Below are 56,517 nucleotides of genomic sequence, written 5' to 3'. Positions count from 1 at the left end.
ATAAAGATACTAAATATCTCCCACTCTTGCAATAAAAACACCTCCTATTTTGAAACCGAAAAGACGGCAGTCCTTATACCGAACTCACGTCTACTTAGATCTCTGTTGCGATCCTACTGAGGCCTGTGCTGCATGCCTCCTGAGACCTCCATCAAAGGCCTATCTAGGGCCTCACTCGAGGTCCTGCCGAGCATTCTTTAGAGGGGCTATCGTGGCCTTGATCGCCCCCTGATCGAGTGTGGGAGAAGCCTTTCCAAGGCGAATGCCTACCGCAGAGCCTAGGGCAGGAGGTCCAGCAAGCCAGGCCAATCCATCGCTTGAGAAATTTTATCATGGAAGTTTCTCCCCATTCCTCCCATCGACCCTCCTGGTGCTACCTACATTGCGGTATGATTGTTGATGGGGGTTATTCCAAATACCTAATAATGGGGATACCCGGAGCCTCGGGCTTGGGGTAACTTTGCACCCGATTTATGCTTCCCTCGAGGGGATAGCCCTCGTAGCCAAATCATCTATATGCAACGAATATTAATCATTTTACTCTGCTCTGCAGGCATCTGCTCTCTTTCCGCTCAGACTAACAAATACCCCAAGGAGCAGGAGATCGCAGATTCGACACGCGTCCTGCAGGAGCTCGTCGTACAATCTCGACAGATCCTCGGGAGCAAGTTTCAGGCACAGAACCGTACGGGCTCGGCCTACTATATATCCCCTCTAGAGATCCAAAAGTTAGGGTACACAGACATCAACCGCATGCTCAAGGCCGTCCCTGGGGTGAACCTCTACGAAGAGGATGGCTTCGGCTTGCGCCCCAATATCTCCCTGCGTGGTACTAAGGCCGAGCGTAGTGAGCGTATCACGATCATGGAGGATGGCATCCTCGCAGCTCCAGCCCCCTACTCTTCTCCTGCGGCATACTACTTCCCCAACGCAGCCCGTATGCAGGCCGTTGAGGTGCTCAAGGGGAGTAGCCAGGTACAGTATGGCCCCTTCACCACTGGGGGAGCGATTAATATGGTCTCGGCTGCTATTCCTCATCGCTTTGCGGGCAAGCTCAACACGAGCTACGGGAGCTATGGTACATTCAAGGCGCATGCACAGCTCGGGGATAGCTTTCGCCACTGGGGCTATATGGTTGAGTATCTTAGGATGCAGAGTGATGGTTTCAAACGCCTCTCCGATGGGCAGAAGGCTGGCCTGGAGCGCAATGACCTCATTGCCAAGCTGAGGGTGAATACCGATCAGAGCGAGGATACAAACCACGCCCTCGAACTTAAGTTTGGCTATGCGAACGAAGATTCAGACGAGACTTATGTGGGCTTGACAGAGGCGGATTTTGCCCTCAAACCCTTCGTCCGCTATCTCGGTTCTCAGAAAGATAATATCAAAACGAAGCATGTACAGCTCGTGGCGACCTACCTCCTCTCTTTGGGCTTCAATACCAAGATCACGGCCAATGCCTATCATAACTACTTCCATCGTAATTGGTACAAACTTAACGACGTGCGTGCTGGCCATACCAAGGGCGAGAAGAGATCGCTCGAGCAGGTACTCTCCGAGCCAGAGATCAACTCTGTCTACTATGAGATCCTCACAGGGCAGAGAGATTACCTGGAGGATGGGCTCATCATGCGGGCGAACAACCGATCTTACTATTCTTCTGGACTACAGGCTAAGGCTGAGCACAAGCTACGTCTAGGGGGCGTCTATATGAATCTAGAGGCGGGGCTGCGCTATCACCAAGACCTAGAGGATCGCTACCAGTGGGATGATGCCTACTCGATGAAGGGTGGTGTGATGACTCTCTACCTCGCCGGTATCCACGGAGCTCAGGCCAATCGTATTACCTCGGCCAATGCCCTGGCGAGCCACCTACTGGCCAAGCTCGCCTGGGGTAATATTACGCTTACTACTGGGCTGCGCTACGAGGATATTCGCCTCCTTCGCAACGATATGGGGCGTGAAGATCCGCGCCGTACGGGGATGCGTCGCCATGAGCTGACCAATGCCGCTCGAGTGCTGATCCCTAGTGCTGGGATCAGTGTCAAGCTCTTTCGTGGAGCTTCGGTCTTCTTCGGTGCGCACAAGGGCTTTGCCCCTCCAGGCATCACGGACATCCCTCGGATAGTTCCCCATCGTAGCCTCATCCCCGAGGGGGGCTTCCAGCAGCAGAAGCCCGAGGAGAGTATCAACATGGAGCTCGGAGGCCGCTTCACTAGAGGCAATCTACATGTCGAGCTCATTGGCTTCTACAACAACTACAGTAATATGCTCGGTAGCGACCTGGCTGCTGCAGGTGGGTTGGGGACGCTTGAGCAGTTCAACATCGGTCGGGCCATTGTGCACGGAGCAGAGTTCTTAGCTCGCTACCAGCCACTGCCCGAGAGTTGGCGCATTGGCCTTCCTCTACAGCTCTCCTATACCTATACTGATACGGAGATGCGCAATGCCTTCGTAAGCAATTCATGGGGTAAGGTGGATATTGGGGACGAGATCCCCTATATCGCTCAGCATACCCTCAATGCGCAGATCGGCCTCGAGCATCGATGGGCAGATCTCCACCTAAGTATGCGCTACAACAGCGATATGCGTACCAAGCCAGGGCAGGGGAGCATTGCCGAGCGTGAGCTCATCCCCAACCACACTGTTTGGGACGCCTCGGCACGCATACACCTAAGCCGCAAGATTAGCCTGTCGGTCAATGCGATTAATATTACCAACAAGACCTACCTCACCTCTCGCCATCCATCGGGCCTCAGGCCTGGGCATCCTAGAGGCTTCTATCTAGGTATGAGTGCTAAGCTATAGAAGACCCATTGCTCGATATGAAAACGCTATTATATAGATTGATCCTTTCCCTCGCTCTCATCTCTAGCTCTCTGACCCTCCTGGCACAGGAGCGGCAGAGGATCACTGGGGAGGTCAAGGACGAGTTCGGGGAGCCTGTTGTCGGTGTTTCAGTATTTGTTTCGGGGACTAAGCTCGGGACGAGTACTGATGCCAATGGGCGCTTTACCCTTGTGGCGGAGATAGGCCAAAGCCTCAAGCTGAGCTCTATTGGCTTCGCTACCCAGATCGTCAAGATCACCAAGCAGCACCTCAAGATCACAATGCGGGAGGATGTAGCCTTGACCGAGCAGCTCGTAGTCAATGGCTATCAGAAGGTCAAGAGCCGCGTCTACACGGGTGCTGCGACCTCGGTCAAGATGCAGGAGATCAAGCTCGATGGTATGGCCGATGTCTCTCGTATGCTCGAGGGACGTGTGCCAGGGCTATCCATACAGAATATCTCTGGGAGCTTCGGTTCTGCCCCTCGTATCAACATTCGTGGGGGGGCTTCGATCATCGGCAACGTCCAGCCCCTTTGGGTTATCGACGGCGCAGTCTACGAAGATCTTGTCTCTCTGAGTCTTGACCAGCTCACCTCGGGAGATGCCGTTACCCTTATTAGCTCGGCAGTAGCAGGGCTTAACCCCTCAGATATAGATGATATTCAGGTGCTCAAAGATGCTTCGGCAACATCCGTCTACGGGGCTCGAGCCCTCAATGGTGTGATCGTGGTGTCGACGAAGAGTGGTAAGCGCAATACTCCCAATCGGGTGTATTACTCCTCGGAGTATAGCTTCCGCCTCAAGCCTAGCTACGACGACTTTGGCCTGCTCAACTCGCAGGAGACGATGTCCATCTACCTCGAGATGCAGAGCAAGGGACACTTTGGCCTTCGGGAGTCGCTCTATGGCCGTCGCTCAGGGGTCTTCCATCAGCTCTATAAAGCTTACACGAAGATAGATCCCAGCACTGGGAGCTTCCTCCTGCCCAATACGCCTGAGGCAACAAGGGCCTTTCTCAAGCGTCATGAGTATGCCAATACCGATTGGTTCTCCGAGCTCTTTACCCTTACGCCTACGGCTAGCCACAATCTGAGCTTCTCTGGAGGCTCAGATCAGGTCGCTACACGAGCCTCGGTGAGCTACTTCCACGATGGTGGCTGGACACTCTCGGATCAAGTGAAGCGTATCACGGCAAACCTGAAGACAGATTTTTTCCTCGCAGAGGCCTTTACCGCCTCGCTCTCGGCACAGGGCAACTTGCGCCAGCAGAAAGCCCCTGGTACAGTTCCTCAGAGGAAGAATGCAGCCCTGGGGAGCTTCGAGCGAGACTTCGATATCAATCCCTTCGCCTATGCTTTAGGCACGAGTCGGACGCTGCGTCCTAGAGATGAGCGAGGGCAGCTGGAATATTATCGAAACAACTGGGCTCCCTTCAACATCCTCAACGAATACGAGAACAATAAGATGGGGATTGATTTGCTTGACTTCAAGCTACAAGGGGAGCTCTCCTACAAGGTCAATAAGCACCTCGAAGCCAAGGCCCTGCTCTCGGTGCGCAGTGCTTTTACAAGCATTGAGCATCAGATCCACGAGGGCTCTAATGTCGTGCAAGCCTTCCGAGCTAACGAGACCCCCGACGTCGCTCGGGAGAATATCTACCTGCTGCACAATCGGGAGAACCCCCTCCTACAGCCCCAGGTCGCCCTAACCCACGGGGGAATCTACAACAAGACCGAGACCAAGTTGCGCAGTTACCTCGGCCGTATTGCTCTAGACTATAATAGGAGCTTCGGAGAGCATGACCTCAAGGGGTTTGCCTTCTTCGAAGTGCGCTATGCCGATCGTAGCATCAACCCCTTCCAGGGCTATGGCATCCAGTATGACCGAGGCAATCAGATCTTTAGCAATCCTCTTATCTTCCGCAAGCTCATCAGTGAGGGTAGCCATTACTTCTCTCTCAATAATCGCTATGAGAGAGGTGTTACAACCTCTTGGAGCGGAACTTATGGCTATGCTGGTAAGTATATCGTCAACGCTGTACTCAACTACGAGGGCTCGAACACCGCTGGTCGTAGCTCTCGCTCTCGCTGGTTACCTACCTGGAATATTGGGGGGAAGTGGAATGTAGATCGAGAGGATTTCTTCCAAAAGAGCGAGAACCTCTCTAGGCTCTCCCTGAGGGCAAGCTATGGTCTGACGGCCAAGATGAACGAGCAGGCCCTCAACTCGAGTGCAGTCTTTGAGAATACGATTATTAACCGCCTCTCTCTAGAGGATCGAGAGAATGCCCTGCGCATCCGCCATTTGGAGAATAGAGACCTCAGCTGGGAGAAGATGTACGAGCTCAACCTCGGCCTCGATGCCGCCTGGCTTAACAATCGCATCACAACCACGATAGACCTCTACCAGCGCAATGCCTTCGATCTCATTGACCTCGTGCGTACCTCTGGGATAGGGGGCGAGTACTACAAGTATGCGAACTTCGGGGATATGCAGACCCGAGGTCTCGAGATCGCCCTGCATACGAAAAACGTTGTCTCTAGTCTCTTTAACTGGTCTTCTTCCTTGACCTTGAGCTACATGAACCAGCGGATTACCCGCTTGCTCAATACGCCCAACACCTTCGACATGGTCTCTGGGCGTGGTCGAGGCAATATCGAGGGCTTCCCCAAGGGATCGCTCTTCTCCTTCAACTTCCAGGGGCTAAGTGACCAGGGGCTACCGACATTTGACTTCGGCCGCTATCCGCTGAGCAGTCATCGCTTCGCCCCCAGCACTGGGGCTGATTTCCTCGATACTCAGTATTCTAAGAGTTACCTTCTTTATCACGGCCCTATCGAACCGAATCTGATTGGAGGACTGTCAAATACCTTCAGATACAAGGGCTGGGAGCTCTCCTTCTTCATCACGGCTCAGGCTGGGAATAAAATCCGCCTCAACCCTACTTTCGACCCCGCCTTCGGAGATCTGAATGTCTTCTCCAAGGACTACTACGACCGCTGGCTCGTACAGGGAGACGAATACAAGACCGATGTGCCTACGCTACCCTCGGTGGACCTTATCCGAGAGGTCGGTCGAGAGAGCCTCGAGAGAGCTTACAATACCTACAACTTCTCTCAGGTTCGGGTAGCCGATGGTAGCTTCGTCAGGATGAAGAGCATCTCGCTGGCCTATGCCCTGCCTGACAGAGCTCTGAAGGCTCTGCATCTGCACTCGGCCAATATTCGGCTCAACATTACCAATCCGTTCTTGATCTATTCAGACCCTGCACTCAGAGGCCAAGACCCCGAGTTCTACAAGTCGGGTGGGGTAGCTCTGCCTACACCTAAGCAGTATACGCTGACTTTAAACCTCGGCCTCTAAACCTATTCGAGACAAAGATGATGATTCACTACAAACGCTATATCCTCCTCCTCTTGGCCGTTACCCTCTTCGGGGGGTGTGGCAAGTACCTTGACGTAACGCCCGACTCCTCGTTCGACGTTGTGATCGATAGCGAGGAGAAGATCGCCGAGCTGCTCACGGGGGCTTATCCCGATGCCAGCTACTTCCCCTTTCTTGAGACCCGTACGGACAATGTGGGGCAGAGAACCTACGGAGAGCATTATCAGCTTAACGAGGCCATGTACTTTTGGGAGGATTATGATCAGGAGGATCTAGACACGCCGCTAGCCTACTGGAATGCCTGCTACAGAGGCATTGCCCAGGCGAATAAGGCCCTAGAGCTTCTCAAGAAATACCCCAAGACCGACCGAGTGAAGGCTCTCTATGCAGAGGCCTTCCTGCTGCGTGCCTATCTACACTTCATGCTGGTGAACGTTTGGGCAGAGCCCTACCGAGGGGAGGAGTCGAAGCTATCCCCAGGAATCCCTTATCTAAAGCATCCTGAGAAGCATGCCCTCGTACACTACAGCCGGGGCACAGTGGCTGAGGTGTATGAGCAGATTGAGCAGGATCTCAAGCTCGGTATTACCTTGGTCAGTGATGCCTATTATCTCAAGCCCAAGTTCCACTTCAACAAGAAGGCAGCCTATGCTTTCGCCTCGAGATTCTACCTTATGAAAGGGCAGTGGCAGGAGGTCGTCGAGTACTCGAACTATGTCCTAGGGGCAACGCCCAAGATGATGCTCCGAGATTGGGCCTCGTATGAGAAAGAATTCCGCTTCAATCGCCTTAGTTTGCATCGACGTTATTGCTCTACGGCTGAACCCTCGAACCTCTTGCTTACGACCACCGAGTCTCGATGGGCTAGAGACCTGCCGAACCAAACCTATGGTACGACCCTCGCAGAGATGAAGGATATCTATAACAACAGGGGTTTCAGTGGCTGCACAGACTATGAGAAGGTTAATCTGTCTCTGCCCTATGTGTTTAACTCCTCAAATTCCCCGATCAAAGAGGGGGTCTATACGGCGAAGTTTGGAGAGCTATCCCTCTTTGGAAGTACAGGCGTACGTCCTAGAGATCTCTATGTAACCAATGTTTTGCTCTCGGCCGATGAGGTGCTACTCAATCGCATGGAGGCCTACACCATGCTTCTGAAATATGATCAGGCCATTGATGACCTACTGACACTTATGCAGGCCAAGTATCATGTGATTCCTCCTTGTGCACGAAGTGTCTACACCAATTCTGATAGGCAAGTGGGGCAAGATTTAACTCCTTTCTATGGATTGTCTCGTAAGCAGCTAGGTCTGCTCAAGATCATCTTAGATTTCCGTCAGAAGGAATTCCTGCATGAAGGGCTTCGCTGGTTCGATATTCGACGTTTCTATATATCTCTTAAGAGAAATAGTCACCATCCGCTCTATCGTCCTCTCGACAAGGATGACTATCGCAAGGTACTTCAGATCCCTGTCGAGGCGATCCGCCGAGGCCTCGAGCCTAACCCTCGCAACAAGATTGCCCATTGAAGATAAGCTAAGATGAAACGAATTACAGTGCGTAAGATACACCTAGTGAGCTTCCTAGTGGGATGCTTAGCTCTGTCTGCATGTCAGAAGGAGGCTTTGGATGCAAACAGTGTGATCGACAAGTATCTCCCCCTCGAGAAGCGAACGGAGCTAGATCGATGGATCTCCTCCGAATTTACCCCATACAACCTGCAGGTTCTCTATCGATGGCAGAAGGAGCACTTCCCTTCGGGCAGCGTAGCTATCCCACCTAAGACTGAGCAGGTGAAGCCCGTGCTAGAGGCCGTCAAGATGCTTCTGCTCAACCTCTATACCCAAAGCAAGGCTGGGGGGAAAGACTTCTTCAAGGACAAGGGATTTGTGCGCCTCTCCCTACTCGGAGGCTATGAGCTCGAGGATAATGGCGTGCTCATGAGGCTTTGGTATCCGAGGACTGCGAGCAACGAGCTCTTCGCTTTCGATGTAAATGCCTACGACCATAGGGACAAGCAGAGTATCTATCGGCTCATGCGAAGCATCCACCATCAGTTCGCCCGTAGGCTGATCGAGCAGATCCCCTATGACCGAGATGCTTTCCTTGCAATTGCCCCAAAGGCTTATGGATCTCTAGCTCTTCCTCCCTCGCCCTCGGAGGTGTATCGGCGCGTGGGGCTGAGTCCCTATGCCCATCGCAGAGGCTTCTATACGCTCTACTCCATGGCCGGCCCTGAGCAGGAGTTTGCCGAGATCATCAGCGTGATGCTCCTACATACCGCTGTCGAACTCAAGGCAGTGGAGGATGTCGCAGCCCGACCCATCGACCCCGAAGATCCTCAGTCTGTGGCAGAGGCTGCAGAGGCCTATCGAGCTCTAAGGGCCAAGCGAACCTTTGTGGAGCGCTACTTCAAGCATCAAGTGGGCATCAGCCTGAGCCGCTTACAGCTCTTGAGCCTCAAGCAGCTCGATACCTACTACAAGCAGCATCAGATCAAGTAAACGAAATTGCCCTATGATAAGACCCTATCTACTCTCGGCCCTTGTGTGCCTCCTGGCCGCAGGCTGTCAGCAGCCTATAGCCTTCGAAGACTCCCCAGCCGAGCGTACCCAGAGACATATCGAGGCCTTTAGAGAGGTGCTAACCTCTGCATCACATGGCTGGCAGATGAGCTACTTCCCTCGGGTAGACTCGCTCCTCTTCCGCAACCCTAGCCTGCGCCTCGACTGGACTGATGTTACGAAGGAGAAGTACGGCTATGGAGGCTACCTCGCTCTAATGAAGTTTTCCCCTGATCGTCGTCTAGAGATCAAGGCGGACTTCTCAGCCTCTGAGGCTCAGTCTGCTGTTCAGGGGGAGTATGATGTTCGGCTGGGTAGTAGCCTGCAGCTGAGCCTGACGACCTATACACCCCTGCATAAGCTGGTTACCAGCGAGCTGTCCGGGGTTTCGGACTTCGTCTATCGCTATAGAGACTATCAGGGGCGGTTGATCTTCACCACTGGGGTCTCGGCCGAGGGCAATAGACCCTACATCGTCCTCACACCCCTAAAGAGCGAGCAGGAGTGGCAACATACGGCCGAGAAGGCCCTCGAGCATCGTCGCCTCTTCGAGAAGATGGTACACCCACAGATTACGATCCGTCGAGGCAGCCGAGTGTTTTTTCAAAGCGATGCGCCCTTCAAAGATCCTCGAGGAGACTTGAGACTCGAGCAGGAGCGCAACCGAAAGCGATATCACATCTTCCTTTCACTCATAGAGAAGTACTCTCCTATCTTCAGAGGGTATAATGGCATTGGTTCGGGTTATGTTGGTACTGGTGAGGGGTTGTCATTTAGACCTGGTTTCCAGTATGATGGCAAGATTACTTTCACTGACTTTGAATATCGAGATGGTCGATTTGTCGCTGAGCTAGTATCTGTTTATAATCCTGAGCGGCAGAGATTTCTCTTTGAGAGCAAGCATCTGTATCCTGATGGTGAGCCTACGAGTTATGTTGCGGAGATCTTCGATACTCATCAACCATAAATAGAGCCTTCATTGTATGATGAAACAAAATCCTTTACGCTCCCTCTGTGGAGCTGTTACTGCATTATCTCTAGGTGCTATGTCTTTTAGAAAAGTTATTTATCTCTTTGCTCTCGTCCTGTTGATCGGCTCGTGCTCCGATAAACCTTTAGATGAGAAGGATGAGGATTATAATGCCCTCTTTCCCTTTGGTGGAATCAGTAAACCCGAGATCTCCTTCGAGGATATGACCCGTATGCCTTGTGACCCTGAGATGGCACTCAGTGCCTACAAGTATCCAGGTGTCGCGATCGATGAAGATGCACGGGACTATGTCGTAACGCTGCGTTGCCTCTTCACCCAGCCTGAGGGTGAGGCTAAGGCCAATTACTCAGTCCGTTATATCAGTGCAGACAAGAAGATTTGCATCGCTAGCTCCAATCCTGCTAGTGATGTGGCTACGGACTTACTCATCGCTGGTCAAGAGTTGGTCAAGACTTTCACAGTACGTTCGGGCTATCCACTATACTTGAGTGTTTCGGGGGTAGCTCCTCGCGGCTCGATGATCTCGGCGAGCATCTCCGCTCGATCGGTCGATGGCCTAGTGGTCGTACCTACGCTCGAGAGCAAGCAGTCTCAGAATAAGGAGGGCCCCAACCCCATTGCCTCGCCTTACTGCGAATACATCATCCTTCCTTAAGTCATGTCCATACAGCAGTCTATTATGCATAGAACTTTGGCCCTTTGTATGGTGCTGAGCCTTGCGCTCGTGTCTTGTCAGAGCCCTATACTCCAGACGGTCGAGACCGGGGATCAACTCTTACAAGAGCAAGACCCTAAGTATAAATTCTCTCGCAACCAAGAGAGTAGTGTCGATATCCAAGAGGCTGAGCTTCTCTTAGCAACGTTCAAGGAGCTCAATGATCGCTTCTTTGACCAAGCCTACATATTAACCTCGGAGCAGATGAGTGCTGTCCGAACGCTTTGGGATCGGGGGCTCTATGGCTACGCTCCTAGAGACTATATTGCTCGCTCGAGCAAACATGGTGGTCAAAGGGGGCAGATCCTCTCAGATCTAGATACTCAGATAGCCTCTGTGGCCCGTATTTCGGGTTTGGGCTCGGATAATCCCGGTAGGCATCGTCGTCGAGAGGCTCAGCCCGGACAGACGGGTTACATCGATGGAGAACGGACAGGTCGCTTCGTCTTTTCCGATGAACAAGGTTTGGTTGTCTCTCAATCGCTTAAAGCAATGATCCTTGGGGCGATGAATATCGACCAAATCCTCAATGTCCATCTTGATGAGGCTGTAGTCTCTAATCGCCAGCTCATCGACGACCATGAGCATCAAGTATTGATCAAAGGGCGTAACTATACTGCTCTAGAGCACCATTGGGATCTAGCCTATGGCTATTATCTACAGGGATTGAGAGCTTGGGCGATGGGCAACGGCATTAGAGCCCTCAGAGAGACCTCTCGACGTCTCGATCTAGCCTTTACCCTTGGGCGCATAGATATTGGTTACCATCTTTATGATATGCTGCCCCAGCATGTCGAGACGATCCGTCGAGAGATCGCTGTTGTTATCAGGACAAGGATCAAACACCTGCTCATTGGTGGCAATACTATGGCTAATCTGAGGGAGCATGCCCCTTTCGCTTTCCCGATGCTTTCGGATGCCTATGGGCTGATCTATTGCTTACAGTTCCTAAGAGATCCTAGGCATGGAAAGCCCTACTTCTCATACCAAGAGGTTCAGGCAATGCTACATAGACTGCTTCGTGGACGTGGTTTTTGGGATCATGAATTACTCGATCAGGAGCTCTCTAAACTTGTCGGGGAGATTGAGCAACGTATGCAATAACAAATTCTTTAATCAATAAAACTAAAATCGTTGAAGTAATGAAGAAACTATTATCCATCTTCGCTTTAGTTTGCCTTTTTGTGCCCCATGTGCTCTTCGGGCAGACTGAGCAGGAGAACTTGTGGTATAATCCTGGCTTCGAAAAGCTGGGCTCTCACCACGATGACCCTATCTTTGACCGCTGGTCTCTGCGTGGAAATTATATTGGCAAATTCAATTTCGAGCAGAGCAATCCTCATTCGGGCAACTACTGTTTGAGGCTCTTCCCTAACGAACGCGTGTTCCTTTCGATTTTTGGAGAAGATGAGGATGATCTCAACCTGGAGAAATTCCCCATAAAAGCAGGCGAGAAGATGACTTTCAGCTACTGGCACAGAGGAACGCTAGACAAGCTCGCCCTCGAGCTGACTGTCAGGGTGTACAATGATCCCAAGGATGAACCTATTTTGACGAAGAAGATCATTGGCTCTGGTGTGCGTACTCAAGCCGAGTGGGCAGAGAAGGTAATCCCTATCGTTATTAACCAGGAGGATCTCCCCAAGGAGAAGAGAGGAGAGAAGATCTCTTGGATAGAGATTCTGCTTGAGGTTCCTTTCGTTTTCAATTCTCCAAAGGTGATTTATGTGGACGACTTCTCTCTTATCCGTGGCGAACGTATGCCCAAGGTAGAGCTTGAAGCCCCTCGTTCGCTTGATCATACTGCCTACGAGAGAGAGATAGAACTGGCGTGGGATCAAGTTCTAGATGCCGAAGTCAGCTGGGAGGTAGAGGCTGCTGGCAAGACTTATCAAACTAAGGAGAATCGATTCACTGTGCCAGATCTCGAACCAGCGACAGAATATACGGTTAAGGTGCGTGCTCGCAAGGGGACGCATAAGTCCAGTGATCAGGCCATTAAGGTGCGTACTGCTGCTATATCCAAGACGGTGGATGATGTGACTCGTCTGCCTCATTTGCGTACCCTAAGCAAGCAGGGGGTAGCTAAGAAGGTGATCCATCTCTTCTATCAAGATCTCTATAAGGAGTCTCAGACTAAGTTTTCCTATTGGATCAATGGCCAAAAGGTCGAGCCTCAGGGCCATACATTGACCTTCCCTCGTATAGGGGAGCACCAGGAGCTTAAGATCGAGATCCGAGAGTCTGCTGATAGAGTTTGGGTGCTGACCTATGACTTGGAGGTTGTTGAATAGTATAGACTATGTGCTATCTCAGAGCAGTTGCCAATTATTAATTAAAAGAATAAGAACGAAATGAAGCGTATATCCCTATACATTGCACTCATTGTGCTGATAGTCTCATCTTGTAAGAAGGCGGACGAACCTAAGATCCCTGAGATCGAGATCGGGGGCAAGCTTACAGAGATCATTCTTGATAAGGAGACGAATCAAGACGTAGCCCTATCGGGAGGGAATGGTAAGTTTTCAGTTTCTGTCCGAGACTCTCGCATTCTAGAGGCTCGTATCGAGGGCTCTTACCTTAAACTTAAAGGGCTCGAGTATGGCGAGACCATTGTGCTGATTCGATCGCATAATAAGCAGAAGACCCTTACAGTTAAGGTACAACGGTCGGAACTAAACCTGCCTGAGGCGAGCTTGACACTCTATCCAGGTCAGGAGCGTCAGGATATTCGTGTGATTGGTGGAGGTGATGATGTTGTCGTCGAAGAGGAAGACCCCGAGGAGGCTATTATCTTCGAGTGGGAGGCTAAGACTGGTTCGCTCAAACTCCGAGCCACACACGAGGGGGAGGCCAAGCTGATATTTAAGACGCAAGACAATCGTCCTGCTAAGGAGCTCTTGATCAGAGTCAAGGCAGATAACAATGTGTCGCACAAAGTGGGCTTCTATAACACTAGCCATAAGGAGCTCAGAGAGCACTTCCCAGCCCTTTTGTATGCCTATCGTGCGGGCAAGATGGCTTGGATCTCCAGCTCTCCTAGCCTACAGCTGGATCAGCAGCGTGTGTTTATCCCAGCGATACTGAACCCAGAGAAAGGCAAGCGTATCGAGACCAAAATTACTTTCGTCAATGTTAGTGATTATACGACGGGAAACTATTCACTTCTTGTTGAGGAAGTTCTCACCGACAAGAAGCTCGTAACGCTGAGAGGTAAGGGTATGAAACTCGTAGTCCCCTACGGCAACTAAGTCCGTCATCTCCCTTTCGAGGGCTCACTCCCTGAGCCCCGACCCAAGTAATAAGATTAGGCCCAGCCTCTCAGTCGAGAGAGGCTGGGCCTAATGCTTATCGCTATGCCGAAGTGGCTGAACTCTTGTGTATCGCCCCCTGCTTGAGGCAGCTAGATCGCTAGACGCTCCCAGTCCAAGGGATAGGGCGGGGTGATGGTCGAACGAGCACCCTTATTTCGGACTCTTGTTAGAGCGAATGTACAAGGCGAAAATACTCATCAAAAAGAAGCACCCTGCGAGGATAACGCCATAGGTGAAATTCACTTTCACCTCATACAGCACGCTCATGAGCAACATCCCAATCACGGAAGTTACAGTGGCATATATGCACGAAAACAATAAATCTTTACCCGTCAAACCCTCAAAGAATGACCGAGAACGCTTCGTTTTTGATCTGTCCTTTATCGTTGGATCGCTGTTCATTGTCGAAGAAAATTTGTTTATAACACGTACTTAATGCTGTGGGTGAACCCTCTCTCATTGCCATCCATCCTTAGATGAGATGCGGCAGCGAATATAAGTATTATACCTGTAATGCCGCTAATACCCTGTTGTCCTGGTGTGCCCTGTATGGGTAGAGGAACTGCTTGATAGAGGCTCAGGTAGGAGCTCAGCTGAGCTCTCGTCTAGGGGATGAGGCGAGGACTCGATAGAGCCGCACTGGAGGTCTAGATAGGATCTCTCCTGAGACTCAGATAGGAGCTCATTCGAGCTCCTACTTATGTCTCTATAGAGAGGGTAATAGAGCTAGGGCAAGGCTCTCGATAGGCCTTCGCCTCCCCTCCCCGCTCAGCCCCCAGCGTGGCGGTAGAGTTTTTTTCTTCTACAATGATGGTGAGTGTAAAGAAATGTCTACATTTGTGCCTGTCGCTCCCATCGCCCTGCATGAGGCCCTCGGGAGGATCATACATGTATCATTATCTAACAATCAAATACTTATGCAAAAGGGTAAGCTAATCATCGCCACCATCATCGCCGTGGCCGTTATCGTCAGTGCTTGGCTGCTGGCTGGGGGCATTAAGCACTTTAGTGGAGGAGACCCCAAGATTACTGTTACTGGGATGGCCTCTCGTCAGATCAAGAGCGATCAGATCGTTTGGACGATCAAGGCCGTAGCCGTGAACAAAGACCAGCGGCAGGCCTATGCCGAGCACAAGCGTTACAAGGAGCGCATCCTAGCCTATCTCAAGGAGCGTGGTATCGAGCAGGAGCAGATCAGCTTCTCCTCAACCTCCGTAGAGGAGAAGTACGATCAGTACTACAGCAATCAGATGCAGAAGTATATCCGAGAGTATAAGGGCTTCGAGCTCATGAGCGATATTATCATCACCTCGAGCCGTGTGGACGAGGTCGAGCAGATCTATCAGAGTATCTCCGAATTGCTTCATGAGGGGATCGGTCTTGTGGCCCGTGCTCCTCGCTACTACTATACCCAGCTCAATACCCTCAAGATGGAGATGTTGCAGGAGGCCTCCGAGGATGCCTACAATCGAGCCTCTATCATCGCCCGAGGGAGTAAGGGGAGCATCGGTCGCATGACCTCCTCGTCGATGGGTGTCTTCCAGATCGTTGGGCTCAACAGCGAGGACGAATACAGCTGGGGTGGGACGTTCAATACCTCCTCCAAGCTCAAGACTGCAAGCGTAACCGTACGCTCGAGCTTTGAGGTGGATTAGTCCCTTGTCCAGCCCTATAGACCCTAGGTCGCCGAGTAGCTATCCAGTTGCTCGGCGACCTCTGTTTTGTCGGGGACTAGCCTGCGGCCGAGGGAGGCTACTGCCCCCTCTCCATCCCCCTAAGGGAGGGGCTTCGATGCCCTCGGAAGATGGATCTAGGGGAGGGGTTTATTCGCCGAAATAGAGTACTTTTGTCCTCTCAAAGCATTTCGACCAACAACAAAATATACAGCTTCATATATGATGACATCCAAAGAGATAAGAGAGTCGTATAAGTCGTTCTTCCAAAGCAAGGGACACCACATTGTTCCCTCTGCTCCTATGGTGATCAAGGGCGACCCCACACTGATGTTTACCAACGCTGGGATGAACCAGTTCAAGGACATCATCCTCGGGCACGCCGAGATCAAGTACCCCCGTGTAGCAGACTCGCAGAAGTGTCTGCGTGTCAGCGGTAAGCACAATGACCTCGAGGAGGTAGGGCACGATACCTACCACCACACGATGTTTGAGATGCTCGGCAACTGGTCCTTCGGCGATTACTTCAAGCGAGAGGCTATCGAATGGGCCTGGGAGTACCTGACCGAGGTGCTCGGGGTCGATCGAGACCGACTCTATGTAACCGTCTTCGAGGGCTACGAGCCCGAGGGGCTAGAGCGAGACCAAGAGGCCGCTGAGATTTGGGGACGCCTCTTACCCTCGGATCGCATCATTGATGGCAATCGCAAGGATAACTTCTGGGAGATGGGCGATCAAGGCCCTTGTGGCCCTTGCTCGGAGATCCATGTTGACCTGCGCAGCGAAGAGGAGCGTGCCGCCGTCGATGCCCTTACACTGGTCAATCAGAGCCACCCACAGGTTATTGAGATTTGGAATCTCGTCTTCATGCAGTACAACCGCAAGTCCGATGGCTCACTAGAGCCTCTGCCCAACAAGGTGATTGATACGGGGATGGGCTTCGAGCGTCTCTGTATGGCTATTCAGGGCAAGACGTCGAACTACGATACCGACCTCTTCACCCCCATCATCCGCACCATCGCTACCCTCTCGGGCTACGAGTATGGGCAGGCAGAGCAGAGCGATGTGGCTATGCGTGTCATTGCAGACCATATCCGCACGATTGCCTTTGCGATCACCGATGGTCAGCTCCCCTCCAATGCCAAGGCGGGCTATGTGATCCGCCGCATCCTGCGCCGTGCTGTGCGCTATGGCTATACCTTCCTCGGTAGACGTGAGGCCTTCATGTATCGCCTCCTACCCGTCCTCATCGAGACGATGGGCGACGCTTACCCCGAGCTTGCAGCAGGGCAAGACCTGATCCAGCGAGTGATCAAGGAGGAGGAGGAGAGCTTCCTCCGTACCCTAGAGACAGGCATCCGCCTCTTGGATAAGGAGATTGGCGAGCTACAGAGCCAGGGTCAGAGTGTGCTCTCGGGCCAGGTGGCCTTCCTCCTCTACGATACCTACGGCTTCCCTATTGACCTAACGGCCCTTATCCTCTCGGAGCATCAGATGAGTGTCGATGAGGCAGGCTTCGAGGAGTGTATGCAGCAGCAGAAGGAGCGTGCTAGAAATGCTGCCAGCATCGAGGCTGATGACTGGCAGAGCATCCACGAAGGCGAGACCCGCTTCGTGGGCTATGACCTAACTAGCTGCGACAGTGAGATCCTGCGCTACCGCAAGGTCAAGCAGAAGGGGGGCGAGTATTACCAGGTTGTGCTCAGCTCTACCCCCTTCTATGCCGAGATGGGAGGGCAAGTCGGTGATAGTGGCTGGCTCGTCGATGGAGCAGAGCGGTATCCGATCTTCGATACTAAGCGGGAGAATAACCTTGCCGTTCACTTGATGAAGCAGCTGCCCAAGGATCTCGGTGCGAGCTTCACAGCCGAGATTAATCTCGAGCGCAGGCAGGCTGCAGAGGCCAACCACACGGCCACCCACCTCCTGCATGAGGCCTTGAGGGAGGTGCTGGGCGAGCACGTCGAGCAGAAGGGCTCGTATGTGTCGCCCGAGGTGCTGCGCTTCGACTTCTCTCACTTCGCCAAGCTCGAGCCCGAGCAACTGCGACAGGTGGAGCAGCTCGTCAATAGCCGCATCCGACAGAACCTCGTCCGCCAGGAGTATCGCTCTATGCCCATTGCCGAGGCTCAGGCCATGGGGGCTATGGCCCTCTTCGGCGAGAAGTACGGCGACGAGGTGCGTGTCCTACAGTATGGTACTTCTATCGAGCTTTGCGGGGGGACGCACGTACCCTCGACAGGGGTGATCGGCTTCTTCCGCATCATCAGCGAAGCCTCTGTAGCCGCTGGAGTGCGTCGCATCGAGGCTGTTACGGGTGCTGGCGCAGAGAAGGTGCTCTACGAGATCGAGGACACGCTCAAGAGCATCCGAGAGATCTTCCACAACCACCCTCAGCTGCTCGTGGCCATCAAGAAGACGATCGAGGAGAATGCTGAGCTACAGCGTCAGGTGCAGGACTTCTCCCGTGAGCGGGTGGCTGAGTTCAAGGCCGAGCTGCTCTCAAACCAAGAGTACCTCGGGGGCGTTCGCTTATTCGTTGTGAAGAAGAACTTCCTGCCAGAGGCCCTCAAGGATCTGGCCTTCCAGCTCGCTGGCGAGCTGCAGGAGAGCTTCATCTTCATCGCTACAGCCCTCGATGCTACGGGTAAGGCACACCTAACCCTCATGCTCTCGAAGGATCTTGTCGAGACCCGAGGCTGGAGTGCCTCTACGCTCATCCGCTCAGCAGCCAAGCATATCCAGGGCGGTGGTGGCGGACAGCCCCACTTCGCTACGGCTGGGGGCAAGAACCCCTCGGGCCTCAGCCAGGCCATCGAGCAGATCCTCCTCGACACTGGGCTCAAGGCCTAGCCCTTCGGCTATGGAGACCGGAAGGCAAATCATTGCGAGCAAGCTAGTCCCCTACCTTAGGGGGCTAGCTTGTGATGCTTTGTTCGTCCTCATCGACGAGGCCCTCGAATCACATCATGGGGAAGCCCTCGGGCTACTTCGAGGTCTAACCTCCGAGGAGCGGGTGCTGAGCCATCGGGGTGGGGAGGAGGTCAAGAGTCTCTCAGCCCTCGAGGAGCTTTGGCTTTGGCTTCAGCGAGGGGGAGCTTCTCGCTCCAGCCTCCTCCTTGTTGTCGGAGGGGGAAGCCTAACGGATCTAGGGGCTTTGGCAGCAGCCACTTATATGCGAGGGTTGCGGCATATCCTCCTGCCCACGACGCTCCTGGGGATGGTCGATGCCGCCATCGGGGGGAAGGCTGCCATTGACCTGGCAGGGGTGAAGAACCTTGTCGGAGCTTTCCATCCCCCGCTCGAGGTCTTTACCGATCTCGCTTTCCTCGATAGCCTCCCGCTCGAGGCCCTCTACTCAGGCTATGCCGAGGTCATTAAGTACGGCATGATCTCGGGCGAGGCCCTATGGCGGCAGATCCTGCGCTTCGGAGACCCCGAGACGCTCTCCGAGGACGAGTGGCTGGGTCTCATCGCTCAGTGCGCTCGGTGTAAGGAGGATATCGTCGCCCAAGACCCCGAGGAGATCTCGGGCCTTCGACGCATCCTCAACCTCGGCCATACGGTGGGTCATGCCCTCGAGGCCTATAGCCTCTCCTCGCCCAAGCATCGCAGCCTAAGCCATGGCGAGGCTGTCATCATCGGCCTGATCGTCGAGACCTATATTGGGGTGCAGCAGCTCGGGGGCTCTTCGGCACTGCTGCGTCAGCTCGTTCAGCTCTCTAGGGAGCTCTATCCGCAGTGGCACTATGTGTGCCGGGACTATCCCGCCCTACTTGCCCTCATGCGGCAGGACAAGAAGTCTAGCCGAGGCGACATCGTCATGATGGTAGCCCTAGAGCCAGGCAACATCCAGGAGCTACGCCTCAGTACAGAGGACGAAATCAAGGAAGGACTTGATTTTTATCGGGAGACATTTGGCGGATAGGGAAATTAGTGATACCTTTGCAGCGCAAATAAGGCGGGATGTAGCTCAGCCCGGTTAGAGTACACGTCTGGGGGGCGTGTGGTCGCTGGTTCGAATCCAGTCATCCCGACACAAAAAGGCAGCGCAGTGGTCTTCGAGACCGCTGCGCTGCTCACTTTATTTGCTTTCTCCTGCTGATGCCTATCTCCCTTGTTTGAGAAAAAATAGGGGCAACTGCTTGCATATATCCAGAATGCTTCATACCTTTGCAGTCGAAATAAGGAACGGGATGTAGCGCAGTCCGGTTAGCGCACCTGCTTTGGGAGCAGGGGGTCCCAGGTTCGAATCCTGGTATCCCGACCATCGAAACAAGAGGCAGCACCGCAAGACAGTTAACGAAGTCTTGTGGTGCTGCTTGCTTTGGACGACCCTTGAGGGCCTCATAGCCCTTGGGGCTCTTAGTCCTCTTTATCTTAACCCTTACAAACCTATGCAGCAAACAAAGACAAAAACCAAGATCCTATTCGTTTGTCTAGGCAATATCTGCCGCTCTCCTAGTGCCGAAGGCGTTTTCTCAGCCTATGTCGCTCAGGAAGGCCTCAGCGAGCTCTTCGAGATCGACTCAGCTGGTACGAGTGCCCACCATGAGGGAGAGCCAGCCGATAGTCGTATGCGAGCCCATGCTGCTCGCCGAGGCTATACCCTCTCTTCTCTGAGTCGGCCTGTCGTCTATGAGGACTTCTTTCGCTTCGACTACATCATCGGGATGGATGAGCGCAATCGGCAGAGCCTCATCGATATGGCCCCAACGCCAGAGGCAGAGGCGAAGGTGAGCCTCCTGACGGACTGGATGCCCCGTCCTCGTCCCGATCACGTCCCCGACCCTTACTATGGTGGGGCTGAGGGCTTCGAGAGGGTACTGGACATCCTCGAGATGGCTTGCCCCTCTCTCTTGGAGGGCCTTCGCCAGGGGCTCTCGCCTCGTAGACCCTAGGCGATGGGTATCCAGGGCTTTTGGCTATTTGCCGAAGATTTGCTTACTTTGGACGAGCTTAATGCTCACAGCTAACTAAATAACTCACCCACATCCACCTCAACGTATTTGCCTATCGGAGCATCTCTACATCTCTATAAATATTGATCGTCAAACAAATACTACACAACAACCATGCGTAGATTGGAGACAATGGCAGACGACCAGCTCGTCGCCCTATATGCACAGGGATGTAATGAGGCCTTTGATACGCTGCTCATGCGTTACGACGCCTTTGTACACACCTATATTCGCTTCTCATGTTCAGATGAGGAGGTGGTAGAGGATCTTTTCCAGGATGTCTTCATCAAGGTGATGACAACCATTCGCCAGGGGGGATACAGTGCCGAGGGGAAGTTCAAGCAGTGGCTTAGCCGCATCACCCACAACCGCATTATGGATCATTATAGGCGGTTGCGCAGTGAGGCTCGTTTCGACCCTATTGAGGATGAGAGTGGACGAGACTTCATTGCGACCTCGATCGCCGATGAGGGTCTCAATGCTGAGCAGGAGCTCATCGCTGGCGATATGGTCGGGGAGCTCTACCGAGGCCTTGAGGCTCTGTCTGCCGAGCAGAGAGAGGTCGTTGTGCTGCGCTATTGGCAGGAGATGAGTTTCAAAGAGATCTCCGAGCACACGGGTGTCAGCATCAATACTGCCCTGGGGCGGATGCGCTATGCCCTGATCAATCTGCGCAAGCAGATGCAGCTCGGGAGCTAAGGCTCGAGCATCTCGGGGTGGGGATATACTACGGAGGCTCTGTGGTGCGTTAGTTCGCTATAGGCTGCTCGTCTCGCTGGAGAGGGGGGCAGCATTGGACAACTCTAAAGCGCAGTGCTTATGAAGCAAATCTACAGACTTAGCGAAAGCGAAAAGATCAACATCGCCCTCTCGGCCGAGCGTGAGCGTCAGGGAGAGCGACATCAGCAAACCCTCCTCCGCCTGCGTATGCTGGCCTCTATCATCTAGCCGGGCCCTGGTTGGCCCTGTTACTAGCCCTTCCCCTATTTCTAGCTATGAGTACCATTATCTCCCCCTCTCTGCTCTCGGCAGACTTCCTGCATCTAGAGCGGGATATTCGCATGATCAATCAGAGCCAAGCCGATTGGTTGCACATCGACATCATGGACGGTGTCTTTGTGCCCAACCTCTCCTTTGGTTTCCCCATCCTTGAGGCCATTCGCCCGATCATTGAGAAGCCCCTCGATGTGCATCTGATGATCGTCGAGCCGATCAAGTTCGTTCGAGAGCTCTCTGCCCTCAAGGTCGATACGATGAATGTGCACTACGAGGCCTGTACCCACCTGCATCGAGCCCTAGGGGCGATCAAGGACGCCGGGATGAAAGCAGCTGTAACGCTCAATCCTCATACGCCCGTAGAGCTCCTTCGAGACATCCTGCCCGAGCTGGATATGGTGCTCTTGATGAGCGTCAATCCTGGCTATGGCGGGCAACGCTTCATCGAGCAAACCATAGACAAGACTCGTCGCCTACGTCGGATGATTGACGAGGGTGGGCATAGTTGTCTCATTGAGATCGATGGGGGAGTGAATGCCCAGACTGGTGCACGCCTCGTCGAGGCGGGGGCGGATGCTTTGGTGGCTGGCAGCTATGTCTTTGGCCATGCTGCCCCCCTAGAGGCTATTGCGGGGCTTAAGGCCCTAAAGCGGAACTCTTAGCCGAACCCTAGGGGTATGCCGTGCGATACAGAGGCATCCGCTCAGAGCTAGGTTGGCTGCTCTCGGAGCTGAGGCAGACGCTACGGCGTCATCCCCTCCTCTTGCCCGCTCTAGCCTTTATCCTTGGGATATACTATGCCCCATACCTAGACCCCATGAGGGGTGTAGGTGTGGGGTTTGTGCTTTTGTCGCTCTCTCAGCTTGCCCACTTCATACAGAGAGGAGGCGTTTATCTGCCGAGTTGGCTTGCTCGTCTGGGAGGCCTTGTTCTCGTGCTCTCGCTGGCGGTACTTCTCGTGAGGGCTTATGAGCGAAGGCATCGGATAGCTGAGGGTGATCTGCCGACCGAAGCTAGGGCTTTGGTCTTGACCTCGGCAGAGCGCATCCCTTCGGGCTATAGCCTCGAGGTTGAGCTCCTCACCTCTGAGGTTCGGGGGCATCATCTGGTGTTCTATACGAGGGGCTTGCCCAGCGTAGGGCTGGGGGATACACTGGAGCTCTCGAGGCTGAGGCCTATACACTTTGAGGGAGAGGAGCGGTGGAGGACCTCGCGCCTCTCTCGGGGGATCTCGGGCTCTGTCTTTGGCCTCGTCGAGGGCTCTAGGCCGCTGAAGGGGTGGGGGAGGCTACTCACTAGGCCTCGTTTAGTTGGTCGTCTCTTGCAGCAGCGTCTCTCGGAGCGTCTCGGCCGATTGCTGCCCGAGGGACAGGCGACTCACCTCTCTAGAGCCGTTGCTCTAGGGTATATGCCCCGAGGACGGGAGAGCCGAGAGCTGCGGGAGAGCTTCGTCTCCAGTGGGGTGGCGCATATCTTGGCTGTCAGTGGCTTTCACCTGGGGGTGGTAGCGGCCCTTCTCCTGAGCCTCTTGGGCCTTGTCCGCTGGATGGACGCTCGTCCTCGTCTGAGGGCTTTGGTGCTGCTCGTGGGGGTGTGGGGCTTTACCCTCATCTCGGGCTGGGCTGTGCCTACGGTGCGGGCTGCTCTGATGCTGAGCCTCTATCTCGCTGGCGCATTGCTCGGTAGACCTGCCCGTCTGCCCAACGTGCTGGCTCTCTCGGCCCTCGTACAGCTGGTGGACAATCCGTTCCTTGTCAATCAGCCCAGCTTCACCCTCTCGTATGCTGCTCTGCTGTCGATCTATTTGCTTTACAGACCGCTTGTAGGCTGTGTGGGGGAGCTGTACAATCCTCTCGTGCGCTTCTTGTGGAGAGGGCTTTGCCTGGCTCTCTCGGCGCAGGCTCTAGTGCTCCCCCTATGCCTCTATTATTGGGGCTCCAGTGCTCTCTCGTTCGTGTGGGCAAGCCTTCCGATGAGCCTCTTCGTTGGGGTATTGATTCCCTTAGTATGGCTGTTACTCGGGCTAAGTGCATTACCTTTGCCCCTGCAACCGCTCACAGGGCTCGTGGATGGACTCTCCGAGGTCATGCTTGAGGTCAGTCGCTTCTTGGGCGATCTGCCCTATACCCATCTACAAGTGGGCCTTACGGGGGTGCAGACGAGTGCTCTCTGGCTCCTCCTCCTCTTCTCGGCCTGGGTACTTCGGCGATACTACAGCCTTTGGGGGCGCAACCTAGCTTATTACTCATACTAAATCATAACCGCATCTCTTATGAAGATCTTAGTCATCTATTCGCACAGTTATCAGAGCCAAAGTGTCTCTAACCGAACGATCATCGACGTCCTCTCTCGGCAGGAAGGCTATAGCGTCCGCAACCTCGAGGAGCTCTATCCCTCGGGCAAGATTGATGTCCAGGCTGAGCAGGCTGCTCTGCTCGAGGCCGATGTGATTGTGCTGCAGCATCCACTCTTCTGGTACAATGTGCCCAGCCTGATGAAGCACTGGATGGACGAAGTCTTCACTTTCGGCTTTGCCTATGGCGACGGCGGGGATAAGCTGCAGGGCAAGCGTCTCGTGCATTCGTTCACCGCAGCGGCCAGCCCCCAAGACTTCAGCGAAGCCATGCTCGGGGCTAGTACTGGGGCTATTGAGGCTGCCTGTGGCTTCTGCGGGCTCACCTATTCAGGCTATGTGCATACGCTAGGCCTGCTTCCCCTGACGAACCCCAACTGTGAGGCTGAGGCAAAGGCTCATGCCCATCGCCTCATGGAGCATATCAGAGGGCTCAAGGGTTAGGCCCGAAGGGAAATAGGGTTTAAAAAAGCATGAGAGGGGGCAAACGATCGTTTGCCCCCTCTCATGCTTTGCCCTTTTTTAGGGACGATTAACTGTGGCTCAGCAGTTCGCCGAGGTAATAGACCATCCAGCCAATCAGGAGGAGGTAGGCAGCGATCAGCCATGGACGTAGCCGCCTATTGCGCTGCACAAGGTAGCGGGCTATCGGTATGGAGATCAGTAGGATGAAGGCGAATATAAGAGTCATCGTCAAGCGGTGAGGCTAGGGGGATAGAACCTAATGCTCGAGGAGGTCGGGTCGTAGCCTCTTGGTACGCTCGAGGGCCTGCTCCATGCGCCACTTGTGGATATTGGCCTCGTGCCCACTGAGTAAAACCTCAGGGACGCGCCAGCCGTTGTAGTCCGCAGGGCGAGTGTAGACGGGTGGGGCAAGTAGGTTGTCCTGGAAGGTATCGCTGAGGGCACTCTCTGCATCGCCGATCACCCCAGGGATGAGGCGGACAATGGCGTCCGTCATAACGGCAGCGGCTAGCTCACCCCCAGTGAGGACGTAGTCGCCGATAGAGATCTCTCGGGTAATGAGGTGCTCACGTACCCGATAGTCGATGCCCTTGTAGTGGCCGCAGAGGATGATAAGATTCTCGTGTAGGCTCATCTCGTTGGCCATGCCCTGGTTGAATGTCTCCCCGTCGGGGGAGGTATAGATCACCTCGTCGTAGTCTCGCTGAGCCTTGAGGGCGTTGATCGCTCGCTCGATGGGCTCGATCTTGAGCACCATACCTGCCTCGCCGCCGAAGGGGTAGTCATCGACCCTGCGCCATTTGTCTGTAGAGTAGTCTCTGAGGTTGTGCACATGAAGCTCGAGCAGTCCTCGCTGGCGAGCCCTGCCGATAATCGATCCCTCTAGTGTAGGGCATACCATCTCGGGCAGTACGGTGATAATATCTATTCTCACGAGTAGCTTGATTGGTGATAAAATGCGATAATGTAGCACAAAGGTAACCACTATCTCGTATTATTCGTTTACCTTTGGGTGTTGGATTAAAGAGTATGCACTTAGTTGGATGAAAGATCTTCCTCTCTTCCTCGCTCCGAACATCGCCCAGGAGGCTTACCTACCTGAGGCTGAGGCGCAGCATTGTGTGCGTGTGCTACGCTGTAGTGTGGGTGATGAAGTCCTCATCACAGATGGTCGTGGGCAGCTCTATGAGGCTCGTCTGAGCTATATAGACAAGCGGCATTGTGCGGTAGAGCTCCTCAGACAAGAGGCTTGGACTAAGGGGTGGCAGGGGCAGATTACGCTTGCCATTGCCCCTACGAAGTCTCTAGATCGGATCGAATGGATGCTGGAGAAGGTAACTGAGATCGGCATCGACCGCATCATCCTGCTACGGGTGAAGCACTCGGAGCGTAAGCAGGTGCGTGCAGACCGCCTGGAGCGCATCCTCGAGAGTGCTATGAAGCAGAGCCAAAAGGCCCTGCTTCCCGAGCTCATCGTCGAGCAGAGCCTCGAAGAAGCCCTGCGGCTGACCCAAGACTCTCTGCGCTTGGTGGCGCACTGTAGAGGGGAGGCGACCCTAGGGGAGCGGCGGATGATGCACGAGTACTATACGGGGCAAGGAGGCGTGGCTCTCTTCATTGGGCCCGAGGGGGACTTCACCGTCGAGGAGGTCGCCCGGGCAGAGGAGGCGGGGGCTCATGGCCTAAGTCTCGGGGAGGCTCGCCTGCGTACCGAGACGGCAGCCCTCATGGCTGTTGGCTGGGTTCATGTGCTACAGGAAATCGAACGAACGAAGCAAATTGGAATAATAATATAATACTGTTCAATCTTAGATTATGCAACAAAAAGAGATTAAGTTTAGCTTGATTTACCGAGACATGTGGCAGTCCTCCGGTAAGTATCAACCACGCAAAGATCAACTCGAGCGCATCGCTCCCGTGATCGTAGAGATGGGCTGCTTCGCACGCGTAGAGACTAATGGTGGTGCCTTCGAGCAGGTAAACCTTCTCTATGGGGAGAACCCCAATAAGGCTGTACGTGCCTTCACCAAGCCACTCAACGAAGCGGGCATTCAGACCCACATGCTAGACCGTGGACTCAATGGTCTGCGCATGTACCCAGTGCCTGCAGACGTTCGCCGTTTGATGTACAAGGTGAAGAAGGCTCAGGGGGTAGACATCACCCGCATTTTCGACGGGCTCAATGATGCTCGCAACGTGATCCCCTCGATCAAGTATGCCCTCGAGGCAGGCATGATCCCCCAGGCAACGCTGTGTATCACCCACTCTCCTGTACATACGGTAGAGTACTACGCTACTCTAGCCGATCAGTTCATCGCCGCCGGTGCTCCTGAGATCTGCCTCAAGGATATGGCTGGTGTGGGTCGCCCTGTCTTCCTCGGTCGCCTCGTCAAGGCTATCAAGGACAAGCACCCCGAGGTGATCATTGAGTATCATGGCCACTCAGGCCCAGGCTTCTCTGTGGCTTCGATGCTCGAGGTATGTAAGAATGGTGCAGACATCATCGACGTGGCCATGGAGCCTATCTCTTGGGGTAAGATCCATCCAGACGTGATTACCATCCGTGAGATGCTCCACGATGCAGGCTTCAAGGTGCCTGAGATCAACATGGATGCTTACATGCGTGCCCGCTCGCTGACCCAGGAGTTCATCGATGACTTCCTCGGCTACTTCATGACCGAGAGCAACAAGCTGATGACCTCGCTGCTCGTAGGCTGCGGTCTGCCTGGTGGTATGATGGGCTCGATGATGGCCGACCTGAAGGGGGTACACGCAGGGATCAATATGTATCTGCGCAGCAAGGGCGAGGCCGAACTGAGCGTGGATGATCTGCTGGTCAAGCTCTTCAACGAAGTAGAATATGTATGGCCACGCCTGGGCTATCCTCCTTTGGTAACGCCCTTCAGCCAGTACGTCAAGAACGTAGCCCTCATGAACGTCTACAACATGGTAACGGGCAAGGGACGCTGGCAGGCTATCGACAACAATACCTGGGGTATGATCCTGGGCAAGTCGGGCCGCCTGCCTGGAGCTCTCGATCCTGAGATCATTGCACTGGCCAAAGAGAAGGGACTTGAGTTCACCGACGAAGACCCACAGGGCAACTATCCCGATGCCCTCGACGAATACCGCAAGGAGATGGACGAGAACGGCTGGGAGTACGGTGAGGACGACGAAGAGCTCTTCGAGCTGGCCATGCACGACCGCCAGTATCGAGACTACAAGAGCGGCGTAGCCAAGCAACGCTTCCAGGAGGATCTCGACAAGGCCCGTACCGAGTCGCTCGTCAAGCAGGGCTATAACGAGGCCGATGCACTCAAGATCAAGCGTCAGGGCACGGAGCCTATCGTGGCCGCAGCGACGGGTAGCCTCATCTGGGAGGTTGATCCGACCGACTACTCTACCGCCCCTGCGATCGGCACAGCCATCAAGACGGGTGAGCCTCTGTGCTACATCCAAACCGTGGCTGGCTATATCGAGCCAGTGATCTCCAACTTCACGGGTCGTCTGACCGAGGTGCTCGCTCAGGGTGCTACTGTGCGCAAGGGTGAGCCTCTGGCCTATGTGCGCCCAGCCGAGGTGGAGGAGCAGTGGAGCGAGAGCGAACCCGAACGCCTCAAGAGGGTTGAGAAGCTCGAGGAGGTACGCCATGCCGTAACGCAGCGTCGCCACCGCCACTAGGCCCTCGAGACCCTATCGAGAGACAAGCCCTCGCCCAGCAGCCCTACTCGTCTAGAGAGGCTGAGGGGCGAGGGCTTTGCTTTGTCCCTCTGGGCGAGTGCTCCTCTAGAGGCTGGGGCTGCATGTGCTGATAGTGGGCCAAGTGGCTCTATCGAGCTCTCAGTAGGCCCTCGCCTCAAGGATCATCTATACCCTCGTCCGAGCTCTCGGCTAGCTCTCGGCAGAGGCTCAAGTAGGACTTCGCTCGAGGCTCAGATAGGAGCTCGATCGAGCTCCTATCTGAGCCTCATCTGCGATCCTAATAGGATCGTTTCGGGGTAGGAAGTAGGATGGGAGGGGGGATCACTTGCCCAGGGGCATTGTCGTCCAGTTGAGCTTCGAGGAGGAACAAGTTCGGCTTCGTAATTAAATTAAGTACATTTGCGTGTAGGTTGAGGTCTAGGGGAGCTCTCTAGACCCTGATCAACCTGGATTAACTACGGTATTACTCATCACATCATCAAGCAGCATTATATTCACATCATGAACGTTCAGAATTACCTTCGCTATTGGGCGGATCGCTACGAAGAGGATCTAGTACAGGACATCCTCCCCTTTTGGCTCACCTATGGACTAGACCACAGGCATGGCGGCATCTACACCTGCCTCGATCGCAATGGCGAACTGATGGACTCGACCAAGAGCGTATGGTTTCAGGGGCGTGCAGGCTATATCTTCGCCAACGCTTACAACACTGTAGCCCCCCGTGCCGAATGGCTTGAGGCCAGCAAGCTCTGTATTGACTTTATCGAGCAGCACTGCTTCAACCCCGATGGGCGCATGTACTTTGAGGTTATGGCCGATGGTACGCCACTGCGCCTGCGTCGCTACGTCTTCAGCGAGACCTTCGCCATCATTGCCATGGCGGAGTATAGCATCGCCTCGGGCGACAAGAGCTATGCCGAGAAGGCCCTTGATCTCTTCCTCAAGGTGCAGGACTGGCTTGCCACGCCTGGCGCATTACCAGCCAAGTACGAGCCACATGTCAAGGGACGCTCGCACTCTATCGTGATGATCCTACTCAACGTGGCTGCTCGCCTCAGACGTGCTATCCAAGCTCCCGAGCTGGATAAGCAGATCAGCGACAGCATCCATGAGCTCAAGACCTACTTCATGAAGCCAGAGTTCTGCGCCCTGCTCGAGAGCGTGGGTGAGCATGGCGAATTCGTCGATACGATCAATGGCCGCCTGATCAACCCTGGGCACTGCATCGAGACGGCTTGGTTCCTCATGGACGAGGTCAAGCATCGTGGCGGTGATGAGGAACTGCTCGAGATGGCTCTGACGATCCTCGACTGGTCTTGGCAGTGGGGTTGGGATGATGAGTTCGGTGGCATCATCAACTTCCGTGATTGCAAGGGCTTCCCCGCACAGGACTACTCACAGGATATGAAGTTTTGGTGGCCTCAAACCGAGGCGATCATCGCTACCCTCTATGCCTACCAGCTCAGTGGCGATACGAAGTATCTCGATATGCACCAGCGTATCAGCGATTGGACTTATGCCCACTTCCCCGACGCCGAGTGCGGCGAGTGGTATGGCTATCTACATCGTGATGGCTCGGTAGCTCAGCCTGCCAAGGGGAATATATTCAAAGGCCCTTTTCACATCCCCCGCATGATGCTCAAGGGCCGTGAGCTGTGCCTCGAGATGCTTGAGGCCTGTGCTGAGGACTAATGACTATATGAGACACCTCTCTACACTCTTCCTATCTGCTGGCCTCCTCCTCTCTCCCCTCGTGGGGTTGGGTGCTGAGGGGCTGTGCCCTGAGCCGCCCCCTCTCGCTTTGCTGCGCTCTCCGCAGCTCGATTCAGGCTATGCCCTCGGGGTCTCGGGGCATATCGCAGCCCTCATGCTCGGGCCTAAGGCTGGAGGGCAGGCAGCCCTCCTCATGGCTGGAGGGTGCAACTTCCCCGAGGTCTCGGCAGCAAATGGTGGGGCGAAGCGTTTCTACGCCGAGGTCTATCTGCATGGCGCAGCCGAGGGATCGTCCGCCTGGCGACTGGTGGGACGATTACCCGAGCCTACGGCTTACGCTGCTGGACAAGCTTTCGGTGGTGGGGTCATTATTGCTGGGGGACAGACCCTCGGAGGGCGAGAGCTAGACCTCGTTTACCGCCTCGACCTAGACCCTCGGGGACGTGTGCAGCGCACTGACCTGCCACGTCTGCCCGAGCCTCGTAGCGGGATGGCTAGTGCCCTCGTAGGCTCTCGCCTCTATCTCATTGGTGGCAGTGTCCGAGGGCAGCTGACCACCTCGGCGATCTCCCTAGACCTCGAGCACCCCGAGGAGGGATGGCGCGGCGAACCCCATTATCCAGGGGCTGCCCTGCTCAAGGTCGCAGCCACAGCCCTCCCCTCCGCCACAGCTGGGCGCATCGTCATGATTGGCTCATTCGCCCACAGCGAGGGAGAGGCTGGAGTCTCGACCTCGCTCTCGTGCTTCCTCCTCGACACTCAAGAGGGAGGTGGATGGAAAAGCCTCCCAGCCCCACCGGATAGCCTCCGAGAGGGGGCAACTTTTGGTGGAGGATGGATTCGCCCTCGAGGTCAAGAGGCCTTCGCTGTTGGGGGAGGGGTCAATGAGTATAAATTCCTCCCTGCCCTAGAGCGTATTCAGCAGCTTCGTAGAGCCAAGAGACTCGGTCAGAGGAAGCTCGTTGCTCAGCTCGAACAGGAGTCTCGGCAGTACCTCCTTCATGAACCCACTTGGTATCGTTTTACTCCTTTTGTCCTCGAGTATGATCTTTCCCAAGCCCGATGGCAGCGGTGCGAGGCCGAGACGAGCCCCGAGCATGCTCGGGCGGATGCCGCCTACGTTGAGGACTATATCATCGGCGGGGAGGTTAAGCCTGGCATCCGAACCAATAGGATCAGCCGCCCCTAACCCAAGGCCTACAATATCTCCTCTAGATACAAAGACTATTATTATCCATTATTATGATCATTGGAACACTTGCAGACTCGGCACGTATCGAGCCCCTGCATCCCCTCTTCAAGCAGGTCTTCGACTACATCAAGAGCCACGACCTGCTCCATGCACCCCTCGAGCGGATCGAGCTCGACGGCGAGCGTCTCTTCATCAACAATGTCCTGGCCAAGGCCAAGACCGAGCAGGAGCAACCCCTCGAGGCACATCGCCGCTACCTCGACATCCACGTCCTACTCGAGGGCGAGGAGCGTATCGGCTGGCGAGCCCTAGAGGACTGCGCTGAGCCTCGTGAGCCCTTCAACGAGGCGGACGACTATATGCTCATCGACCAGAGGGCTACGGCCTACGTCGATCTCCAGCCAGGCCAGTTCGCCATCGTCTACCCCGAGGATGCTCATGCCCCTCTGATCGGGGAGGGCGAGATCCGCAAGCTCATCGTCAAGGCCCTCGTCTAGATGAGGACCGAGACCCGCCGAGCTGAGACAGGGGACGATTGACCTAATTTTGTACATTTGCCCAGCAATATATACAACTAAGCTATAGCGATGAATTATTGGTTTGAATGCAAAGTCTCTTACGAGCGTCAGGCAGACGACGTGGGGATGAAGAAGGTAACAGAAACATATCTCGTCGATGCCCTCAGCTTCACCGAGGCCGAGGAGCGCATTATCAAGGAAATACAACCCTTCGTCTCGATCGGCGAGTTGGAGGTCGTCAATATCAAGCGAGTTAAGATCGCCGAGCTCCTGCTCAATGCCAATGAGGTCGAGGATAGGTACTTCCGTGCAAGGGTCAATTTCATTACGATCGACGAAAAGAGTGGCTCGGAGAAGCGTACCACGGTAACGATGATCGTTAAGAGTGCCTCCCTGCCTGGGGCAGTCTCTGTCCTCATTGACGAGCTCGAGAAGCAGCTCGGCACCTACGAGATCGCTTCGGTGAGCGATACTCAGATCCTAGATGTCTTTGCTTATGGAGCTCCCCAGTCATGAGATAGAGACCAACCTGCGCAACCTCGGGGCTAACCTCCCCGAGGATGTGCGCCTGGTGGCAGTCTCTAAGTATCACCCTGTGGAGGCCATCCGAGTGGCCTACGAAGCTGGCCAAAGGATCTTCGGAGAGAGTCGTGTGCAGGAGCTCGTGGCCAAGTATGAGGCCCTCCGAGGGATTGCCCCCGACATCGAATGGCACTTCATTGGCCCGTTGCAGACGAACAAGGTCAAGTACCTAGCCCCTTTCGTCCACATGATCCAGAGTGTGGACTCGATGCGCTTGCTTGATGAGGTCAATCGCTGTGCTCAGAAGCATGGCCGCCGCATCCCCATTCTGCTTGAGGTGCATATTGCCCAGGAGGAGAGCAAGGGGGGGCTCGAGGATGATGAGCTGATGGAGCTCATCGAGTATGTCTACGAGCACGAGGAGGACTATTCGGGTATAGAGCTTTGTGGCTTGATGACCATGGCTTCATTTACTGAAGACGAAGTGCAGATAGAGGGCGAATTTCTCCGCCTGCGTAGCCTCTTCGATCGCATTAAGTACTCCGGCCTCTTGCGCCATCCCGAGGCCTTTACAGAGCTCTCTATGGGGATGAGTGGCGATTATCCGATCGCTGTACGTGCGGGGGCTACGCTGGTGCGTATCGGCTCAGCTATATTTGGGGAGAGATAGGGCGTGTCAGGGCAGTTGCAGCGGTGGGTCTACCACACAGGGCTTGGGCGCAGGGCCGTTCGCATGAAGCGTTACCTGGTCAATCGACGGGGCGACGGGGTACATTCGCCCTATGCCTTTCACCTGATTAGTCGGATCATCCGCAACCCTCACCCCTACTACTGCTTCTCCGAGCTTGCTCGCTATGCCCCCAAGCCCTGGCAGTTGGGACGTCGGCAGGCAGAGCTTGCCTTTCGCCTCGTGATTGGCGAGGGCCTTGCGTCGGTATGCCTCCTCTCTCGAGGTGAGAGCCCGGTGGCTGCCTATCTCGAGGCTACGAGCCGTTCGCTGCGGCTGAGCTATAACCTCCCCTCGGCTTCGAAGCCTCAGCCCGAGCTGATTCTTGTAGAAGATGCCGAGTCTCTAGAGCTCAAGGCCTTGATCCGCACGGCTCGAGCGATGAGGCTCGAGCACCACCGCTCCCTCATCCTCGTACATACCCACAGCCCCTCGGGGCGCAGGCTGCTACAGACCCTGCTCCGAGAGCTAGATCCTGAGGCTGTGATCGATCTAGTCGATCTCTCGCTCCTCGTTCTCTGCCCAACGCTTACTCGAGGACGTTACAAGGCCTATTACTGATGATGTTATCCATTCCACCCAACACCTCAACAACGATGAACACTGAGAAATATAAGCTCTATACCAAGGGCGGAGACAAGGGTATGACTTCTCTAGTCGGAGGTCAGCGAGTACCCAAGCATGACATTCGCTTGGAGAGCTATGGCACTATCGACGAACTCAATTCTTTCGTCGGGCATCTACTCTCCTTCGAACTCGAGGAGGCTGACCGCAGCTTCTTGACCTGGGTGCAGCACAAGCTCTTCTCGGTAGGCTCTTATTTGGCTACAGACACTCGAGTAGACGACCTCCACCTAGAGAGCAACGTAACGCCCGAGGCTGTAGCCCGCATCGAGCGAGAGATCGACCGCCTCGACGATGCTGTCCCCCCGATCAAAGCCTTCATCCTGCCTGCAGGAGGGGCGATCCCTGCCGCTGCTCATATCTGCCGCACAGTTTGCCGTCGGGCTGAGCGGTGTGTCTATCGCCTGGGCGACGAGCAGCCTCTTGACGAGCAGGTTACTCGCTATATCAACCGCCTGAGCGACTACTTCTTTGCCCTAGCACGTAAGGAGACCTTCCGCCTCAATGGAGAAGAAATTACATGGAAATATGACCATGACTAGAAATGTCTTATATTTGCGCTCTCGATTGAGAGTAAGGTATTTATTCTAACCCCAAAACGACTAGAGACGAGATGTATTGGACCCTAGAACTGGCCTCTAAACTAGAGGATGCTCCTTGGCCTGCCAGCAAGGATGAGTTGATCGATTACGCACAACGCTCGGGTGCACCCCTAGAGGTCATCGAGAACCTCCAAGAGATGGAGGATGAAGGTGAGTTGTACGAATCTATCGAAGACATTTGGCCAGACTATCCTAGCAAGGAAGACTTCTTCTTTGATGAAGAGGAGTACTAAGGCCAGAGCCCACAGAGGTGCGAGGGTGGTAGCGAGAGAGATCGCTACCACCCTCGCTCTGTATAGCCTCTAGAGATCGAGAGAGCACCTCTCGTCTAGAGCGATTACTCCTAGGGTCTTGGGCCTCTCGCCCCCTTTTGTTAGAGTTACTTAGAGTTTCGTGCGAAAAGCCTTGGAGGTCTCTTCTTTATTGCCTAGCTTTGCGGAGAATTAGATTAAGAAGCCCCTTGGGGATCTTGGCTTATTTAGAAATGTTCAAGGTTTCATAAGGGATAAACGGTCATTCTACAAACAACAAGATTTATGGAAGAAAAGACAACGGTCAAGACATTGAAAGATGTCGTTATCCGCTTCTCTGGAGACTCTGGAGATGGGATGCAGCTTACCGGGACCATTTTCTCAGATCTCTCTGCCATGCTCGGGAACACTATTTCTACCTTCCCCGACTTCCCCGCAGAGATCCGCGCTCCGCAGGGCACGCTTAGTGGTGTCTCGGGCTATCAGGTGCACATCGGCTCAAGCAGTGTGCGTACTCCCGGAGATAAGGCAGATGTCCTCGTAGCGATGAATCCAGCCGCACTCAAGGTCAACAAAAAGCACCTCAAGCGGGAGTCTCTCATCATCATCGACCAGGACTCCTTTGCCCCAGGCGACCTGCGCAAGGCTGAGTTCGAGACCGACGACCCCTTCGCAGAGATCGGCCTGGTAACCCAGCAGGTCATCGCAGCTCCCGTTACGACGATGGTCAAGGAGGGGCTCAAGGAGTTTGGCCTAGACAATAAGGCCGCAGTCAGATGTAAGAACATGTTTGCCCTCGGGCTGATCTGCTGGCTCTTCGACCTACCTCTCGAACATGCAGAAGAGTTCCTAGATCGTAAGTTTGGAAAGAAGCCCGACATCCGCAACGCCAACATCAAGGCCCTGCACGATGGATTTAACTATGGAGCTAATACGCACGCCTCGACGACAGTCTATCGCATTGAAAAGCAAACACAATCCCCAGGATACTACCTCGACATCAACGGCAATAAGGCAACCTCTTATGGCCTCATAGCTGCTGCCGAGCGGTCAGGTCTACACCTCTTCCTCGGGAGCTACCCTATCACCCCTGCCACAGATATCCTGCACGAGCTGGCCAAGCACAAGGCCCTAGGCGTGAAGACTGTACAGGCGGAGGACGAGATCGCTGGTATCTGTACTGCGATCGGGGCCTCGTTTGCTGGTAACCTCGCCGTAACTACCACCTCGGGCCCAGGGCTGGCTCTCAAGGGTGAGGCTATTGGTTTGGCTATGATGGCCGAGATCCCTCTCGTGATTGTCGATGTGCAGCGTGGGGGGCCTTCGACAGGTCTGCCTACCAAGAGCGAGCAGACCGACCTTATGCAGGCCCTCTATGGGCGTAATGGTGAGTCTCCCATGCCTGTGATTGCAGGTACGACACCTGATGGATGTTTCTATGCTGCCTATTGGGCTTGTAAGATTGCTCTCGAGCACATGACTCCTGTGATCCTATTGACAGACTCCTTCATCGCTAACGGCTCTGCAGCTTGGCGCATACCTAATCTAGAGGATCTTCCTGAGATCAAGCCTCCTTATGTAGATCAGCGTCCAGAGAGCGATCGGGTATGGAAGCCCTATGAGCGCAACCCCGAGACCTTCGTGCGCTATTGGGCCATCCCCAATACTCCAGGCTTCGAGCATCGTCTCGGGGGGCTAGAGAAGGACTATAATACCAGTGCCATCAGCACCGATGCGGCTAACCATGAGCTTATGGTTCAGACTCGTGCTGCCAAGGTAGCAGCTATTGCCCATTCGATCCCTAATCTAGAGGTCGAGGGGGATGTAGACAGCGACCTCCTGATCGTCGGCTGGGGGGGTACTTATGGCCATCTCTATGAGGCCATGCAGTCGATGCGTGAGGCTGGTAAGAAGGTCGCCCTGGCCCACTTCTCTTTCATCAACCCTCTGCCCGCCAATGCCGAGGAGGTGCTTCGTCGCTATCCCAAGGTGGTTGTAGCAGAGCAGAACAGCGGCCAATTTGCTCGCTATCTCAGAGGCATTCTGCCAGGTTTCTCTCCTCTGCAGTATAATCGCGTAACGGGGCAACCTTTCTCTGTGGCAGAGCTCGCAGAAGCATTCACTCAAATACTAGAACGATAAGGTATGGAAACGAAAGTGTGCAATCAGAAGCTCGAAGCAAAAGATTTCAAGAGTGATCAATATGTGCGTTGGTGTCCTGGTTGTGGAGACCATGCTGTGCTGGCAACGCTACACAAGGCTTTAGCCGAGATCGGCATTCCCACGCACCAAACGGCTGTGATCTCAGGGATTGGCTGTTCGTCCCGTCTGCCTTATTATATGAATACATACGGGATGCATACGATCCATGGTCGTGCTGCAGCTATTGCTACCGGGGTCAAGAGTGCCAATCCTGAGCTCAGCGTTTGGGTCGTCTCGGGCGATGGAGATAGCTTGGCTATTGGAGGAAATCACTTCATCCATGCCATCCGTCGCAATATAGATATTAATCTGATCCTCTTCAATAACCGCATTTATGGACTGACCAAGGGGCAATACTCCCCCACCTCAGATAGAGGCTTTGTCTCGAAGAGCTCTCCCTATGGGACGGTCGAAGATCCCTTCATCCCAGCAGAGCTGACGATGGGTGCTCGAGGACGCTTCTTCGCTCGAGCCATTGATGTGGATATGAAGAACCTACAGTACTGCATGGTAGAGCAGGCCAAGCACAAGGGAGCTGCTGTGCTTGAGGTACTGGTCAATTGTGTAATCTTTAACGATGGCATCCACAAGGGCTATGCTCAGAAGGAAGTGCGTGATGATCGTACGATTACGCTGCGCCATGGCGAGAAGATGCTCTTTGGTAAAGAACGTAATCGTGGCCTTGTGCTCGAGGGGCTCAAACTCAAGGCTGTAACCATTGGAGAAGATGGCTATACGCTCGATGACATCCTCGTGCATGATGCCCATACAGAGGATAATACGTTGCATATTATGCTCTCAATGATGGATGGTAAGGATCTGCCTATTGCCCTCGGGGTGATCCGTGATGCACCTACGATCTCGTACGATGCTGCTCTGCACCAGCAGATCGCAGATATTCAAGCGAAGAAATCTATCCGTACCCTGCGAGAGCTGCTCATGCAAGATGCCTACTGGGAGGTGAAGTAGATGCTTCCTTTTCTCTCAATACACTAGACCTGCACTAGATCCTACAGGCCCAAATAGCCCACTCAGTCTCTTATGACTGGGTGGGCTATTCGTTTGTATATATTTGTTATTGAGGAAGAACGCTCTATCGTTGTCGCCTCTCAGCAATGCGCAGCACATCCCCGAAGACCCCGCGAGCCGTAACCTTGACACCAGCCCCAGCTCCTTGCACGATAATAGGACGGTCTCCATAGCTCTCGGTGTAGATCTCGAAGCAGCAGTCTGCGCTACTCAGAGCTCCGAGAGGGCTTGTCAAAGGTACTGCCTCGAGTCGGGCAGCGAGGCGAGCAGTCTGTGTCTTGTCGTCCCAGATGACCTCTCCTGTATAGCGTAGAGCTTTCTCTCTAGGGCAAGAAGCTCTTAGAATATCGAGGTTCTGAGCCAACTCCTCAGTCCGCAGGGTAAACTCTTCCTGACTGAGTGAGCGTAGGGGATCGGGAACGAGCCCTTCGAGGGCAATATCTTCAAACTCACATTCGATATCCAGCTCTCGAGCTAGGATGAGTAGCTTGCGAGCAACGTCCTCTCCTGAGAGATCTTCTCTAGGGTCGGGCTCTGCGTAGCCTAGGGCTATTGCTCTCTGTATGATCGCCTCAGCCCCTAGCTCCGGATGCTGTCCTAGTGTGTTGAAGATATAGCTCAGGCTACCCGAGAAGACTCCGTAGATACGGCTAATACGCTCGCCAGAGAGGTGCAGCAGCTTGATATTGTCGATGAGGGGGAGCCCTGCCCCGACGTTAGTCTCGTAGCGGTAAATTCGCCCCGAGGTGTAGAGTAGGTCATGTAAAGCTTTGTAGTCAGCCCAGGGTAGGGTATTGGCCCTCTTGTTAGAGGAGACGAGGTCGAAGCCTGCTTGGACGAAGCGAGGATAGGCCCTAGCAACGTCTTCGCTGGCAGTATTGTCTACGAGGATGAGGTTGCGTAGGCTCTGCTTTTGGGCGAACTGGATGATGGTCTCGAAGAGGTCTCCGTCTTGGGGCATAGCCTCGAGGATTGCCTGTTGCCAGTCGTCGCACCAACCCTCTGATTTGAGGATGACTGAGGTCGAGTTGGCAATGGCGAATATTCTGAGCTCTATGCGCTTGCGTAGAGCAATGAGTTCAGCTTGTCCGATGACTTGACGAATGAATTCGCTGCCTATCTTGCCGTGTCCGAGCACGGCAAGATGGATGATCTCAGTGCTCTCGTGTATGGGGTGGTAGGGGCTCATATCGAAGGAGTATTGTTGCTAAAGATTAAGAAATATAGGACTGTACGATGGCGTTGAGCTGCTCATACTCCATGAGGAAAGCATCATGTCCGTGGATCGAATAGATCACGTCTAGTGTGCTGTCGGGTTTGTTGACGAGGAGGCTGCGATGCAAGGTCTCGGCTCGATCGTGGGTGAAGAGCAGATCGCTCTCTATGCTCACCAGTCGGATGATACTCTTGATGCGAGAGAGCTCGCTATCCTTTTGGCAGACTCGTATCGAACCTGTCAGCGAGGTCATGACCCGATAGGCATTGAGGCTGAAGCGAGAGGCTAGGGTACGCCCGTGATAGCCGAGCCAGTCCTCTATGGCAGAGAGTTCGGGAGTTCGTTGGCTAACCTGGCCTCCGAAGCGCAGGTTGAGTGAGGCAGGGGTGCGGTAGCAGAGCATTGCATGGATTCTAGCATCCTCGATCGGATGGCTAGAGTGCTCGAGGATCTGCCGCTGTACCATCGTCTGAGCGAGTAGCCAATCGCTGGCTCGATAGTCTGAGGCGATGCAGATGATCTGTCGAGCAAGCCTGGGATAGAGGAAGCCGAGCTGTAGACTGAGTGCGCCGCCTAGGGATGCACCGATGATGGTGTCTATGGTCTCGATGCCGAGTTGCCTCAGACCTAGTCCGAAGAGTTCGGCCACATCCCTGAGACTAAAGCCTAGAGCTAGAGGACAATCCCTCCCATCATAAGCATTGCCTGGGATGTTGAAGGCCAAGATCGTATAGTGCTTACTATCGATGGTTTGCCCTGGGCCGATGAGCTGTGCCCACCAGCCCTCGGGCCCTGCGACGGACGAGTTGCCCGTCAGGGCATGGTGCACGAGGACAATGGGTGCCGAACCGAGTGTTGGACCTGCCACTTCGTAGCTGAGGCGATAGTCCTTGAGCTCTACGCCTGCCTCTGTCGTGTAACTGGGAATGCTTAGGAACTGGAGCATGGATGTCAAAGGCTTAGTTATGATGCACTCTGTCTGAGGGCTTGGTCAAGATCTGCCTTGAGATCCTCCACCTCTTCGAGCCCGATGGAGAGGCGTACGAGCGATGGAGTAACACCTGCCGAGAGTTGCTGCTCTGCCGATAGTTGGCGATGGGTCGTACTGGCAGGGTGTATCAAGAGGCTCTTGCTATCGCCTAGGTTGGCCACGATGGAGAAGATCTTGGTGCTGTCGGAGAATTTCTTGGCTGTCTCGTAGCCGCCCTTAGTCCCGAAGGTCAGCAGCCCCCCGAAGCCCCCACGGATATATTGCTGGCAGCGATCATGGTAGGCACTACTCTCAAGACCAGGGTAATTGACCCACTCGACTTGTGGATGCCCCTCGAGCCAGCGGGCGATCTCGAGAGCTGATCGACTGACCCGTTCGTAGCGAATGTCGAGGGTCTCGAGACCCTGAATGAGCTGGAGAGAATTGAATGGGCTCAGTGCACCACCTAGATCTCGCAACCCCTCCACACGCAGCTTGGCGATGAAGGCCGCAGGGCCAAAGGCTTCACTATAGATCAGACCATGATAACCAGGGCTGGGGGTGGTGAACTCGGGAAACTTGCCCGAGGCCCAGTCGAAGTGCCCTGCATCGACTACTGCCCCTGCCAGCGTTGAACCATTGCCACAGACATATTTTGAGAGCGAGTGGATGACTAGGTCTGCCCCATACTCGATAGGGCGGCAGACTCCAGGGGTTGTTGTATTGTCCACGACGAAGGGGAGGTGATGCCTGTGAGCGATCTGGCTGAGACGCTCAAGGTCGACAAAATCGAGCTTGGGATTGCCCAATGTTTCGGCGTAGACAACTCGTGTATTGTCCTGTATGGCAGCTTCGAAAGCCTCAAAGTCGTCGGGATCTACAAAGCTTGTCGTAATGCCTAGACGGGGCAGAGTAACTGAGAGTAGGTTGTACGTCCCCCCATAGAGGCTGCTCGAGGCGACGATATGGTCGCCGCTACGCAGTAGCGTCAGCAGTGTCGTCGAGATGGCACTCATGCCGCAGGAGGTTACCACAGATCCGATCCCCCCTTCTAGGACGGCCAGTCGCTGCTCGAGTATATCGCTGGTAGGATTGTTGAGGCGTGTGTAAATGTAGCCTGGAGCGGCCAAGTTGAAGAGATCTGCTGCATGATCACTCGTGCCGAAGTCGAAAGCAGTCGTCTGATAGAGGGGGACTGCGGTAGAGCCGTTATGCGCTGCTCGGTCGTAGGCATGGTGCAGCAGCTGTGTCTTGTAGGATGTTGCCATTGGAATCGTAATCTATTGGGTGATGATTGGTTCTAGGGTAGTGTCTCGAAAGCAAGGACATAGGGTGGTAGTTATTTGTCCTCTGCCTCCTTTGATGAGAAGTCTATTAAACTGGTTTTTATTATTATGTCCGTTTCTATTTCGATGCAAAAGTATATTTAATAGTTTTATTATCCAAATATATTCCTCTATTCAGTTGTTTTGTCTTTTTCTTTGTGCTTTTTGCCCGTCTGCTCCTGGAGGAGGGGTAGAGGGAGGGTAGATCTCTCGCTGAAGCCAAGGTCTCGATAGCCCTTCGGTTGCGCTCTCGGTTCTTCCTCTAGCGAATGCCCGGGGGAGGATCTCTCGAGATCTAGATAGGCTCTCACTTGAGATCCTAATAGGATCGCAGCAGAGACCTAAGTAGGAGCTCATTCGAGCTCCTACTTAGGTCTCTGTAGAGCCCCTCTGCTACGTGCCTCTGAGCCTTGGTGTAGGCGTATAAAAGAGGAAGGTGCCGAGCTATATTTGAAGCTCAGCACCCTTCTTCTCCCAGGAGGAAGTCCTATGGAGAGAGAGCTCCCCTTGGGGGCTAGAAGAAGTCCTCCATACGCATCTCGTCCTGCTCCACCCAGGCTCGGTAGGGCTCGGAGCGGTTGAGTAGCCTTCGCTTGATCTCACCCTTGAGGAGGCTTGCCCCCCAGCGTTTGTAGGCTGGGATCGAGGCCTTGACAGTTGCGTAGTAGTCTTCTAAGCTATCTTGCCTAAAGCCTAGGATTTCCTCAAGTTTGTCGCCATCGGCATACAAGCCGCAGTGGTAATTACGTTCTGCAAAGGCCTTGTCGGGGAAGTCTAGAGCCCCGAGGCCGTAGAGCTCGAAGTTCTTCGAGAGAAACTCTCGATAGGTCGTTCGGCAGGCAGCCCCTCCGCCGAGGTTGAAGATCCTCCTCTCTAGCTCCGAACGATGCTCTATAGCCAGTGTGAGGGCTCGGGCTGTATCTCCGAGTGTGGTGATCTCCATCTGAGTGTCTAGAGGCATATGGAAGATGAGCTTGGAGATCTTGTGGTTGCCCACGCCCATGATGGCCGAGAGGCGAAAAATCGTCCATCCGAGCTTGCTAGAGCGGACGATCTGCTCCATATGTATCTTTGATGAGCCGTAGTTGTCGCCCTCCGATGTCTGCAACTGGTCGGTTACACGGATATTGGGTCGTTGTAGTCGATCTCCATAGACTGCGACCGAGGAGGTTACGATGATGAAAGCCTTGGGCGAATGTTTCTCCAGTGAAGCGATCAGGTTAGCTGTACCGAGGACATTGACCCTATAGGTGAGCTCCCTCTCCTCATAGGCTCTGGGGGGGATGATCGAGGCGGTGTGGATGCACCAGTCTACTCCTCGGGTAGCCTGCTGTAGCTGGTCTAGTTGAGAGAGATCTGCATAGTAGATCTCGATGCGCCCACGATATTTATCGAAGAGAGCCATACTGCGGGCATTTTTGAGCTCGAGCACTCGGATGTGATAGCGATCACCCTGCGCTACGAGCATCCTGAGGACTTCTCGTCCGATGTTGCCAGCTGCTCCAGTGAGCAGGATGGTTTGTTTACTTTGCCTGTTCATAGATTGTTGTTTGAAGTGAAGTATATCGATGATTTGTCTCATAAATATAACTATAGCCCCACTCTTGGTGTTTATACGAGGAGTTGATATACATAGATTTATGTTTCTTCATCACTTTTTGTTATCTTTGCTAGAGGCTGTGCTGTAGTATGGAGCTTTGCTTGTCTCTTACGACGTCCTAGCCTGATCGCATACTTCGGCATGATGTGTCCCTGCCCTCCGACGGAGGTAGGCTTGCTCCTTAGGCTCTAGTGCAGCCTCCGAAACCAAACAATGCTAAAACGTTAGAAGTATGTTACAAGAGTTCACCCTAAAACGAGGTCGAGCGATCATCAACTTTACCTCCAAGTACTGCGACAATAGGCGCAAGATTTTGACAAGCTACGCTTATGGCAAGGTGGTCGAGTCCTTTATCCTTCGCTTGAAGATCGACAATCCGATTGTCTACGATGCTTTCATCCAGCACTTCGAGACGGATGACGAGCTTACTCGCTCGCTTATGGAGGCTATCCGTCTGCTGAGTGTCTGCGAGCTCGAGGAGCTGGTGGCGGTCAATAACAAGTATGCCCCACTCTTCTACGACAAAGATCTCTTCATCGAGCTCATCGAGCTACTCTACGAGTACTGGCGTAAGCTAGAGCGTGTGGCCATCGTCCAAAACAACCGTGTGGGAGAGGGCGTGCAGAACGTTCGCTTTATCCAGGCCTATCAGCTTTTCAACGAGCTGATCCTCTCGATCTACCGACGCACCAAGAGCGTGGTCAATGGCTATCAGAGCAATGTCTACCTCCAAACCACCGCAGGGGCCAATGCTGGCCTCATCCTCAACAATATCCATTGGGACTGTCCACCCGAGTATCGAGGCTTGCTCTCTATCCCCTTCATCAGTACCATTGTGATCAATCCACCCTATGTATCCTATACGAAGAAGAATACTCGAGATGGCATATTTGCCGAGCATAAGAGCAATCCGCTGGCGCATATGATCCTACTCGAGGACGATTGGTTTCTCTATCCAGCTAAGGTGGGCAATCTGCTTGCTTTCGTTTACTTCCACAAGGATTTCATGTGTCATGGTCTGGGCCTTGCGAACCTTTTTGAGTTGGCCAAAACTGAGGAGTACACCGACAAGAAGCCCGACCTAATCTATGTCTTCGGCTACGACGATGGGCATAGCGAGAAGAGAACCTTCTACCACAAGGATACGAAGAATGATATTCTCATCGGCTACGCTAACTACAACGATGAGATCGACTACTTCGGCTATATGAAGAAGATGCTCCTGACCCTGCACAATATCAAGCAGATGGAGCGAGGTAACCTCCCTCTTCACGGAGCCATGGTCAATATTGCCCTCAAAAACGGCCGAGAGGCCAATATCGTCATCATGGGCGATAGCGGTGCGGGCAAGAGTGAGAGCCTCGAGGCCTTCCGTACCCTCAACGAGCGGTATATCCGCCACATGCGTATTATTTTCGATGATATGGGTTATCTCTCCTTCGACGAAGATGGGCGTATCAAGGCTTATGGTACAGAGATCGGAGCCTTCGTCCGTACGGATGACCTTGACCCGACCTATGCCTTTGCCCAGCTCAATCGAGGGATCTACACAAACCCCGACAAGGTCAACGCCCGAGTAACCATCCCCGTATCGACCTACGAGGTGATCTCCAAGGGCTACAACATCGACTACTTCCTATATGCCAACAACTATGAGGAGGTTGAGCAGAAGATCCAGCTCTTTGCCTCTCAAGAGGAGGCTATAGAGATCTTCGAGGCCGGTGCACGTAGGGCCAAAGGTACTACGACCGAGACGGGTCTCGTAACCTCTTATTTCGCTAACCCATTCGGCCCTGTGCAGGAGAGGAAGCTGGCCGAGGGACTAGTGCGTAAGTACTTCGCAGGCCTCTTCGCCGAGGGTGTCAAGGTCGGGCAGATGCACACCGCCCTAGCTATCGAGGGCATGGCCAAGGAGGGCCCTCGTGCTGCCGCCGAAGAGCTCTTTAGTATGATCAACGAATAGTCTTCGGGATAAATTTTCTGAGATAGAAATAGATAAGATATGGCGCAGGACGGTAGCCCTGCGCCATATTCTTTGTGGACAGTGAGGTTGGGAAACACCCAGGTAGATCTCCTGATAGAGCGAGGCGGTGTGTCGAAATATTCATTTCGACACACCGCCTGGGGTGTTGGAGATGATGATCCCTTTGGGCTCTTGGCCCAGCTCCCTAAGAGCTAGGCGTGGTGCGCCTCTAGGATCTCGGTGAGTGCCGTGCGCCAGTCCTCCCCATTCTGAGGACAGTAGGTGATGAAGCCCAATTCCTGGCCCATAGCCACATTGGCAGGACCATCGTCTACGAAGAGCGTCTCACTAGGCTCTAGCCTAGCCTCCTCGATCATTCGGTCGAAGATCTCCCGATAGGGCTTGACCACCCCCATCTCACACGAGGCGAACTTCTGCTCGCAATAGCTGCTCAGTGTGCGACCATTGGGCAGGAATTCCGAGCTCTCCGCATACTCCATCACATAAGGGTTGGTGTTGGAGAGGATGTAGATCTTGTACCGCTGACGGAGCTCGTCGATGAAGTCAAATTTGTAGGCTGCTACCTCTGCCAAGAAGCCCATATAGGCGTGGGAGAGCTCGCTGTGCGTGAGTTTCCGACCAGAGAGCTCGCTGAGGGATTGGCGAAACTCTTCCTTGCTGATCGAGCCATCCTCCACAGCCAAGAAGAGGCCGCTCTGTAGGTAGGGGTCGAGCATCTTCTCGACTTCGGGTACTCCTAGGGCTGAGAAGCGTTTAAGGGCTTCATCTCGATTGAGGTGGATGAGCACCCCGCCTAGGTCAAATACTATTGCTTTGATCATAAATCAGGTATATCATTTGGTGTTCATTAGGCGATAGTACCCCTGCGGGCATCCATCCCTAGAAAAATAAAGAGTAAGAAGGTAAAGCCCCAGAGCGAAGATCCCCCATAGCTGAAGAAGGGTAATGGGATGCCGATCACGGGCACTAGGCCGATGACCATACCAGCATTGATGAAGAGGTGGAAGAAGAAGATACTCGCCACACAATAACCATACACTCGGGCGAAGGTCGTTCGTTGCCTCTCGGCTAGCACGACAATGCGTAGGATAAATACTCCGTAGAGAATTAGTAGGGCAGAGGTGCCTACGAAGCCTTGCTCCTCACCTACGGTGCAGAGGATGAAGTCTGTATCTTGCTCAGGTACATAGTTGAGCTTGGTCTGCGTGCCCTCAAGGAAGCCCTTGCCCCATAGTCCACCAGAGCCGATAGCGATCTTGGACTGGTCTACATTGTAGCCCTTGCCTTTGATGTCATCTTCGATCCCTAGAGCCACTCGGATACGCACCTGCTGATGAGGCTCCATGATCTCGTCGAAGACATAGTTGACCGAGTGGTAGAACCCTAGAGACCCAAGAGCAAAGGCTGCGATGAAGAAGTAGCGGCTGGCATAGTGCCTAATGGCTAAATAGAGCAGATAGCCCACGAAGAGGATGATGAGCCCGAGACTGACGTAGCCCATATCATAGGGGACGAAAGCGTGTACTCCTCGTGCCAAGGCATATACCCCGAGAGCAATCCCCCCCAGCGTCAAGGGGTGCTCGATGGTGCGCCGATACTCGCCGTAGAGGGTATAGAAGATTAGGGTAAAGGCTAAGATACATGCCCCTACAGCTAGGTTATCCAGCGAGCTGCTCTCGCCTAAGCAACGACTGTCCTGTAGGATGAGGGCTAGGACGAAGTACACCGTAGCCGAGGCCCCTAGCCCCATGAAGAGCCCCGAGAAACCCTCCCGATACATAGCCAGGAGTAGGGCGAGGAATACCAATGCCGAGCCTGTCTCTTGCTGCCCTAGAATAAGGACTATAGGCAGTAGCACAAGGGCGAAGATCGTGGCATAGTTCCTAACCCCTTTGATGGTAAAGCCATGCTTGCTGCATTGCCAGGCGAGCATGAGGGCTGTGGCGACCTTAGCAAACTCTGCCGGCTGTAGGCGGATAGGCCCCATAACCAGCCACGAGCGAGAGCCCTTAATATCAGGGGCTACGAAGATCGTAACCAGTAGCAGGAGCATCATTGCAATGTAGAAGATCGGAGCTCCAATCTCGAAGAAGCTCCTGTCGATCATCAGCACCACAAAGCCCAGCCAGAGCCCCATCCCCATCCACAGCAGCTGCATCATAGGGCGACTCCCCCAGGCCAGTAGCTCGTCAATGTCAAGGCTATACGAAGCTCCACAGATCGTAAACCACCCAGCCACAATGAGCACGAGGTAGATGATGATGCTCGTCCAGTCAATAGACTTCCAGAGCTGCGAGGTATGCTGCTTATATGTCATTGTAGTAGCTGATACTTGAGTTGCGCATGTATTGGTAGAGGGCTTCGCTCTCGCTCGAGAGACTGCCCTTGCGCAGGTAATGCTCCATCATCAGTCGTCCAATAGGTACGCCATAGGCCGCCCCATAGCCGCCATGCTCTACGTATACCGCCACAGCGATGCGAGGCTTGTGGCGTGGGGCAAAGCCCATGAAGGCCGAGTGGTCCTTGCCATTATTCTCTGCAGTCCCGGTCTTGCCACAGACCTCGATCTCGCCTGGGGCGAAGTTCGCCCCTCGGCATGTCCCACTCGAGACAGCCATAGCCATCCCCTGGACGACCTGCTCCCAATGCTCCCGAGCAATGCTGGTCTGTTGGATATTGGTATAGGCACTGTCTAGTGGCATCCCATCGATGCTGCGCACCACGTGTGGGCGGCGGTATGTCCCCCGATTGGCCACGATGGCTGCCAGGTTGGCAATCTGTAGAGGGGTCGAGAGGATCTCGCCCTGTCCGATGGAGATGGAGATGATGGTGCTAGAGCTCCAATTGCCTCGGTAGACCTTATCGTAGACCTTACTGTTGGGGATGTAGCCAGGCTTCTCGCCTGATAGATCTACACCCAACCTATAGCCATAGCCGAGGGAGACGATCCGATGCTTCCAAGCCTCGAAGGCCTCTTGGATCGTGGGGTAGAAGCTGCGATTGTCCAGCAGGTAATGCATTCCCCAGCAGTAGTAGCTATTGCAGGAGGTGGAGAGCGAGTAGGCCAGCGTTGGCGAAGGGGCATGTGGATGGCACTTGGGTCTCCCTCTGAGGCGAGGATAGCCTCCGATGCAGCTCATTGGGGTCTGTGGCGTTACAACCCCCTCGGCTAGGAAGATAGCAGCCTGGGCTGTCTTGAAGGTCGATCCAGGAGGGTAAGTCCCCATGATGGCCCGGTTGAAGAGGGGCTTGCCCGCCTCTACCTCCAGGAGCTTGTGCTGCACCCCCTTGTCCTTGCCTGCTAGGCGGGCGGGGTTGTAGCTTGGGGCTGTTACTAGGGCTAGGATCTCGCCCGTCTCAGGCTCGATGGCGACGATTGCTCCTCGTTTGCCTCGCATGAGCTCCTCGCCGAAGGCTTGGAGCTCTCCGTCGATCGAGAGGGTGAGGTCTCGTCCGTTGATGGGGGCTCGGTCGTCCATCCCATCGTTGAAGCGACCTTTGATCCTGCCTCGAGAGTCTCTCAGGAGTATCTCCTCGCCCTTCTCGCCTCTTAGGACGACGTCGTAGAAGCGTTCGACACCACTCTTGCCCACATAGTCGCCAGGGGCGATGAGGCTGTCTCGCTCAATATCCTTAGGGCTGGCCTCTGCTAGATAGCCCAAGAGGTGTGCTCCGTTCTGATAGTTGTAGTGGCGGATCGTTCGCTTCTGCACCGAGAAGCCCGGGAACTTGTACAGAAGTTCCTGAAATCGTCCCACATCTTCCTCGTCTAGCTGTGAGAGCAGTACCTGAGGGGTATAGGGGGTGTAGCCTCGGTTGCGTCGGCGATCCTTGACCGCCTCGAGACGCTCTCGGATCTGCTCGATGGGTAGGCTCAGTACCGAGCTCAGGGCGAGGGTGTCTAGAGTGTGCTTAGCCTCGTGCATCGTGATCATGAGATCATAGGTCAGGCGATTCTCGACTAGCAGCCTCCCTCCCCGATCGTAGATCACCCCTCGGGAGGGATAGGTGGACTTGATGTAGTAGGCATTGTTGTCTGCTCGCTGCTTGTAGCCCGTCTCGATGATTTGCAGCTGAAAGAGCCTCAAGATATAGATCGTAACAATGCCCACGACCAGTACGATCATGAGCCAACGCCGCTGATAGTACTTATCGTTTGGCATACTGTGAGCGAGGTCTTAGGCTGATGTTCGAGAGCATGAGCATCACCAAGCACAGGGCCAGCGAAAGCATGAGGCTAGAGCCTAGGCGCAGCAGCGTATAGCTCAGATCCGAGGCCCATCCTCCGTCCAGGAAGAAGAGCAGGAGGTGATGGCAGACTAAGATCTCGATCAGCAGGACGACCGCTCCGCCTCGAAGCTCTCGATACAGGGCTGGGGCTTCGAGGTCTACCTCTCGATCTACCATCGAGCGAACGAAGTAGTGCCTAAGAAAGGCCGTGGATGTCATTACCGAGGCGTGTAGCCCTGGGGTAGGGTAGAGTAGGTCGAGGACAAAGCCTATGCTGAAGCCAAAGACTACGAGAGGGATCTGCCTCAGCCCGATGGGTAGCAGTAGCAGGAGGAAGGGGTAGATGTAGGGCGTCCCTAAGCGAAATAGTGCCCAGGGGCTGAGCACCCACACCTGAACGGCGATGAGGGTCAGGCTGATGAGAGCAAACTTAATCCAAGTCCTATACATTGTCGCTTGAGAGTATTTTTTTCTGTAGCTCCTCGGCCTCCTCCAGTGCGGGGGTGAGCAGTACATAGACGTAGCTCAGCTGTTCGAAGTCTGTCGCTAGGGAGACCTTGTAGTTGGCGAAAGCCCCTGCCGCTCCTGTCATACGTGTCGAGTCGGCCTCTTGTACGACGCCGACCATGAGTCCCTCGGGGAAGAGGAAGGAGAAGCCACTCGTCTGTATCGTATCCCCTGCAGAGACCTGGGCGTGGATGGGAACATCGCCGAGCCTTACGCTACGGGCGAAGCCCTGAGAGCTGAGTGTCCCCTTGTATCCCTTGCCTTTGATGGTGCAGCTCAGACGCAACTTGGAGTTGATGATGGGGATGATGACGGCGTAGCTATCTGAGAGGTCTAGGACTGCCCCCAGTACCCCTCTGTCGCTCATCACTGGCATATCTCGTCTGAGACCATGGCTTCGTCCTCGATTGATGATGTAGTAGATCTCGCCCGTCTTGTTGGTTAGGTTGATGATGCGTGCCGTAACGAACTGGGTCTTCTGCCCTAGATGTGTCGATACCGAGTCGAGTAGGGCTGCCAGCTGGGGGAGGTGGGCCTGGGCGGCCTCGTCCCTTACTCGGCGTTCGAGCTCGATGTAGCGGTTCTTCAGACGTGCATTTTCGGCCAGGAGGAGTTCGTTCTTGTCTCTGAGGTTGAGGTAGCTATAGCCTTCGGTCATGATTTCATTCGCATGACCTGTAACCCAACCTGTGAATACCCAGCCGAGATGTCTATGATATATTCCATCGCTCAGCAGCATAAAGAGAGCGAAGGACTGCAGCAGCAGGAAGACGAACCAGTGCTTCTTGCTGAGGAGGAATTCGATGAGCCTGCGCACGAGAGTGTCTGCGAATAACCAAGATGTGCCCAGGGCTTAGGGCTCTAGGCACACCTTGAGGAGAGAACGTTTCGTTATCGGATCAAGAAATTAAATGTATCGGTATTCTTGAGGGCAATACCAGTCCCGATAGCCACAGCGTGGAGGGGATCTTCTGCGATCTTGAACTCGACACCAAAGCGGTTTGTAAGACGTTTGTCAAGCCCTCTGAGAAGTGCTCCTCCCCCTGCTAGGACAATCCCATTGTTGCAAATATCGGAATAGAGCTCGGGTGGGGTCTCCTCGAGGGTCTTGAGAATGGCACTCTCGATCTTGATGATCGACTTCTCGAGGCACTCACAGACCTCATGATAATTGACCATAATGTCCCTAGGGCGTGTATCCATCATGTCCGCACCTCTGACGAGGAAGTCCGAGGGTGGATTGTCGAGATCTTTGTACACAGCCCCTACGTTGATCTTGATCTGCTCTGCGGTACGCTCACCGATGCGAACCTTGTGCACGTCTCGCATGTGATCCATGATGTTGTGGGTGAACTCATCCCCAGCTGTGCGGATGGACTGATCCTTGACGATGCCGCCGAGCGATATGACAGCGATCTCAGTCGTTCCACCGCCTATATCTACGATCATGTGCCCCTCTGGGGCGAGGACATCGATACCGACCCCAATAGCAGCAGCCATGGGCTCGTAGATCATATAAACGTCTCGGCTACCTGCATGCTCGCTGGAGTCTCGTACGGCTCTGATCTCGACCTCAGTGCTTCCCGAGGGGATGCATACGACCATGCGTAGGGAGGGAGAAAACCAGCTACGGCGGCGGCTAATCATGCGGATCATCCCCCGGATCATTTGCTCTGCGGCGTCGAAGTCTGCGATCACGCCATCTCGCAGAGGACGAATGGTCTTGATGTTTGCGTTGCCCTTCTCGTACATTTCCCTGGCCTTTGTGCCAGCGGCGATCATCTCTCCATTGCGAACGTCGAAGGCCACCACCGATGGTTCATCGAGGACGATCTTCCCGTCCTTGATGATGATCGTATTTGCAGTCCCAAGGTCCATGGCAAGGTCTTGTCTGAAAGAGAATAGTCCCATGCTCTGTTTGTTGTTTGGTGATACGATTATGTATAATATGTCTTGAGTAAAATAAACGCTAGTGTTTGAAGTGCCTTACCCCAGTGATGACCATGGCTACTCCTAGTTCGTCGGCAGCATCGAAGCTCTCCTGGTCTCGTACCGAGCCGCCTGGCTGTACGATGGCCTTGATACCTGCGTGGCTGGCTAGGGTTACACAGTCGGCGAAGGGGAAGAAGGCGTCGCTGGCCATCACAGCTCCCTCGAGGTCGAAGTCGAAGCCACGAGCCTTGTCGATGGCCTGCTTGAGGGCATCGATGCGAGAGGTCTGTCCTATGCCCGAGGAGAGGAGCTTGCCATCCTTGGCGAGGACTATGGCATTGCTTTTGCTGTGCTTGACGATTTTGTTGGCGAAGATGAGGTCGCTGATTTGGCTCTTCTCAGGGGCTACCTTGCTCACAAGTTTGAGGTCGGCCTCTGTCTCTACAGCTCTGTCGGTCTCCTGCTGGAGCACTCCGCCGAGCATCGAACGCCAAGACCACTGCGCCTCGATGCGTTGCTTCTGCACGAGGATGATGCGGTTCTTTTTGCTCTTGAGGATCTCGAGAGCCTCGGGGGCATAGCCAGGGGCGATGAGCACTTCGCAGAAGAGCTTGTTGATCTCCTCTGCTGTCCCTAGGTCGATCTCTCTATTGGCTACGAGCACCCCTCCGAAGGCGGAGACGGGGTCGCAGGCAAGGGCTTCGATCCAGGCCTCGAGGATCGTTGGGCGGCTAGCGCATCCGCAGGCATTGTTGTGCTTGAGGATGGCGAAGGTGGGCTCGTCGAAGTCTTGGATCAGCTGGATGGCAGCGTCGATGTCCTGGAGGTTGTTGTAGGAGATCTCCTTGCCGTGCAGCTGCTCCAGGGAGCGAGAGAGATCGCCGAAGAATACGCCCTTCTGATGAGGATTCTCCCCATAGCGCAGAGGTTGTGCCCACTCTGCTACAGCTCTGAAGGCTGTCTGCTGGCCCGAGTCGAAGTAGTTGAAGATCGCAGCATCGTAGCCTGAGCTCACTGCGAAGGCCTGACGGGCGAAGCTGCGACGCTCCTCAAGACTCGTGCGAGCCCCTCGAGAGGCTAGGATGTCGTGTAGCTGACCATACTGCACCTGTGAGGCGATGATGACCACATCCTCGTAGTTCTTGGCCGCCCCTCGGATGAGTGAGATCCCACCCACATCGATCTTCTCGATGATCTCCTCGTCGCTAGCTCCTGAGGCTACGGTCGCCTCGAAGGGGTATAGATCTACGATAATGAGGTCGATCAGAGGGATGTGGTAGCGAGCGACCTCCTCCTGGTCTTGAGGATTAGCTCGACGGGCGAGGATGCCCCCGAGGATAGCGGGGTGGAGGGTCTTCACCCGTCCGCCTAGCATCGAGGGGTACTGGGTCAGATCCTCTACAGCCTCGCAGGGGTAGCCAAGGCTTTCGATGAACGATCGTGTGCCACCTGTGGATACGAAGCCTACACCTTCTCGGTGCAGCAGGTAAAGTATTTCGGCGAGGCCCTCCTTGTGGAAGACAGATATGAGGGCTTTATGTATAGTTTTTTCCATCTCTCGGGCGTTTGATAGATCCCACGTTTCTAGGGGGAGTTGATTGCTTGTATAGTACAGTTCCCACAAAGGTAATCCTTTTCCCTATTTAATCCTCGTCTAAGTTAGGGATTTGTGGAGAATATTTGTTCTTTATTTGCAAATAGATGCTTGTTTGGCGATCTCCTTGATCTTCTATGTCGAATGCAGAGGGGTGAAACCTCGTCCCTAAATAGCTCCGTTCGGGGGTGATAACGAGATCCATGGGTAGATCCCATGCTCCTCGAGGCAGCCTCCCGATGGGGGCAAGGTCGAGCGACACACCGATGCGATAGGCCTGTGTATGTGCAAGGTATCGGTCGTAATAGCCCTTCCCTCTCCCGAGGCGGTAGCCTCCCTTGTCAAAGGCTAATGCTGGTACGACAATGAGCTCGAGGCTCTCGGGAGCAACGGCTTCCTCCTTGCCTTGTGTTGGTTCAAGGATTTGGTACTTGCTTGTGCGCTCGAGCTCCTCAACCCCTAGGTAGGGGTAGAATGCTATTTCTGTCTCGCTCTCTACTCGGGGGAGGAAGAGCTGATATCTCTCCCTAAGCTCCTCGAGCAGTGGGCTGATCTCTGGTTCGTCGCCGAGGGGCGCATACATCCCTATGCTTTGGGGTGCTCTCCGCTCGATCTCTTCCCTTAGGGCAGAGATGATCGTCTGCGAAGCCGTCTCCCTAAGTTCGGGGCTCAATCTTTGGGCATAGAGAGTCCTCGTATGCTTGCGCCACTCTGCTTTGGTTGTAGGTTCAGAGTTTAGGCCGCCATTCATCTTTGTTGAGGATTTCTGTTGCTTTGAGTATTTCGAGGTCTTTGGCCATGAGGATCTCAAAGAAGGCATTGCGGCTGGGCGATACATGGTCTGCGATCATCGCATGTAGCTCACTTTGTAGGAGCTTGGCCGACTCGTGCAGCATCGAGGTGCGGATGGCTACCCCTGCGCGTTGAGCATAATAGGCATACTCGAAGAGTAGACCCATGCCGAGCTGTTTGAGATAGGGGCGCAATTCGTTGGTCGCAGCCAGCTCCGAGAGCATCTTGCGATTCCTGTCTGCATACTCGAAGGCGAAGCGGGGCATCGTCCCCGACTGTACGAGGCGCATATAGTAGGAGTTTCTCCCCGAGCTATCCAGGGGGACAAAGACATCGGGGCGGATGCCCCCACCACCATAGACCTCACGCCCAAGCTGGGTTAGGAAGACGGTAGAGTCGCTCTGCACGATGCTATCGGCACTATAGAGCTCCCCATGGCGGAAACGTTCGCTGAGATCCTCCCCGTACCGCTCTGCACCCTCGGCATAGCTGCGCTGGATGCTACGCCCCGAGGGGGTGTAGTAACGGGCGATGGTCAGGCGTACTGCCGAGCTGTCTGACAGTAGGAAGGGGGCTTGGACTAAGCCCTTGCCGAAGGTTCTACGCCCTACGATCAGAGCCCTGTCGTGGTCTTGCATCGCTCCGGCGAAGATCTCGCTGGCACTGGCACTGCGCTCATTGACCAGTACGACTAGGGGCATATCCTTGAGTAGTCCATCCTGCTCTGTGGTGAACTCCTCCCTGGGATAGGCTCGGCCCTCGGTGTAGACGATCATCTTATCCTTGCTGAGAAATTCGCCTGCAAGCATAGGGGCGGCCATGAGGTATCCCCCGCCATTGTCTCTTAGGTCTATGATGATCCCCTTAATCCCCTCATTCCTATGCCGGACGTATGCGGCGAGGAACTCTTGGTGGGTATAGGCCCCCCACTTGTTGATGCGCACCAGCAGCCATTTGTTGTCGATCATGTAGTCTGCGTCGAGGGTGCTTACGGGTACTTCGCCTCGCACGACAGGCAGCTCGAGGGTGTCTGTGCCACGCTTGATGCTTAGTGAGACAACCGAGCCTGCAGGGCCTCTTAGGGCCTTGAAGATGCGCTCCTGATCCAACGCTTTGCCATAGAGTAAGACTGTGTCGGCTCTGAGGAGTCTGTCCCCTGCTTGTAGTCCAGCCCGCTCCGAAGGCCCTCCCTCTATGATGCGGGTAACGACTACAGTGTCGGTGAAGGTGATGAATTGTACCCCTATGCCCTGGAAGCCCCCATCAAGCCCCTCGGTCTCTTTCTTGTTCAGCTCTGCTGGCAGATATACTGAGTGCGGATCGAGCTCTTTGAGTACCTGGGGCAGTACCTTGGTCTCAAGTTCTCGAAGGCTAACTGTATCTACATAGTAGCGGTCGATAAGCCCCATGACATGCTGCAGTACACTGGCATTGCTCGGGCGAGGAAGGATGCGGGAGGAGAAGATCACGCCCAAGGCGAAGGTAACGATCGCTATCATGATGATCGATAGCGTGCTACAAACCCTTCTCTTGGTGCTAGGCTTCTGATTGTCGATCTCCATATATTATTCTTTGTTTAGCTGGACGAAGTCTACCCGTATGCCTGCCCTTTTGAGCAGGTCAATGCCATCGCTGAGGCGATAGGCTCGGCTGTAGACGACCCGTGAGATGCGGCTCTGGATGATGAGCTTAGCGCACTCGAGGCAGGGACTATCGGTAACGTAGAGGGTTGCCCCTGAGCAGTCGTTTGTGCTGCTGGCAACCTTGGTGATGGCATTGGCCTCTGCGTGTAGGACATATTGCTTGGTCATCCCGTTTTCGTCTTCGCAGATATTCTCGAAGCCTGCGGGCGTACCATTGTATCCGTCAGATATGATGCTCTTGTCCTTGACAATAAGAGCCCCGACCTGACGACGAATGCAGTACGAGTTCTCCGCCCAGATCTCGGCCATACGCAGATAGCGAAGATCTAGTGCCAGTTGTTTCTCATCCTCCATATCACTCTATTGGGTGCTATAAGTGTCTGTAAAATCAGTGCAAAATTAGCTATAAGATGGCATACTCCCAAGGGCTCCCTCCGCTCCTTTGTCTTCAGTTCCTCCGTAGACTGTGGGGCGTATGCCTGGGACTGTTTCGCTCGTGTTTCTCGTCTTCGTGTCGCACTCCTGGCTATACCTCCCCTTGTTGCCCCTCGGTAGGGTGCTGGGGTTGTGTGCCGGCTGGGCGATCACTGCCCCTTGGGGGAGAGCCTTGATCTCTTGCTGTAGGTCCTTTTGGGCCTCTCTGCGGAGCGATGGCAGATCAAGGGCTCGCTTCTGCCCCTTCCCTATAGGCTTGGCTCTTGACTGTAGATAGAGATCCTAGATATGGTTTCGCCTGCGCTCTCGAGGGGAGTGCATTCTCGCTCTCGGGAGGCTCTCGCCTGAGTGCCTATTTGTGGTTCCGTTGCGCTCCTACTTATACTTCGACCGAGCTCCTACTTATACCTCGATCGAGACTCAGATAGGAGTTCCCTCGAGATCCTATCTGAGCCNTCCGTTGCGCTCCTACTTATACTTCGACCGAGCTCCTACTTATACCTCGATCGAGACTCAGATAGGAGTTCCCTCGAGATCCTATCTGAGCCTCCGCCCCACACCCTGTCGCCATACCTCGCCGCCGTGCCTCGCCGTGCCTCTCTAGCCCTCCGCCCTTGTATATACTATAGGTATAGATCTTTTTTTCTTGTCTCCGCTCCTCTTATATTGCTGAGGCAAGTCTTGTCTTCGAGGCGATGGGTTGGAGGCGATGGGTCGGGCTTGCCCTCGTGTTTTTACCTCTTGGGGCACTTCTCCCGCCTCTGCCCTCCTCGTAGCCCATCTTTTCTCGAAAATCTTTTGTTTATTCAATAGGCTATGTTACAGTGTTTTGATTGTTTTTCGTTTGCATTTCTCGAGTTCTTCTCAAAAAAATCTTTTGTGAATATTTGGAGGGAATAAAACTTTTGCTCTATCTTTGCACTCGCAAACGACAGAAAGGTTGTCTGCCCGAGCGGG

General features: G+C 54.3%; 47 protein-coding genes and 2 tRNA genes. 33 read left to right on the top strand and 16 right to left on the bottom strand.

Translation table 11 applies throughout. The features are described 5' to 3' along the window. The first annotated feature begins 516 nt into the window (after positions 1–516). From HQ37_RS01355 to HQ37_RS01255, 20 genes are all read left to right on the top strand, one after another. Entirely contained in the window at positions 517–2,808 is a 2,292-nt protein-coding gene (locus HQ37_RS01355) for a TonB-dependent receptor domain-containing protein (protein WP_081951714.1), read from the top strand. 17 nt (positions 2,809–2,825) lie between these two features. Further along, complete coding sequence (locus tag HQ37_RS01350) at positions 2,826–6,194, top strand: SusC/RagA family TonB-linked outer membrane protein (RefSeq protein WP_036879331.1); 3,369 nt, start codon at positions 2,826–2,828, stop codon at positions 6,192–6,194. Between the two features lie 17 nt (positions 6,195–6,211). Beyond that, positions 6,212–7,744 carry a RagB/SusD family nutrient uptake outer membrane protein gene (locus HQ37_RS01345; protein WP_052080673.1) on the top strand — a complete coding sequence of 511 codons (1,533 nt, stop codon included), beginning with the start codon at positions 6,212–6,214 and terminating at the stop codon, positions 7,742–7,744. Between the two features lie 12 nt (positions 7,745–7,756). Further along, positions 7,757–8,719: a putative zinc-binding metallopeptidase gene (locus HQ37_RS01340; protein WP_036879328.1), complete on the top strand. Its 963-nt coding sequence runs from the start codon at positions 7,757–7,759 to the stop codon at positions 8,717–8,719. Between the two features lie 13 nt (positions 8,720–8,732). Beyond that, positions 8,733–9,746 (top strand): DUF4302 domain-containing protein, encoded by a 1,014-nt coding sequence (locus HQ37_RS01335; RefSeq protein WP_036879315.1) that lies wholly within the window; start codon positions 8,733–8,735, stop codon positions 9,744–9,746. Positions 9,747–9,825: 79 nt separating this feature from the next. Next, positions 9,826–10,425: a hypothetical protein gene (locus HQ37_RS01330; protein ID WP_036879313.1), complete on the top strand. Its 600-nt coding sequence runs from the start codon at positions 9,826–9,828 to the stop codon at positions 10,423–10,425. 24 nt (positions 10,426–10,449) lie between these two features. Then, positions 10,450–11,589 (top strand): DUF4856 domain-containing protein, encoded by a 1,140-nt coding sequence (locus HQ37_RS01325; RefSeq protein ID WP_160215057.1) that lies wholly within the window; start codon positions 10,450–10,452, stop codon positions 11,587–11,589. Between the two features lie 38 nt (positions 11,590–11,627). Continuing rightward, positions 11,628–12,779 (top strand): fibronectin type III domain-containing protein, encoded by a 1,152-nt coding sequence (locus HQ37_RS01320; protein ID WP_152566758.1) that lies wholly within the window; start codon positions 11,628–11,630, stop codon positions 12,777–12,779. A gap of 60 nt (positions 12,780–12,839) precedes the next feature. After that, entirely contained in the window at positions 12,840–13,736 is an 897-nt protein-coding gene (locus tag HQ37_RS01315) for a hypothetical protein (protein WP_036879301.1), read from the top strand. A gap of 980 nt (positions 13,737–14,716) precedes the next feature. Further along, on the top strand, positions 14,717–15,454 hold the full coding sequence (locus tag HQ37_RS01300) for an SIMPL domain-containing protein (RefSeq protein WP_036879294.1): 738 nt from the start codon (positions 14,717–14,719) through the stop codon (positions 15,452–15,454). A 240-nt stretch (positions 15,455–15,694) separates the two neighbouring features. Continuing rightward, on the top strand, positions 15,695–18,325 hold the full coding sequence (alaS, locus tag HQ37_RS01295) for an alanine--tRNA ligase (RefSeq protein WP_036879292.1): 2,631 nt from the start codon (positions 15,695–15,697) through the stop codon (positions 18,323–18,325). Between the two features lie 10 nt (positions 18,326–18,335). Beyond that, positions 18,336–19,400, top strand: coding sequence for a 3-dehydroquinate synthase family protein (locus HQ37_RS01290; protein WP_036879289.1), 1,065 nt, complete (start codon positions 18,336–18,338; stop codon positions 19,398–19,400). A gap of 34 nt (positions 19,401–19,434) precedes the next feature. Beyond that, positions 19,435–19,509, top strand: a tRNA-Pro gene (locus tag HQ37_RS01285). A gap of 155 nt (positions 19,510–19,664) precedes the next feature. Then, positions 19,665–19,742 (top strand) — tRNA-Pro (locus HQ37_RS01280). A 127-nt stretch (positions 19,743–19,869) separates the two neighbouring features. After that, entirely contained in the window at positions 19,870–20,373 is a 504-nt protein-coding gene (locus HQ37_RS01275; protein ID WP_036879350.1) for a low molecular weight protein-tyrosine-phosphatase, read from the top strand. Between the two features lie 192 nt (positions 20,374–20,565). After that, a complete protein-coding gene (locus tag HQ37_RS01270) occupies positions 20,566–21,132 on the top strand; it encodes an RNA polymerase sigma factor (RefSeq protein WP_152566757.1) in 567 nt (188 codons plus the stop codon). Between the two features lie 120 nt (positions 21,133–21,252). Beyond that, positions 21,253–21,381, top strand: coding sequence for a hypothetical protein (locus HQ37_RS08460; RefSeq protein ID WP_255358239.1), 129 nt, complete (start codon positions 21,253–21,255; stop codon positions 21,379–21,381). 47 nt (positions 21,382–21,428) lie between these two features. Further along, a complete protein-coding gene (rpe, locus tag HQ37_RS01265; RefSeq protein WP_036879284.1) occupies positions 21,429–22,091 on the top strand; it encodes a ribulose-phosphate 3-epimerase in 663 nt (220 codons plus the stop codon). Between the two features lie 20 nt (positions 22,092–22,111). Then, positions 22,112–23,683: a ComEC/Rec2 family competence protein gene (locus HQ37_RS08010; protein WP_052080672.1), complete on the top strand. Its 1,572-nt coding sequence runs from the start codon at positions 22,112–22,114 to the stop codon at positions 23,681–23,683. A gap of 18 nt (positions 23,684–23,701) precedes the next feature. After that, positions 23,702–24,226, top strand: a complete 525-nt coding sequence (locus tag HQ37_RS01255) for an NAD(P)H-dependent oxidoreductase (protein WP_036879281.1) — start codon at positions 23,702–23,704, stop codon at positions 24,224–24,226. 88 nt (positions 24,227–24,314) lie between these two features. On the opposite strand, the gene HQ37_RS08360 is transcribed toward HQ37_RS01255, so the two are convergent. After that, positions 24,315–24,473, bottom strand: a complete 159-nt coding sequence (locus tag HQ37_RS08360) for a hypothetical protein (protein WP_160215056.1) — start codon at positions 24,471–24,473, stop codon at positions 24,315–24,317. 30 nt (positions 24,474–24,503) lie between these two features. Further along, entirely contained in the window at positions 24,504–25,181 is a 678-nt protein-coding gene (gene trmD, locus HQ37_RS01250; RefSeq protein WP_036879344.1) for a tRNA (guanosine(37)-N1)-methyltransferase TrmD, read from the bottom strand. Positions 25,182–25,290: 109 nt separating this feature from the next. On the opposite strand from trmD, the gene HQ37_RS01245 reads away from it, so the two are divergent. The 12 genes from HQ37_RS01245 (at position 25,291) to HQ37_RS01185 (ending at position 37,272) form a co-directional block, all read left to right on the top strand. Further along, positions 25,291–26,043 (top strand): 16S rRNA (uracil(1498)-N(3))-methyltransferase, encoded by a 753-nt coding sequence (locus HQ37_RS01245; RefSeq protein WP_036879279.1) that lies wholly within the window; start codon positions 25,291–25,293, stop codon positions 26,041–26,043. Between the two features lie 19 nt (positions 26,044–26,062). After that, positions 26,063–27,928, top strand: coding sequence for an oxaloacetate decarboxylase (locus tag HQ37_RS01240; RefSeq protein ID WP_036879277.1), 1,866 nt, complete (start codon positions 26,063–26,065; stop codon positions 27,926–27,928). A gap of 522 nt (positions 27,929–28,450) precedes the next feature. Beyond that, positions 28,451–29,644 (top strand): AGE family epimerase/isomerase, encoded by a 1,194-nt coding sequence (locus HQ37_RS01230; protein WP_036879272.1) that lies wholly within the window; start codon positions 28,451–28,453, stop codon positions 29,642–29,644. A gap of 7 nt (positions 29,645–29,651) precedes the next feature. Then, complete coding sequence (locus HQ37_RS01225; RefSeq protein WP_036879269.1) at positions 29,652–30,854, top strand: hypothetical protein; 1,203 nt, start codon at positions 29,652–29,654, stop codon at positions 30,852–30,854. Positions 30,855–30,907: 53 nt separating this feature from the next. Then, on the top strand, positions 30,908–31,354 hold the full coding sequence (locus HQ37_RS01220) for a YhcH/YjgK/YiaL family protein (protein ID WP_036879266.1): 447 nt from the start codon (positions 30,908–30,910) through the stop codon (positions 31,352–31,354). A gap of 90 nt (positions 31,355–31,444) precedes the next feature. Continuing rightward, positions 31,445–31,891, top strand: a complete 447-nt coding sequence (locus HQ37_RS01215; RefSeq protein WP_036879264.1) for a DUF4494 domain-containing protein — start codon at positions 31,445–31,447, stop codon at positions 31,889–31,891. Beyond that, positions 31,872–32,567 (top strand): YggS family pyridoxal phosphate-dependent enzyme, encoded by a 696-nt coding sequence (locus HQ37_RS01210; protein WP_036879261.1) that lies wholly within the window; start codon positions 31,872–31,874, stop codon positions 32,565–32,567. Before HQ37_RS01215 ends, HQ37_RS01210 begins: the two co-directional genes overlap by 20 nt. Before the next feature lie 3 nt (positions 32,568–32,570). Then, on the top strand, positions 32,571–33,185 hold the full coding sequence (locus HQ37_RS01205; RefSeq protein ID WP_152566755.1) for a hypothetical protein: 615 nt from the start codon (positions 32,571–32,573) through the stop codon (positions 33,183–33,185). 35 nt (positions 33,186–33,220) lie between these two features. Beyond that, complete coding sequence (locus HQ37_RS01200) at positions 33,221–33,790, top strand: cob(I)yrinic acid a,c-diamide adenosyltransferase (protein ID WP_036879253.1); 570 nt, start codon at positions 33,221–33,223, stop codon at positions 33,788–33,790. A 71-nt stretch (positions 33,791–33,861) separates the two neighbouring features. After that, positions 33,862–34,083, top strand: coding sequence for a DUF2795 domain-containing protein (locus tag HQ37_RS01195; protein WP_036879250.1), 222 nt, complete (start codon positions 33,862–33,864; stop codon positions 34,081–34,083). A 303-nt stretch (positions 34,084–34,386) separates the two neighbouring features. Next, on the top strand, positions 34,387–36,243 hold the full coding sequence (locus tag HQ37_RS01190) for a 2-oxoacid:acceptor oxidoreductase subunit alpha (RefSeq protein WP_036879247.1): 1,857 nt from the start codon (positions 34,387–34,389) through the stop codon (positions 36,241–36,243). A gap of 3 nt (positions 36,244–36,246) precedes the next feature. Next, positions 36,247–37,272 carry a 2-oxoacid:ferredoxin oxidoreductase subunit beta gene (locus tag HQ37_RS01185; RefSeq protein WP_036879244.1) on the top strand — a complete coding sequence of 342 codons (1,026 nt, stop codon included), beginning with the start codon at positions 36,247–36,249 and terminating at the stop codon, positions 37,270–37,272. Between the two features lie 124 nt (positions 37,273–37,396). Here the strand turns inward: HQ37_RS01185 and HQ37_RS01180 are convergent, their stop codons facing one another. The 4 genes from HQ37_RS01180 to HQ37_RS01165 form a co-directional block, all read right to left on the bottom strand. Further along, complete coding sequence (locus HQ37_RS01180) at positions 37,397–38,521, bottom strand: hypothetical protein (protein ID WP_036879241.1); 1,125 nt, start codon at positions 38,519–38,521, stop codon at positions 37,397–37,399. A 25-nt stretch (positions 38,522–38,546) separates the two neighbouring features. Then, positions 38,547–39,494 (bottom strand): alpha/beta fold hydrolase, encoded by a 948-nt coding sequence (locus HQ37_RS01175; RefSeq protein ID WP_036879240.1) that lies wholly within the window; start codon positions 39,492–39,494, stop codon positions 38,547–38,549. A gap of 17 nt (positions 39,495–39,511) precedes the next feature. Continuing rightward, positions 39,512–40,786 carry an O-acetylhomoserine aminocarboxypropyltransferase/cysteine synthase family protein gene (locus HQ37_RS01170; RefSeq protein WP_036879237.1) on the bottom strand — a complete coding sequence of 425 codons (1,275 nt, stop codon included), beginning with the start codon at positions 40,784–40,786 and terminating at the stop codon, positions 39,512–39,514. 571 nt (positions 40,787–41,357) lie between these two features. Next, positions 41,358–42,383, bottom strand: coding sequence for an NAD(P)-dependent oxidoreductase (locus HQ37_RS01165; protein WP_036879234.1), 1,026 nt, complete (start codon positions 42,381–42,383; stop codon positions 41,358–41,360). Between the two features lie 292 nt (positions 42,384–42,675). Here HQ37_RS01165 and HQ37_RS01160 point away from each other — a divergent pair, with 292 nt between their 5' ends. Continuing rightward, complete coding sequence (locus HQ37_RS01160; protein ID WP_036879231.1) at positions 42,676–44,406, top strand: phosphoenolpyruvate carboxykinase; 1,731 nt, start codon at positions 42,676–42,678, stop codon at positions 44,404–44,406. A gap of 212 nt (positions 44,407–44,618) precedes the next feature. On the opposite strand, the gene HQ37_RS01155 is transcribed toward HQ37_RS01160, so the two are convergent. The 10 genes from HQ37_RS01155 to HQ37_RS01110 form a co-directional block, all read right to left on the bottom strand. After that, on the bottom strand, positions 44,619–45,248 hold the full coding sequence (locus tag HQ37_RS01155; protein ID WP_036879228.1) for an HAD family phosphatase: 630 nt from the start codon (positions 45,246–45,248) through the stop codon (positions 44,619–44,621). A 26-nt stretch (positions 45,249–45,274) separates the two neighbouring features. Then, positions 45,275–46,744: a rod shape-determining protein RodA gene (gene rodA / locus HQ37_RS01150; RefSeq protein ID WP_036879225.1), complete on the bottom strand. Its 1,470-nt coding sequence runs from the start codon at positions 46,742–46,744 to the stop codon at positions 45,275–45,277. Next, positions 46,734–48,590 carry a penicillin-binding transpeptidase domain-containing protein gene (locus HQ37_RS01145; RefSeq protein WP_036879222.1) on the bottom strand — a complete coding sequence of 619 codons (1,857 nt, stop codon included), beginning with the start codon at positions 48,588–48,590 and terminating at the stop codon, positions 46,734–46,736. The genes rodA and HQ37_RS01145 overlap by 11 nt, the downstream gene beginning before the upstream one ends. Further along, positions 48,577–49,107, bottom strand: coding sequence for a hypothetical protein (locus tag HQ37_RS01140; protein ID WP_052080671.1), 531 nt, complete (start codon positions 49,105–49,107; stop codon positions 48,577–48,579). Before HQ37_RS01140 ends, HQ37_RS01145 begins: the two co-directional genes overlap by 14 nt. Further along, entirely contained in the window at positions 49,100–49,981 is an 882-nt protein-coding gene (mreC, locus tag HQ37_RS01135; protein WP_036879219.1) for a rod shape-determining protein MreC, read from the bottom strand. Before mreC ends, HQ37_RS01140 begins: the two co-directional genes overlap by 8 nt. Positions 49,982–50,055: 74 nt before the next feature. Continuing rightward, positions 50,056–51,075: a rod shape-determining protein gene (locus HQ37_RS01130; RefSeq protein WP_036879217.1), complete on the bottom strand. Its 1,020-nt coding sequence runs from the start codon at positions 51,073–51,075 to the stop codon at positions 50,056–50,058. Between the two features lie 58 nt (positions 51,076–51,133). Beyond that, positions 51,134–52,651, bottom strand: coding sequence for a bifunctional phosphoribosylaminoimidazolecarboxamide formyltransferase/IMP cyclohydrolase (gene purH / locus HQ37_RS01125; protein ID WP_036879215.1), 1,518 nt, complete (start codon positions 52,649–52,651; stop codon positions 51,134–51,136). Between the two features lie 88 nt (positions 52,652–52,739). Beyond that, positions 52,740–53,441, bottom strand: coding sequence for a 5-formyltetrahydrofolate cyclo-ligase (locus HQ37_RS01120; RefSeq protein ID WP_052080670.1), 702 nt, complete (start codon positions 53,439–53,441; stop codon positions 52,740–52,742). Next, positions 53,419–55,044, bottom strand: coding sequence for a S41 family peptidase (locus HQ37_RS01115; RefSeq protein ID WP_036879211.1), 1,626 nt, complete (start codon positions 55,042–55,044; stop codon positions 53,419–53,421). The genes HQ37_RS01120 and HQ37_RS01115 overlap by 23 nt, the downstream gene beginning before the upstream one ends. A gap of 3 nt (positions 55,045–55,047) precedes the next feature. Then, positions 55,048–55,479 (bottom strand): dCMP deaminase family protein, encoded by a 432-nt coding sequence (locus HQ37_RS01110; protein ID WP_036879208.1) that lies wholly within the window; start codon positions 55,477–55,479, stop codon positions 55,048–55,050. Between the last annotated feature and the right edge of the window lie 1,038 nt (positions 55,480–56,517).

The sequence above is a fragment of the Porphyromonas sp. COT-239 OH1446 genome (genome assembly GCF_000768875.1).
Taxonomy (GTDB): Bacteria; Bacteroidota; Bacteroidia; order Bacteroidales; family Porphyromonadaceae; genus Porphyromonas.
The sequence above is the reverse complement of the archived record's forward strand: the minus strand, read 5'-3'. Positions and strand labels throughout refer to the sequence as shown.

Excerpts from the sequence above, each read along its gene's own strand:
- HQ37_RS01355 (WP_081951714.1), top strand. The coding sequence starts at position 517 with ATGCAACGAATATTAATCATTTTACTCTGCTCTGCAGGCATCTGCTCT.
- HQ37_RS01350 (WP_036879331.1), top strand. The coding sequence starts at position 2,826 with ATGAAAACGCTATTATATAGATTGATCCTTTCCCTCGCTCTCATCTCT.
- HQ37_RS01345 (WP_052080673.1), top strand. The coding sequence starts at position 6,212 with ATGATGATTCACTACAAACGCTATATCCTCCTCCTCTTGGCCGTTACC.
- HQ37_RS01340 (WP_036879328.1), top strand. The coding sequence starts at position 7,757 with ATGAAACGAATTACAGTGCGTAAGATACACCTAGTGAGCTTCCTAGTG.
- HQ37_RS01335 (WP_036879315.1), top strand. The coding sequence starts at position 8,733 with ATGATAAGACCCTATCTACTCTCGGCCCTTGTGTGCCTCCTGGCCGCA.
- HQ37_RS01330 (WP_036879313.1), top strand. The coding sequence starts at position 9,826 with ATGTCTTTTAGAAAAGTTATTTATCTCTTTGCTCTCGTCCTGTTGATC.
- HQ37_RS01325 (WP_160215057.1), top strand. The coding sequence starts at position 10,450 with ATGCATAGAACTTTGGCCCTTTGTATGGTGCTGAGCCTTGCGCTCGTG.
- HQ37_RS01320 (WP_152566758.1), top strand. The coding sequence starts at position 11,628 with ATGAAGAAACTATTATCCATCTTCGCTTTAGTTTGCCTTTTTGTGCCC.
- HQ37_RS01315 (WP_036879301.1), top strand. The coding sequence starts at position 12,840 with ATGAAGCGTATATCCCTATACATTGCACTCATTGTGCTGATAGTCTCA.
- HQ37_RS01300 (WP_036879294.1), top strand. The coding sequence starts at position 14,717 with ATGCAAAAGGGTAAGCTAATCATCGCCACCATCATCGCCGTGGCCGTT.
- alaS (WP_036879292.1), top strand. The coding sequence starts at position 15,695 with ATGATGACATCCAAAGAGATAAGAGAGTCGTATAAGTCGTTCTTCCAA.
- HQ37_RS01290 (WP_036879289.1), top strand. The coding sequence starts at position 18,336 with ATGGAGACCGGAAGGCAAATCATTGCGAGCAAGCTAGTCCCCTACCTT.
- HQ37_RS01275 (WP_036879350.1), top strand. The coding sequence starts at position 19,870 with ATGCAGCAAACAAAGACAAAAACCAAGATCCTATTCGTTTGTCTAGGC.
- HQ37_RS01270 (WP_152566757.1), top strand. The coding sequence starts at position 20,566 with ATGGCAGACGACCAGCTCGTCGCCCTATATGCACAGGGATGTAATGAG.
- HQ37_RS08460 (WP_255358239.1), top strand. The coding sequence starts at position 21,253 with ATGAAGCAAATCTACAGACTTAGCGAAAGCGAAAAGATCAACATCGCC.
- rpe (WP_036879284.1), top strand. The coding sequence starts at position 21,429 with ATGAGTACCATTATCTCCCCCTCTCTGCTCTCGGCAGACTTCCTGCAT.
- HQ37_RS01255 (WP_036879281.1), top strand. The coding sequence starts at position 23,702 with ATGAAGATCTTAGTCATCTATTCGCACAGTTATCAGAGCCAAAGTGTC.
- HQ37_RS08360 (WP_160215056.1), bottom strand. The coding sequence starts at position 24,473 with ATGACTCTTATATTCGCCTTCATCCTACTGATCTCCATACCGATAGCC.
- HQ37_RS01245 (WP_036879279.1), top strand. The coding sequence starts at position 25,291 with ATGAAAGATCTTCCTCTCTTCCTCGCTCCGAACATCGCCCAGGAGGCT.
- HQ37_RS01240 (WP_036879277.1), top strand. The coding sequence starts at position 26,063 with ATGCAACAAAAAGAGATTAAGTTTAGCTTGATTTACCGAGACATGTGG.
- HQ37_RS01230 (WP_036879272.1), top strand. The coding sequence starts at position 28,451 with ATGAACGTTCAGAATTACCTTCGCTATTGGGCGGATCGCTACGAAGAG.
- HQ37_RS01225 (WP_036879269.1), top strand. The coding sequence starts at position 29,652 with ATGAGACACCTCTCTACACTCTTCCTATCTGCTGGCCTCCTCCTCTCT.
- HQ37_RS01220 (WP_036879266.1), top strand. The coding sequence starts at position 30,908 with ATGATCATTGGAACACTTGCAGACTCGGCACGTATCGAGCCCCTGCAT.
- HQ37_RS01215 (WP_036879264.1), top strand. The coding sequence starts at position 31,445 with ATGAATTATTGGTTTGAATGCAAAGTCTCTTACGAGCGTCAGGCAGAC.
- HQ37_RS01210 (WP_036879261.1), top strand. The coding sequence starts at position 31,872 with ATGGAGCTCCCCAGTCATGAGATAGAGACCAACCTGCGCAACCTCGGG.
- HQ37_RS01200 (WP_036879253.1), top strand. The coding sequence starts at position 33,221 with ATGAACACTGAGAAATATAAGCTCTATACCAAGGGCGGAGACAAGGGT.
- HQ37_RS01195 (WP_036879250.1), top strand. The coding sequence starts at position 33,862 with ATGTATTGGACCCTAGAACTGGCCTCTAAACTAGAGGATGCTCCTTGG.
- HQ37_RS01190 (WP_036879247.1), top strand. The coding sequence starts at position 34,387 with ATGGAAGAAAAGACAACGGTCAAGACATTGAAAGATGTCGTTATCCGC.
- HQ37_RS01185 (WP_036879244.1), top strand. The coding sequence starts at position 36,247 with ATGGAAACGAAAGTGTGCAATCAGAAGCTCGAAGCAAAAGATTTCAAG.
- HQ37_RS01180 (WP_036879241.1), bottom strand. The coding sequence starts at position 38,521 with ATGAGCCCCTACCACCCCATACACGAGAGCACTGAGATCATCCATCTT.
- HQ37_RS01175 (WP_036879240.1), bottom strand. The coding sequence starts at position 39,494 with ATGCTCCAGTTCCTAAGCATTCCCAGTTACACGACAGAGGCAGGCGTA.
- HQ37_RS01170 (WP_036879237.1), bottom strand. The coding sequence starts at position 40,786 with ATGGCAACATCCTACAAGACACAGCTGCTGCACCATGCCTACGACCGA.
- HQ37_RS01165 (WP_036879234.1), bottom strand. The coding sequence starts at position 42,383 with ATGAACAGGCAAAGTAAACAAACCATCCTGCTCACTGGAGCAGCTGGC.
- HQ37_RS01160 (WP_036879231.1), top strand. The coding sequence starts at position 42,676 with ATGTTACAAGAGTTCACCCTAAAACGAGGTCGAGCGATCATCAACTTT.
- HQ37_RS01155 (WP_036879228.1), bottom strand. The coding sequence starts at position 45,248 with ATGATCAAAGCAATAGTATTTGACCTAGGCGGGGTGCTCATCCACCTC.
- rodA (WP_036879225.1), bottom strand. The coding sequence starts at position 46,744 with ATGACATATAAGCAGCATACCTCGCAGCTCTGGAAGTCTATTGACTGG.
- HQ37_RS01145 (WP_036879222.1), bottom strand. The coding sequence starts at position 48,590 with ATGCCAAACGATAAGTACTATCAGCGGCGTTGGCTCATGATCGTACTG.
- HQ37_RS01140 (WP_052080671.1), bottom strand. The coding sequence starts at position 49,107 with ATGTATAGGACTTGGATTAAGTTTGCTCTCATCAGCCTGACCCTCATC.
- HQ37_RS01130 (WP_036879217.1), bottom strand. The coding sequence starts at position 51,075 with ATGGGACTATTCTCTTTCAGACAAGACCTTGCCATGGACCTTGGGACT.
- purH (WP_036879215.1), bottom strand. The coding sequence starts at position 52,651 with ATGGAAAAAACTATACATAAAGCCCTCATATCTGTCTTCCACAAGGAG.
- HQ37_RS01120 (WP_052080670.1), bottom strand. The coding sequence starts at position 53,441 with ATGAATGGCGGCCTAAACTCTGAACCTACAACCAAAGCAGAGTGGCGC.
- HQ37_RS01115 (WP_036879211.1), bottom strand. The coding sequence starts at position 55,044 with ATGGAGATCGACAATCAGAAGCCTAGCACCAAGAGAAGGGTTTGTAGC.
- HQ37_RS01110 (WP_036879208.1), bottom strand. The coding sequence starts at position 55,479 with ATGGAGGATGAGAAACAACTGGCACTAGATCTTCGCTATCTGCGTATG.